The sequence below is a fragment of the Maribacter sp. 6B07 genome (assembly GCF_002700155.1).
Classification (GTDB): domain Bacteria; phylum Bacteroidota; class Bacteroidia; order Flavobacteriales; family Flavobacteriaceae; genus Maribacter; species Maribacter dokdonensis.
The window spans coordinates 1,181,822-1,239,492 of sequence record NZ_PDUT01000001.1 but is presented as its reverse complement, the minus strand read 5'-3'; the positions used below and the strand labels follow the sequence as shown (position 1 = coordinate 1,239,492).

General features: G+C 35.4%; 40 protein-coding genes and 1 tRNA gene (2 of these 41 running past the window's edge). 28 read left to right on the top strand and 13 right to left on the bottom strand.

The annotated features are described in order from the left end of the window. The 4 genes from CSC80_RS05180 to CSC80_RS05165 form a co-directional block, all read right to left on the bottom strand. On the bottom strand, positions 1 to 141 hold the beginning of the coding sequence (locus CSC80_RS05180) for a carboxypeptidase-like regulatory domain-containing protein (RefSeq protein ID WP_099190275.1). Its footprint begins 1,398 nt before the window's first position; only the first 141 of its 1,539 coding nucleotides appear in the window; its start codon is at positions 139 to 141; the stop codon falls past the left edge of the window. A gap of 257 nt (positions 142 to 398) precedes the next feature. Further along, positions 399 to 2,591, bottom strand: coding sequence for a ferrous iron transport protein B (feoB, locus tag CSC80_RS05175; protein ID WP_099190273.1), 2,193 nt, complete (start codon positions 2,589 to 2,591; stop codon positions 399 to 401). Further along, positions 2,588 to 2,833: a FeoA family protein gene (locus tag CSC80_RS05170; RefSeq protein ID WP_058104354.1), complete on the bottom strand. Its 246-nt coding sequence runs from the start codon at positions 2,831 to 2,833 to the stop codon at positions 2,588 to 2,590. Before CSC80_RS05170 ends, feoB begins: the two co-directional genes overlap by 4 nt. 106 nt (positions 2,834 to 2,939) lie before the next feature. Next, positions 2,940 to 3,623, bottom strand: a complete 684-nt coding sequence (locus CSC80_RS05165; protein ID WP_099190271.1) for an SCO family protein — start codon at positions 3,621 to 3,623, stop codon at positions 2,940 to 2,942. A gap of 162 nt (positions 3,624 to 3,785) precedes the next feature. Here CSC80_RS05165 and rseP point away from each other — a divergent pair, with 162 nt between their 5' ends. From rseP to CSC80_RS05090, 13 genes are all read left to right on the top strand, one after another. Beyond that, positions 3,786 to 5,135, top strand: coding sequence for an RIP metalloprotease RseP (gene rseP / locus CSC80_RS05160; protein ID WP_099190269.1), 1,350 nt, complete (start codon positions 3,786 to 3,788; stop codon positions 5,133 to 5,135). 80 nt (positions 5,136 to 5,215) lie between these two features. After that, a tRNA-Asn gene (locus CSC80_RS05155) sits at positions 5,216 to 5,289 on the top strand. A gap of 229 nt (positions 5,290 to 5,518) precedes the next feature. After that, the gene (locus CSC80_RS05150) at positions 5,519 to 6,730 is read left to right on the top strand and encodes a site-specific integrase (RefSeq protein ID WP_099190267.1); all 1,212 of its coding nucleotides are present in this window, start codon (positions 5,519 to 5,521) and stop codon (positions 6,728 to 6,730) included. A gap of 285 nt (positions 6,731 to 7,015) precedes the next feature. After that, positions 7,016 to 7,783 carry a hypothetical protein gene (locus CSC80_RS05140; RefSeq protein WP_099190263.1) on the top strand — a complete coding sequence of 256 codons (768 nt, stop codon included), beginning with the start codon at positions 7,016 to 7,018 and terminating at the stop codon, positions 7,781 to 7,783. A 110-nt stretch (positions 7,784 to 7,893) separates the two neighbouring features. Beyond that, positions 7,894 to 8,238, top strand: a complete 345-nt coding sequence (locus tag CSC80_RS05135) for a hypothetical protein (RefSeq protein WP_099190261.1) — start codon at positions 7,894 to 7,896, stop codon at positions 8,236 to 8,238. A gap of 99 nt (positions 8,239 to 8,337) precedes the next feature. Then, a complete protein-coding gene (locus CSC80_RS05130) occupies positions 8,338 to 9,075 on the top strand; it encodes an AAA family ATPase (RefSeq protein ID WP_099190259.1) in 738 nt (245 codons plus the stop codon). An 891-nt stretch (positions 9,076 to 9,966) separates the two neighbouring features. Then, on the top strand, positions 9,967 to 11,046 hold the full coding sequence (locus CSC80_RS05120) for an AAA family ATPase (RefSeq protein ID WP_099190255.1): 1,080 nt from the start codon (positions 9,967 to 9,969) through the stop codon (positions 11,044 to 11,046). Then, positions 11,027 to 11,683: an NUMOD1 domain-containing DNA-binding protein gene (locus tag CSC80_RS05115; RefSeq protein WP_236973325.1), complete on the top strand. Its 657-nt coding sequence runs from the start codon at positions 11,027 to 11,029 to the stop codon at positions 11,681 to 11,683. The genes CSC80_RS05120 and CSC80_RS05115 overlap by 20 nt, the downstream gene beginning before the upstream one ends. An 86-nt stretch (positions 11,684 to 11,769) precedes the next feature. Beyond that, on the top strand, positions 11,770 to 12,699 hold the full coding sequence (locus tag CSC80_RS05110; RefSeq protein WP_099190251.1) for a carboxypeptidase regulatory-like domain-containing protein: 930 nt from the start codon (positions 11,770 to 11,772) through the stop codon (positions 12,697 to 12,699). Further along, positions 12,696 to 14,843: a tetratricopeptide repeat protein gene (locus CSC80_RS05105; RefSeq protein ID WP_099190249.1), complete on the top strand. Its 2,148-nt coding sequence runs from the start codon at positions 12,696 to 12,698 to the stop codon at positions 14,841 to 14,843. Before CSC80_RS05110 ends, CSC80_RS05105 begins: the two co-directional genes overlap by 4 nt. Positions 14,844 to 15,260: 417 nt before the next feature. After that, positions 15,261 to 15,740: an acetyl-CoA carboxylase biotin carboxyl carrier protein subunit gene (locus tag CSC80_RS05100; protein WP_099190247.1), complete on the top strand. Its 480-nt coding sequence runs from the start codon at positions 15,261 to 15,263 to the stop codon at positions 15,738 to 15,740. A 46-nt stretch (positions 15,741 to 15,786) separates the two neighbouring features. Next, positions 15,787 to 17,259, top strand: a complete 1,473-nt coding sequence (accC, locus tag CSC80_RS05095; protein ID WP_099190245.1) for an acetyl-CoA carboxylase biotin carboxylase subunit — start codon at positions 15,787 to 15,789, stop codon at positions 17,257 to 17,259. 28 nt (positions 17,260 to 17,287) lie between these two features. Beyond that, positions 17,288 to 18,829, top strand: coding sequence for an acyl-CoA carboxylase subunit beta (locus CSC80_RS05090; protein ID WP_099190243.1), 1,542 nt, complete (start codon positions 17,288 to 17,290; stop codon positions 18,827 to 18,829). A gap of 14 nt (positions 18,830 to 18,843) precedes the next feature. Here the strand turns inward: CSC80_RS05090 and CSC80_RS05085 are convergent, their stop codons facing one another. After that, entirely contained in the window at positions 18,844 to 19,869 is a 1,026-nt protein-coding gene (locus CSC80_RS05085; protein ID WP_099190241.1) for a LacI family DNA-binding transcriptional regulator, read from the bottom strand. 194 nt (positions 19,870 to 20,063) lie between these two features. Between CSC80_RS05085 and CSC80_RS05080 the strand changes: the two genes are divergently transcribed. The 7 genes from CSC80_RS05080 (at position 20,064) to CSC80_RS05050 (ending at position 36,173) form a co-directional block, all read left to right on the top strand. Then, a complete protein-coding gene (locus CSC80_RS05080) occupies positions 20,064 to 22,739 on the top strand; it encodes a TonB-dependent receptor (RefSeq protein ID WP_099190239.1) in 2,676 nt (891 codons plus the stop codon). A gap of 177 nt (positions 22,740 to 22,916) precedes the next feature. Beyond that, positions 22,917 to 24,230: a trehalase family glycosidase gene (locus tag CSC80_RS05075; protein WP_099190237.1), complete on the top strand. Its 1,314-nt coding sequence runs from the start codon at positions 22,917 to 22,919 to the stop codon at positions 24,228 to 24,230. Between the two features lie 102 nt (positions 24,231 to 24,332). Continuing rightward, positions 24,333 to 25,937: a sodium:solute symporter gene (locus CSC80_RS05070; protein ID WP_074671275.1), complete on the top strand. Its 1,605-nt coding sequence runs from the start codon at positions 24,333 to 24,335 to the stop codon at positions 25,935 to 25,937. A 10-nt stretch (positions 25,938 to 25,947) separates the two neighbouring features. Beyond that, positions 25,948 to 27,072, top strand: a complete 1,125-nt coding sequence (locus CSC80_RS05065) for a glycerate kinase (protein ID WP_099190235.1) — start codon at positions 25,948 to 25,950, stop codon at positions 27,070 to 27,072. A 337-nt stretch (positions 27,073 to 27,409) separates the two neighbouring features. Then, positions 27,410 to 33,295, top strand: coding sequence for a gliding motility-associated C-terminal domain-containing protein (locus tag CSC80_RS05060; RefSeq protein WP_099190233.1), 5,886 nt, complete (start codon positions 27,410 to 27,412; stop codon positions 33,293 to 33,295). 3 nt (positions 33,296 to 33,298) lie between these two features. After that, the gene (locus tag CSC80_RS05055) at positions 33,299 to 34,249 is read left to right on the top strand and encodes a type IX secretion system membrane protein PorP/SprF (RefSeq protein WP_099190231.1); all 951 of its coding nucleotides are present in this window, start codon (positions 33,299 to 33,301) and stop codon (positions 34,247 to 34,249) included. A 10-nt stretch (positions 34,250 to 34,259) separates the two neighbouring features. Continuing rightward, positions 34,260 to 36,173, top strand: coding sequence for an OmpA family protein (locus CSC80_RS05050; protein WP_099190229.1), 1,914 nt, complete (start codon positions 34,260 to 34,262; stop codon positions 36,171 to 36,173). A gap of 4 nt (positions 36,174 to 36,177) precedes the next feature. Here the strand turns inward: CSC80_RS05050 and CSC80_RS05045 are convergent, their stop codons facing one another. The 4 genes from CSC80_RS05045 to CSC80_RS05030 are packed head-to-tail and all read right to left on the bottom strand — an operon-like array spanning position 36,178 to position 43,416. Then, a complete protein-coding gene (locus CSC80_RS05045; RefSeq protein ID WP_099190227.1) occupies positions 36,178 to 37,956 on the bottom strand; it encodes a hypothetical protein in 1,779 nt (592 codons plus the stop codon). Positions 37,957 to 37,965: 9 nt separating this feature from the next. Further along, positions 37,966 to 39,264 (bottom strand): DUF4249 domain-containing protein, encoded by a 1,299-nt coding sequence (locus tag CSC80_RS05040; RefSeq protein WP_099190225.1) that lies wholly within the window; start codon positions 39,262 to 39,264, stop codon positions 37,966 to 37,968. 1 nt (position 39,265) lies between these two features. Further along, on the bottom strand, positions 39,266 to 40,555 hold the full coding sequence (locus tag CSC80_RS05035) for a DUF4249 domain-containing protein (protein WP_099190223.1): 1,290 nt from the start codon (positions 40,553 to 40,555) through the stop codon (positions 39,266 to 39,268). An 11-nt stretch (positions 40,556 to 40,566) separates the two neighbouring features. Then, positions 40,567 to 43,416: a TonB-dependent receptor gene (locus CSC80_RS05030; RefSeq protein ID WP_099190221.1), complete on the bottom strand. Its 2,850-nt coding sequence runs from the start codon at positions 43,414 to 43,416 to the stop codon at positions 40,567 to 40,569. A gap of 320 nt (positions 43,417 to 43,736) precedes the next feature. On the opposite strand from CSC80_RS05030, the gene CSC80_RS05025 reads away from it, so the two are divergent. The 7 genes from CSC80_RS05025 to scpA all read left to right on the top strand — a co-directional run bounded on the left by CSC80_RS05025 (position 43,737) and on the right by scpA (position 52,600). Then, complete coding sequence (locus tag CSC80_RS05025) at positions 43,737 to 46,034, top strand: PAS domain S-box protein (protein ID WP_099190219.1); 2,298 nt, start codon at positions 43,737 to 43,739, stop codon at positions 46,032 to 46,034. Between the two features lie 7 nt (positions 46,035 to 46,041). Next, positions 46,042 to 46,455, top strand: a complete 414-nt coding sequence (locus tag CSC80_RS05020) for a response regulator (RefSeq protein ID WP_099190217.1) — start codon at positions 46,042 to 46,044, stop codon at positions 46,453 to 46,455. Between the two features lie 189 nt (positions 46,456 to 46,644). Further along, positions 46,645 to 47,589 (top strand): DUF4382 domain-containing protein, encoded by a 945-nt coding sequence (locus CSC80_RS05015; protein WP_099190215.1) that lies wholly within the window; start codon positions 46,645 to 46,647, stop codon positions 47,587 to 47,589. 140 nt (positions 47,590 to 47,729) lie between these two features. After that, positions 47,730 to 47,882 carry a YqaE/Pmp3 family membrane protein gene (locus tag CSC80_RS05010; protein ID WP_036151377.1) on the top strand — a complete coding sequence of 51 codons (153 nt, stop codon included), beginning with the start codon at positions 47,730 to 47,732 and terminating at the stop codon, positions 47,880 to 47,882. 268 nt (positions 47,883 to 48,150) lie between these two features. Continuing rightward, entirely contained in the window at positions 48,151 to 48,960 is an 810-nt protein-coding gene (locus CSC80_RS05005) for a DUF6503 family protein (RefSeq protein WP_099190213.1), read from the top strand. 111 nt (positions 48,961 to 49,071) lie between these two features. Continuing rightward, entirely contained in the window at positions 49,072 to 50,445 is a 1,374-nt protein-coding gene (locus CSC80_RS05000) for a methylmalonyl-CoA mutase subunit beta (RefSeq protein WP_099190211.1), read from the top strand. Next, entirely contained in the window at positions 50,438 to 52,600 is a 2,163-nt protein-coding gene (gene scpA / locus CSC80_RS04995; RefSeq protein ID WP_099190209.1) for a methylmalonyl-CoA mutase, read from the top strand. Before CSC80_RS05000 ends, scpA begins: the two co-directional genes overlap by 8 nt. Positions 52,601 to 52,669: 69 nt before the next feature. Here scpA and CSC80_RS04990 read toward each other — a convergent pair whose 3' ends face one another. Beyond that, positions 52,670 to 53,914 carry an MFS transporter gene (locus CSC80_RS04990; protein WP_058104205.1) on the bottom strand — a complete coding sequence of 415 codons (1,245 nt, stop codon included), beginning with the start codon at positions 53,912 to 53,914 and terminating at the stop codon, positions 52,670 to 52,672. A gap of 239 nt (positions 53,915 to 54,153) precedes the next feature. Between CSC80_RS04990 and CSC80_RS04985 the strand changes: the two genes are divergently transcribed. Further along, positions 54,154 to 54,726: a RidA family protein gene (locus tag CSC80_RS04985; protein WP_058104204.1), complete on the top strand. Its 573-nt coding sequence runs from the start codon at positions 54,154 to 54,156 to the stop codon at positions 54,724 to 54,726. Here CSC80_RS04985 and CSC80_RS04980 read toward each other — a convergent pair whose 3' ends face one another. From CSC80_RS04980 to CSC80_RS04970, 3 genes are all read right to left on the bottom strand, one after another. Continuing rightward, positions 54,727 to 55,347 carry a CatB-related O-acetyltransferase gene (locus CSC80_RS04980; protein ID WP_099190207.1) on the bottom strand — a complete coding sequence of 207 codons (621 nt, stop codon included), beginning with the start codon at positions 55,345 to 55,347 and terminating at the stop codon, positions 54,727 to 54,729. A 29-nt stretch (positions 55,348 to 55,376) separates the two neighbouring features. Next, entirely contained in the window at positions 55,377 to 56,465 is a 1,089-nt protein-coding gene (locus CSC80_RS04975; protein ID WP_099190205.1) for an adenylate/guanylate cyclase domain-containing protein, read from the bottom strand. A 542-nt stretch (positions 56,466 to 57,007) separates the two neighbouring features. Further along, positions 57,008 to 57,671, bottom strand: partial view of a hypothetical protein gene (locus CSC80_RS04970; protein ID WP_236973324.1) — the 3' portion only. The gene runs 71 nt beyond the window's last position; 664 of the gene's 735 nt are visible here — the last part of the coding sequence; its start codon lies beyond the right edge, outside the window; its stop codon occupies positions 57,008 to 57,010.

The window sequence follows — 57,671 nt, the reverse complement described above, 5'->3', positions numbered from 1 at the left end:
TTTTAATTGAACAGTGGCGTAAGGAATAGGTTGTTGGGTAATGCTATCTAAAACGTTGGCGCTTAAGTTCTGTGCACTAGTGTTTAAAATGGTGAAAACAAAAAATGTAAAAAGTAATAAGTGGGTTGGCTTATTGTTCATATTGTTAGATTATTCCTACGCAATCTAAACGAACAAAAGCAAGAAACGTTACAGTTTTAGAAACTGTTATGAGTCTTTTATAGCTATTTTAACTTATCAATAAAGATTAGTGGCAGCCACAATCATCTTGACCACAGGATTTAGCGTTGTTTTTTTTGCCGGACCAAATAGATTTAGGAATCAAAAATTTATTTACCAAATACCCTACGGAAATAGCTAGGGTTATGTAAACCAATATGTGTTGTATAATGTCCATATTATTTTAATAATTGGTATGCTATTAAAGCTACAATATAAGCAAAAAGGCTCATGAATACTAGCTGTCCTGCTGGCCATTTCCAAGAATTCGTCTCCCTTTTTACTACCGCCAAGGTGCTCATACATTGCATAGCGAATGCATAGAACAATAGTAATGAAATGCCCGAGGCTAAATTAAACAATGGTTTTTTTGTTTTGGGATCTACTTCTGCAGCCATTCTATTTTTAATGGTTTCCTCTTCATCATTCCCTACACTGTAAATAGTAGCTAATGTACCTACAAAAACCTCTCTTGCCGCAAAGGATGTTAAAACGGCTATTCCTATTTTCCAGTCATAACCTAAAGGTCTTACTATAGGTTCTATGGCTTTGCCCATATAACCCATATAGGAATGCTCTAATTTATAGCTGGCAATTTCTTGGTTTAATGCTCTTTCTTGCAATTCTTGCTGTTGAACAGCTTTCTTTTTTATGGAAAGAGTGTTTGCTTGTGCTTCTTGTTGATTTTCAAAGTAAACCTCGCTATTGGCGCTATACCCCTTTTCTTTAATTCTTTGTGCTACTATGGTTTCGGCATTTTTAAATTCATCCGAGAATCCGTTAGAGCCCAAAAACCAGAGCACAATAGATATGGCCAATATTATTTTACCTGCGCCAAAGACAAAACTTTTTGTTTTTTCAAGAACGGTGTAGGCAACGTTTTTTATCAACGGTAGTTTATAGTTGGGCATTTCAACCACAAAGAAAGACCTACTTTTAATTTTTAAGATCTTGTTCAGGATTACCGCCGACAGAATAGCAGCTCCAAAGCCCATTAAATATAATGACATTAAGGTCAAGGCCTTATAACTTAATCCAAGAAAACTGCCTTCGGGTATGACCAAGGCAATGATAATTAGGTAGACCGGTAACCTTGCCGAACAAGTAGTGAACGGGGTTACTAGAATAGTAATTAACCTTTCTTTCCAGTTTTCAATAGTTCTAGTAGCCATTACCGCTGGAATAGCACATGCGGTACCTGAAATTAATGGAACCACACTTTTACCGCTCAATCCAAAGGGCCTCATTATCCTGTCCATCAAGAAGACTACCCTGCTCATATAGCCTGTTTCTTCCAGTAGGGCTATAAATAAGAATAAGAATGCTATTTGTGGTATGAATATGACGATACCACCAATACCGGCTAAAATACCCTCTGCAATAAGATTGGTAAATACTCCCGGTGGCAATGTATCTTTCACCCATTCTGTAGCCGATGCAAAAAAACCATCAATTAAATCCATGGGATATTCGCTCCAACCATAAATGGCTTGAAAAATGGTGAGCAGTATTAAAAAGAAAATTGCATAACCAAAGACTTTATGGGTCAAGACTTTGTCTAAAGTAGCTCTAAATCCTTTGGCGGCATTGGCATCTACTTTATACGTTTCCTTTAAAATACCGTTAATGAATTGATAACGTAATATGGTTTCTTTCTGCTGTAAACGTTTAAGCTCGGATTTTGATTTTGTGGTAAAGGAAGATGTGTCTTTTGTAAACGTTTTTTTCAACGGCATAAAGTTCACGTCTTGGGTAATGACCAACCATAACTTATAGATATCCTCTTTCGGAAAAGCTTCTGTAAGTCGTTCAAAATAATCAGGTGCAATAACCGATATATCTACATTTTGTCTTTTTGGTAGAAGTTTATAGTCTGCAATGAGATTTCTTAATCTATCTATACCCGTTTCTTTCCTAGTACTTACCAGAGCAATTTTAGAGTTTAACTTTTGCTCCAATAACTCAATATCTATGGTAATCCCTTTACGAACCATACGATCGGCCATATTAATGACTAAAATGGTAGGTATTTTTAAGTCCTTGATCTGTGTAAAAAGAAGAAGGTTTCTTTTTAGGTTTTCTACATCAGATACGACAATGGCAACGTCTGGGTGGTCTTTGTCGTTCTTATTTAAAAGAAGTTCAACGGCAACACTTTCATCTAATGATGTAGTGTTTAAACTATAGGTACCCGGTAAATCTAAAATGTGAGCTTTGACACCACGGGGCAATTTGCAAATACCCTCTTTCTTTTCTACGGTAATACCTGGGTAATTACCAACTTTTTGGTTTAGTCCGGTAAGCTGATTGAAAACCGATGTTTTACCGGTATTAGGGTTGCCTATAAGGGCTACATTGATCTGTTTGCTCATATAACCGCATTGTCATCAATAATATCAAGTGCTATATGTAAGGCCATTTCTCGTCTAATGGCAATATGAGATCCGTTGACATTAATATATATTGGGTCTTTTAATGGTGCTACCTGTACCAATTCTACTTCATTACCAGGTAAACAACCCATTTCAAGTAGCTTGATCGGCAATAGGTCTTGAGTGAATTCTTTTATGATTCCTCTTTGACCTCTTTTTAAATGTGCTACTGTAGTCTCCAATCTTTATTTAGATTCATTATAAGTAAGGCAAAAGTAAATGAAATAATTCAATTAAGGAATTATTACATCTTAAAACTAGTTTCGCCTTGGGCAGGTAATAGCCCAGTTAATTATCTAGTTCGTCGTAAGAATTTTTTAGAATTTCAATATCGGCCATAATTTTATCCATATCCTCTTTTTTAGTGCCATCATAAAAGCCCCTTATGCGTTTATCCTTATCCACTAAAATAAAATTTTCGGTATGTATCATATCAAATGGTCCGCCATCGCCATCGGTTTTAACGGCCAAATAAGATTTTCGTGCCAATTCATAGATCTGTTTTTTATCACCCGTAACTAAATTCCAATTCCTGTCATCCACCCCTTTTTCAATAGCATATTTTTTAAGCTGTTTAACCGAGTCGATCTCTGGAGTAACGGAATGTGATAACAACATAACATCAGAATCTTTGCCCAGTGCCTTTTGTAGGTCTACCATGTTTTTGGTCATGATAGGGCAAATAGTTGGGCAGGTGGTGAAAAAGAAATCGGCTATATAGATTTTACCTTTGTAATCTTCTTGGGTAATGGTCTTGCCATTTTGGTTGGTCAATGAAAAATCTGCAATGGTATGGTACTTTCTAACATGTTGAATTTCTTCTGCTACCAGTTCTGAGTTTACCATGGCAGGAGAATATACGGGCAACAGTTTTACAGGCTGTAGGGCATTATAGAATAAATATATGATTATGACGGAGAGTACTAAAAGTACTATTCCAAAAATCTTGAATTTTGCGAAGAAAGACCGCATACTATTTTTTTACAAAGGTACGCTAGGGGTGTCAAGATTTCAAGTAAATATAGCTGTCTTGCTGATAAATTATTCATAAAATACCATAAGGTCAGTGGGTTTCTTTTTTTTAGCGGTTGTAAAAATGTACTTTTGTGCGATTTTAATTTTCACGAAATAAGGATGAGCCCCATTGTAATAAAGACAATTCAATTTTTTTTAAGCCTTTCAATATTAATAGTACTACACGAGTTAGGGCATTTTATACCGGCAAAATATTTTAAGACCAGAGTTGAGAAATTCTACTTGTTCTTTGATGTAAAGTTTTCACTGTTTAAGAAGAAGATAGGTGAGACCGAATACGGTATTGGTTGGTTGCCCCTTGGCGGATATGTAAAAATATCTGGTATGATAGATGAGAGCATGGACAAAGAAGCCATGGCAGAAGAACCTAAGGAGTGGGAGTTTAGAAGCAAACCGGCTTGGCAGCGTTTAATTATTATGTTGGGCGGAGTAACGGTAAATTTCATTTTGGCCGTTGTTATTTTCATTGGTCTGGCATATGCCTATGGTGAAACATACATTGCAAACGATAGTCTAAAAGACGGAGTATGGATTACCGATACTACGTTGGGTGATGCACTAGGTATACAAACAGGTGATAAGGTTCTTGCCGTTGACGGTAAAGAAATTGAATCTTTGAATACCATAGTTCCAGAAGTGGTTTATGGAGAGAATATAACTATTGAACGTGACGGACAGAAAATTGAAATGGAAATTCCTGTCAATTTTATAGAAACAATTTCAGAAAATAAGGAACAAGTTCGATTTATTAAACCAAGATTGCCATGGGTAATTAGTGAAGTTCCTGAAGATTCCCAAAATGCTAGTGTAGGTTTTCAAGCGGGTGATGTTTTGACGACTATTGCAGGTAGTTCAGTTAAATATCAGGATCAAGTTTTTCCTATTTTAGAATCTAACAAAGGAAAGATAGTAGACCTGATAGTAAATCGTAATGGAACAGATGTACCTTTAAAGGCTAAGATTTCAGAAGAAGCTAAGCTAGGACTAATGATTGGTATGACTGGTGCTGATGCAGAGAAACAAGGATTTTTGAAATATAACACTACTGATTACACTTTCCTAGAATCTATCCCAGCAGGATGGAACAAAGGTGTGAAGACACTTACAGATTACATTAAGGGAATGAAGAAGATTTTTAATCCTGATACCGGTGCTTATAAAGAAGTTGGTGGTTTTGCTGCCATTGGTGGTATGTTCCCGGATACTTGGAACTGGCCAGCGTTTTGGGCTACAACGGCATTTATATCTATTATATTAGCGTTTATGAATATTCTGCCAATACCAGCTTTAGATGGCGGCCACGTAATGTTTTTGCTTTATGAAATGATTACAGGTAGAAAGCCAAGCGATAAGTTTTTAGAGTATGCACAGATCACCGGATTCTTTATTTTAATAGCACTTTTACTGTTCGCAAACGGTAATGATGTTTATAAAGCGATATTTAAATAAAAAAAATAATTTATTTGTTTGGCGACTTTCAAAAAACTACTATATTTGCACCCGCTTTAGGAAACTAAAACGGGTTATTTTCCTCCTTAGCTCAGTTGGTTAGAGCATCTGACTGTTAATCAGAGGGTCCTTGGTTCGAGCCCAAGAGGGGGAGCAAAAAGCGAAATCCAATCTATTTATTTAGGTTGGATTTTTTGTTTTTGGTAAGTAAATACGGGGTAATGCCTGTTATATATGTACTAATTGCACTTTCCTTATATAAGTCAACTTGTCAAGTTATTTAGTGAAAAAAGGTTCCCAACAAGGTTCCCACTAAATATTTCAAGGTTCCCATTTTCAAAACCTGAATTGTATGCCAATTGTTTAACTAAAACCAATTGGTCATGAATCAAAACAAATTATCAGTTCGCTTTGTAATTAATAAAGCAAAAATTAATAAAAGTGGCTTATGCCCTATATCTTGTAGATTAACCTTTAAACAAAAAAGAAAAGCTTTTTCAACTGGAGAGTTTATAAATATATTGGATTGGAATGCTAAAAACCAAAAAGCTAATCCTAAAACTAGTATAGGTCAACAAATCAATGTTCAATTGCAGATTATTTTAGCTAATGTTAAAAAAGCTCATCTAAAACTACAAATGTTGGAGTGCGAGTTTAATGCTGATGATATATATCTGAAATATCTTGGTAAGGTTGATAAGAAAGAGGACTATGTAATATCTTATTTCGAAAAGTTTCTTGCTAAGCAATTTAAGTTAATAGGAAAGGACCTGAAATTATCCACTTGGAAGAAATTTGAATATGTATACAATGATGTTAAAGGGTTTATTAAATCTAAATACGATAAGATGGATTATCCTTTAATTAGCCTGAATCAATCATTCTTAGATGATTTCGTTTACTATCTTAAAACCGTTAAGAACCAAAAACAAGTTACGATAAACAAGGTTGTTCAACGATTTAGAAAACCTATTAGGATGGCGTTAGCTGAAGGTTATCTCGAAAAAGACCCATTCGCACTGCATAAGCCTGGACGAGTTATAAAAGAGGTCGTATTCCTTTCAACAAGGGAGTTGAGGTTACTCGAAAATCATCGTTTTAATCAGCCTAGACTTCAACTGGTAAAAGACTTATTTATTTTTTGTTGTTATACTGGTTTAGCTTATTACGAAATGTCTAATCTTCAAAAAAATCATATTGTCGTTGGTTTTGATGGTAATCAATGGATTAGAATGAAAAGGGAGAAAACTGAAAAACTACTTTCTGTACCATTATTACCTAAGGCTCATTTAATTTTGAAAAAATATAAGAATGACGATGTTAATGCGCTACCTAAGTTCAGTAATCAGAAAATCAACTCTTATTTAAAAGAAATAGCGGGAATAGTGGGCATTGATAAATCTATTAGTCATCATGTGGCAAGAAAAACATTTGCATCTACCGTATTATTATATAATGATGTTCCTATGGAGATAGTAAGTGAGTTATTAGGGCATTCAAGTATGAAAATCACTCAAGAGTATTATGCTAAAGTTGTTCAAAAGCGTGTTGGAGTAGAGATGGAGATACTATCAAAAAAATTAAAAATCGAATAGTTCTGAAATGTTTACCTTAAGAATTTGAGATATATTATATAGGTTAGATACAGATGTATTGATTATTCCTCTTTCAATCCTACTGACTTGTGAAATTTCGATGTCGAGTTCATTAGCAAGATCCTCTTGAGTATAACCTTTAGAAAGTCTTAGCTTTCTAATATTTTTTCCAAAAGCAATTAAAAAATCTTTCTCATCATTGAACTCCACGGTTTAAAATTCGTGGAGTTTTTAAATAATCATATAGGCATATATGCCTATTTTTAACTTCGTAAAACAAGGATAATGAAAACACAAATTTTAGTACTATTTATTTTTTCGACCTTTTGCTTATCCTGCTCATTAAAAAAGGATAAAAGTAACCTTGAAAATTTAATTATATATGGTAAAGAATATATTTTAGAAAAAAACTTTGATAGTTTAGTTTCCTTAAATAATGGAGGAAAACCTATAGGAAAGTTGGTGAAATTAGTTGCTGAAGCAAATAATTATAAAATTAAAGATTTACTTGATAATAATTTTGAAATTCAGGTTCTTAAAATTAATGAAACAAATAAATCTGTCAGCTATTTTTTATATAATAATAATAATTTTTATAGACTTAATTGTGATATTGAAATTACCGATAATTCAGAATATTATTTTAGTGAAATGGTTTTAACCAACTTATCAAAAGAGTGTAATGGTGTCGAATTTGTACCTAAGACTAATGGATTTATAGAAAGAGAGGTTTCGATCTGGTCAACACTTTATAAAAACTCTTTTAGTAGTTATGTCCTGAGACTAAAAAATGTTTCAAAACAAGATTATTCAAGTTTTAAATATAAATTGGTTTTAAGGGATAAAAGTGGTCATGAATTTTTTAATAGAAGGTTAAGTCATAAAGGTGATTTTTACAGTAACGAGATTTTAGAATTGAGAATAGAACAATTGAATAACTATTTGACGGATTTCGACATTGTTGAAGGAAGCTTTAAATCTGAATTTAAAATTATAACATTAACACCAAAATCTAATAAAGAAAGTTGTACTTTGATAAAAGAGCTACAATAATTTTTTATTTTTTTTGAGATTTTCTTTTCCTTCCTTAACCCACAACCAGCCCCACCCTTTTTAGTTTTTGGGGAGTGTCCCCGCCTTTAAATAAACCAAAAACAAAAGAGATGGTTAAAGTAATTGATTATGAAACACGCCTAAATGATTTAGGTGAAGGTTTCAATGTACTTATTGTACAAGGAGGGCTTACGCCAGTTGTAAGCAAGGAAACAGGTAAAACTTATTTAACAGTTAAAAAAGCTTCACTGCCATGTACTTTCGATGAAGATACCTGTAAAGAAATAATTGGCGAAAGCTTAGAGGGTGAAATTCTTAAAGTTGAATGTGAGCCTTTTAGTTACATTAATAAAGAAACTGGCGACACAATCACCATGAGTTACCGGTATGAATTTATAAACAAAGAGCTTATGCTTCAAAATGAACATATGGTTGAAGGAGAAATGATTTCTTAAAATCAATTTAACTTATAGAATAAAGAGGGTCCTTATGGCTCTCTTTTTTTTTGATATAAGTACTAATAAAATCTTTAAGTAATCATTAATACACATGATATGGAATTAAAAAAAGCAGAGAAAAAAGATATTAAATTAAGAATTGGTTTAAGTGGTGCTTCAGGTTCTGGTAAAAGTTATAGTGCATTGCTACTAGCTTATGGTATTACTGGGGATTGGACTAAAATAGCTGTTATCGACACTGAAAATGGAAGTTCTAATCTATATGCGCATTTAGGTAGATTTAATGTTCTTAAGTTAAAAGAGCCCTATAGTCCAGAAAACTTTATTAAAGCGATTAAAGACTGTGAAAACGCTTCTATGGAGGTTATAATAATTGATTCAATTACTCATGAGTGGAAAGGTGTCGGAGGTTGTTTAGATCTTCATAGGAATTTAGGGGGACGGTTTCAGGATTGGAATAAAATAACCCCAAGACATCAAAAATTTATAAGTAGTATTCTTAATTCATCTTGTCATATAATTACAACCGTAAGGCGGAAGATAGAATACGTAATAGGAAAAGATGATAAAGGTAAATTAACGGTATGTAAACTTGGAACCAAAGAAGAGACTAGGAACGATTTTCAGTATGAACTCACATTAAACTTTGAGTTCACAGGAAATCAAAATCAAGTTAGAGTCACAAAGGATAGGACAGGATTGTTTTCTACTCAAGAATTTATAATTAGTAATAAAACGGGTTTGATGTTAGTAGAGTGGTGTATGCTTCCTAATCAGAAACCTAGTACAGAAATAAGAACAAGTATTAACAGCCTAAATTCAGTCGTTTCTTGAATTGTTGAAGTTTAGTTTAATTAATAATACATAGCGCTTCAATGAAAAATAATGAATTAGTTCACTTATTAGAATACGCTTCTCCTTTCAGCATTTTAATTGTGGATGCGAATAATACATTGCTTGAACTGAGATGTCCTTTTAATGTTATTGGAATTAACGACCATAACTTAATATTACAAAATGAGGTGTATGTAGTAGAGAGGATTCGCATTTCAAAAGAATTAAGTGTCGTATATGAAATAGAGCAAAGGCTATTTCATTATTATCATTTTGACATTTTAAATTAAAGAGATTTTTATATTGTATTTTGATAACCAACTTTTGAGACGGACTTTTTGCTCTAAAAACTAAAAAGCCCCCTGAAAACGTTTTAAGCTTAACTTGTTTAAGGCTGTATTTTGTATGCAATATCTGATTAAAGTAACAAATACAGCCTTTTATTATTAATAAAATTCGGATAAAACAAGTAAATAATGTTAAAAGTGTTAAAAAACTTGTTTTATTAAGACATTATGTTGTATTTTTACCAAAATCGAAAAGGTTTGATGCCTTTTTTAGTTTAAGACTTCACAACTGTACCCTACCACATAAAATTTATAACTAGATTAAAGACAACTGAATATAAACACGTCTTAGTCTTCAAAAAATTCAAGCCATTACTCATACAAGAGAATGGCTTTTTTTTAGTCTTTTCGATTATAAAGTAGAGTTTCTATATGAGACTAGTAAGATATGAATCGGAAAGACAATATGTAAATGTCATTCATTCCACTTAATTTCTTCTCTAGAACAAGCCTATTCTCTACTTAAAATAATTATTCAGAAAATTATAGGCTTCTGAAATAATGTCCTGACTAGACGGACTAGTCGGACTAAATGAAAGAATAGATGGAAGAATTTAAAGATTCAAATGAAGAAGATGCAAAGATTAAAATTGTAAAAGCAATTGATTTAATTAAAAGAGTAAAAAAGGAACCTAAACCAAAATTTATTTGGAAAGGAATTCCAGAAGGTTCCTGTGGTTTAATTTCAGGTGTAGCTAAAACTGGGAAAACGACATTTGCAGAAAATTTAGCAATTAGTATAAGTGTAGGTAAGCATGAGTTTTACGGCAATAAATTGGATGGTATTCCAAGGAAGATTTTGTTTGTAAACCTAGAGGAAAGTTATAGATTAAGAAGTGCTCGAAATTTAGAACAAATAGATAGGTTAAGTGAAATGGAAATCGAGCTATTTTCAGAAAACTATATTTCCACACCAGAAGACTTTCCTGAGTTTTTGAACACAGATGTAGATTGGATACTATTAAGAGATTACATTACAGCTTCAGAGGCAGAAATTATTTTCATTGATAGCTTAGGTCATATGTGTATAGGCGAAATAGAGAAAAGTTCAGTTTTTCAAAAATTTTCTCAAACCTTTAGAAAGTATATAAAAAGCTTAAATAAGACGATTATAATTGTTCATCACAATGTTAAAGGAAATGACAAGCCTACAGATCAGCATAATTTAGCCGGTAGTAGATTTGTTCAACAGGAATTTGAATTCGCCTTTAGTTTTTCTCCAATACCTACTGCTAAAGGTGGGAATTATTCGCATATGTTATTCAATAAATATGTAGAATGTGATAGTCGTGAAGCAACGTTATATAAAGTTTCTGATGACCGATGGTTTGAAGTGGTTGGAACAGAGAACGTTTATAAAATATATGCAGATTCCAGTTCTGATGGAAGAAAAGATTCTAAAAACTCAGAGAAGATGAAAGACTTTTTAGTTAGTCAGTATAGTTTGGGTAGTCAGACTATTTCATCCGAAGAGATAACTAAAGAATTTGTTGAAACCAATACTATGTCCAAAGACACTTGCTACAAAAAAATCAAAGTATTGCAAGATGAAGGTTTTTTGGAAAGAACAGGAAAAGGAACTTACAATATAACAATCAATACAGATGATGAAGGCAGAGTATAAAATTTACAAGGTAGAGAACCTTGAAAACGGCATGCTCTACATAGGTGCAACAACTAAAAGCATTGAAGAAAGAAAGGCTGACCATATATACAAATCTAAAACAGGTAATGGGAGTTTTTTTCATGAAGCAATCGGGACTTATGGTCCCGAAGCTTTCCAATGGGAGGTTATAGATACTGCTACTGATTTAAACGAGTTAGCATTAAAAGAATCTATGCATATAAAAGCATATCAAACCATGGAAAATGGCTATAATAAGGACGTTGGAGGAGGTTTTAAGAAGAAAATATACCAATATACTGAATGGGGGTTAAATGTAGGAGAATGGCCTTCATTGGCTTGGGCTGCATTGTCGGTGTTAGGAAAATCAAAGTCTATTTCAAATGTGTGTCTGGGTAATAATAAAACTTATAGAGGATATTATTGGAGTTATAAGTCTAATGATTTAAACATCATTTTTAATGAGGATAATAGAAAGAAAAAAGTAATTCAAAAAAATATCAATGGAAAAATAGTTGAAATTTTTGAATCTGTTTCTGATGCCTCTAATGAAACGGGAGTTTCTAAAACCTGTATTGCTAGATGTTGTAGAGGGGAGAGAAAATCTAGTAGAGGATACTTATGGGCATATGAATAGTGAATAAAATTTGATAAAGGGTAGTTTTAGAACTGCCCTTTTATTACTGTAAGATTTATCTTTAGAGTTCTTTAGGTTAACATTTTATGGAAAAGACTGATAACAAAATTAATTCTATTTTAAGAAAGTTAAATCAATTAGATTCAATTGACATTGTTCCGACTTTATTAAAGAAAGGTTTTACTAGTAATGAGGCTAATGAATTAGTAAACTACTTAGAGGAATATGAACTTGCAAAGTTTGATTGTAGTCCTGAGTTGAGATTTATTTCTACTTCCGAATCTTCTAATACAGTTGATTTGAAAGACCTATTTATAAGGGCAAAAATTACCATAAAAGGAAAGGAATATTTAAAGAATCATCAAACCTTCTTTGAAGAGTTGTATTACAGATATAAAATATATCTTTTTTATGGTTTACCTATTTTGCTATTTACATATTTAGGTTCGTACCTCTGGAACTTAGATTCAAAAACTCCAAAGATTGATTCATTAACTTTTACAGTTTTTGTTCATGGTCCAAAAGGATTAGACGACTTAATTTTAAAAAATGACGGTAAGGTAGTTTTAGTACTTAAATCAGATAAAAGAGAGGCTACCATAAATGAAAAAGGAGAAGCTACCTTTAAGGAAATACCATCAGTTTTTAAGGGGAAAAAAGTAAAAATCTTTATAAATCATCAACAGCCATATAGACCAATTCAATTAGACAGTTTATATACTGTTAATGATAAATCTTCTATTCATTTGGAGGTTAAATTATATGAAACTGATTCGATTTACGGAAGCATTTTTGATTCTAAAAACAATAAGGGTCTAGATAGTGTTAGGGTAAGTATCAGAAATATTTCAACTTATTCTGATAAATTTGGATATTATGAGTTAAAAATCCCAAATAAATATCAAAAAAAACTTCAAGATGTTCGCTTTGAGAAAAATGGATATAAAGCAATTGTAAAGGGAAATGTTCCTGTACATACAAAACAAGGTTTGGATATTTTATTAATTAAAGAATGAAATTAACACTACTATTAATTCTATTCACCTTGACAATTACGAGGGTGCACTCACAAAAAGATATTTCCATTTTCGGAAGAGTAGTAGTAATGAATAGTAAATATGAAACAGGAAACTATGAATATATAGAAAATTCTCTTATTGAAATTGATTGCCCTAGTGGAAATTGTAAATCTCAACTTACCGACTCAGATGGTAGATTTCATCTTATTGTTTCCGATCGACCTTTGCTTACAGAATTTAAATTAAAAGTCACTAAACCAGGATATTTTGTAGTTGATAAAAGCCAATTAAGTGTCTTTTTAGGTCAAACTGATGAAATTTTAATTACCCTTTCTACAGAGTCGCAATTGGAAAGAAATCGTTTGATTTATGAAAATAAACTTGAAAATTATATATCAAAGGATATTTATAAAGAAAAAATTTATTTAAAAGATAGTATTATTACTGAATTAAGTAATTTGTTTATTAATGAAACAATAGATAATAGGGAGTTAGAAACTAGATTATTGAGTAAGAACAACCTAATATCATTAATATCTAGTAAGTGGTCAAGAACTATATTGGATGATAAATCATCTTCTTATCAAGAGGGTTTTCAATATATTCAAAATGGTAATTTTGATTTAGCACTTATTGTATTTGAAAACCTTGAGATTGAATCTAGATTAAAAGAAAACAAAACTACAATTCAAATTGCTGATGACAATATATCCGATCAAAATAAAATTAAAAATGACGCCATTAATCAATTTGAAGAGGATATGTCAATTTTGCTTGAAAAAGCAAGGTTAAAATTATTAAAAAATGATATTAAAGGCTCAATAGCAGATTATAAAACTGGAATAAAATTTAGTCCAGATAATTTAACTTTTAAATTAGAACTTGCATCTGTATATCAAATCTTAAATAATAAAAAACTAGTTGGTCTTTACACTGAGGTCTTTGATAAAGAGGACGATTTATTTTTAAAAAGTTGTGCTTTAAATAATCTTGGGGGTTATTATGCTTCTAATGGTGAATTTAAGAAAGCCGAAAAATTATTATTAGAAGCAAAAGAAATTCGAGCTAATCTTTATCACAAGAATACGGCGAAAGGTAACTATATCCATACTCTTATAAATTTATCAGCATTATATTATTATAACAAAGAGTATAAACATGATTTAGCATTTAAAACTATAAATCAAGCTTTAAATATAGCTAAAGATTTATATAGCTCAAATAATGATTCTTATTTTGATTTATATATAGACACAATTTTAACATTCATTAGAATCTCAAAAGTAAATTTAAGTATAGATGAAATAAATGATTACTATGAGAAAATTGATTTATTATACAAATTACATGATAAAGAAAACAACAGAATTGAAAGGATAGATTTTCTTAATAGTTATGGTATTTTTTTGAGAGATAAAATTAAAGATATTAATAAAGCAAGGGAGATATTTGGTACTGCCATTAATCTATATATAGACACAAATGAATTAGACATCTTCTTTGAAGGTAATAATAATTTTACAGGTCATATTGATAGTAAATTAATTTTTTTGTATAAAAATGTTATCAGAACATTAAGTCCAAAAAAGGATAGTGACTACATAAGCGAGCTGTATTATTATATATTCATGATATTAGATTATTATAAAGAAAATTTACCAGAAAGATATTTTAAATTATGTATTCCCGTAATTTTAGATAATACCTTATTCCAATCATTATCTGGAAATTATGATAAACTGACAATTCAAAAAAATTATTTTGAACTGGAAAAGATGATTGTTAATGAGCTACCAGTTTACGAACAATTGGAATATTTAGCTTTATTAAATAGACAACGTTCTGTTTTTTATTTCAGCATAGAGGCGCATGTCAAAGCTTTAGAGTATAGTATTAAATCTGGAGAGTATTTTTTTGAGCTTTTCAATCTAAGACCTCAAGAATGGGCTTTAGATTTATTGATCAGTGATTGTAATTCTATTGGTATTTATATTGAAAAAAATGATAGAGAATTAGATAGCTATTGGATTAAGAAATTAAAAAAATCAAAAAGAAGATATTTAAAAAATGTTCAAAAAGAAAAAATTGAACAATCAAGAATTGACTATGTTAATTCTTTAATTGAAATACTAAAGAAATAGTTTAGTATTACTTTTATATAAAATCAATGAAAATAAGGCATACAATTCGGATACCCATTAAGTTGGCGAGTTGACAAATAGTTGGAATTTAAGTAGTTACTCATCTTGGTTCGAGCCCAAGAGGGGGAGCAAAAAACGAAATCCAATCTAATTATTTAGGTTGGATTTTTTGTTTTTGGTCAATGTTTACGGTGCTTTGCTTCGTTCTGACCGAGACTTCTACTTTTTTAAATAAAATCAATTCTTCGCGAGATTATATGAGATTCAGTGTTCTATTCGGCATACCATTTTAAATTATAAGTATCCCCTGTTATTCAAATAATCAACGGAACAGGTCATTTCAATACGGCAAAATCCATCCCCAATCTTTTTCGATATCTTTGGTTTACTTAACTATTGTATTTATAAGATCCAAATATGTCAAATTACTTAATTACCGTAAACAAAGAAGAATTACAATGTAGCACTAGTGACGTAGATTCTTTAGATAGTATATTGGTCAATGAGAATACGCTACATGTTTTAGATAAGAATAGCGCTTTTGACGTAGAAATAATACATTCCAATTTTTTGAACAAGACCATTACCCTTTCCATCAACGGAAATATTTATGATGTTAAACTTGAAGATGAGTATGATCAGCAAATTAAAAAGATGGGATTGCTGGCGGTAACTACTCAAAAACTAAACGAGGTAAAAGCACCCATGCCCGGGTTAATTGTGGATGTTTTGGTAGAAGTAGGGCAGGAGGTTATAGAGGGTACTCCTTTACTGGTACTATCTGCTATGAAGATGGAGAATGTTATTCTGGCTCAGGGCGAAGGCGTAATAAAATCAGTTGAAGTTAAAAAAGATGATGCTGTTGAGAAAGGGCACTTAATTATTGAAATGGAATAGAAACAATCTTATAGCCACCATTGTATAAAAGGAAAATTAAGTTTTAATGAAAAAAATACTAATAGCCAACAGAGGTGAAATAGCATTACGGATAATGAAGACCGCTCAAAAAATGGGCATTAAAACCGTAGCTGTATATTCTGAAGTTGACCGTCATTCTCCACATGTGAAGTTTGCAGATGAGGCAGTTTTACTTGGTCCTGCCCCTTCATCAGAATCGTATCTTGTGATGGAAAAAGTAATTAACGCAGCAAAGGGTACAGGTGCAGATGGTATTCACCCTGGTTACGGATTTTTAAGTGAAAATGCGACTTTCGCACAAATGGTGGAGGACAACGGAATCACTTTTATTGGACCTAAACCTCATGCCATTAAAGTGATGGGGAATAAACTAGCGGCAAAAGAGGCTGTTCGCGATTATGATATTCCTATGGTTCCTGGTATTGAAGAAGCTATAACAGACGTGGCCTTAGCCGAAAAGGTGGCTAAAGAAATAGGATTTCCAATTTTAATTAAAGCTTCTGCTGGCGGTGGTGGTAAGGGAATGCGGGTGGTTGAAAAGTTAGAGGATTTACCAGAGCAGATGCAAAGGGCAATAAGTGAGGCACAAGCGGCATTTGGTGACGGATCGGTTTTTATTGAAAAATATGTAGGCTCGCCCAGACATATAGAAATTCAGGTTCTTGCCGATACCCATGGTAATATTGTACATCTATTTGAACGGGAATGTAGTGTTCAAAGAAGACATCAAAAAGTAGTGGAAGAAGCTCCTTCAGCTGTACTTACTCCAGAAATAAGAGATGCAATGGGAGAAGCCGCCATAAAAGTAGCTAGAGCTTGCGATTATGTAGGTGCTGGTACGGTAGAGTTTTTGTTGGATGAAAACAAGAATTTTTATTTCTTGGAAATGAACACCAGGTTGCAAGTAGAGCATCCTGTTTCTGAGTTGATATCTGGGGTCGACTTGGTAGGGCAACAAATCAAAGTAGCTCGTGGAGAAGCGTTGGCTTTTACTCAAGAAGATTTAAAAATAAACGGTCATGCGCTTGAAGTGCGGGTGTATGCAGAAGATCCCTTAACAGATTTTATGCCCAGTATAGGAACATTAACCACCTATAAAGTACCGGTAGGTGAGGGTATTCGTGTTGATGACGGTTTTGAAGAAGGTATGGAAGTGCCTATTTATTATGATCCCATGCTTTCCAAGTTGATTACCTATGGTAAAACCAGGGAAGAAGCTATCCAATTAATGATAAAGGCTATTGAAAATTATAAAGTAGAGGGTGTTGCCACAACCTTGTCTTTTGGAAAGTTTGTCTGTGAACATGAAGCCTTTACTTCAGGTAATTTTGATACCCATTTTGTTAAAAACTACTATTCGCCAGAACATTTAGAAATGCAATATGCCGAAGAAAGAAGAATAGCGGCCTTGGTAGCATTGAAATTGTATAAGGAAAATGAAAAGGTTTTAAAGGTTCCGTCCAAAAATTCTTCTAATTGGCAGAAGAGTAGAGTGTAGAATTGCAAATAAGATTTGAACGAGTAGCATGAAAGATAATAAAGAGATTTTAGCGGAAAAACTGGCATTGTCCAAATTGGGTGGAGGTCAAGCACGTATTGATAAACAGCATGCCAAAGGAAAGTTAACTGCTCATGAAAGAATACATTTTTTATTGGATGAAGGTTCATTTGAAGAGATGGGTGCCTTGGTTACCCACCGTACCAAAGACTTTGGTATGGAAAAACAAGTTTTTTATGGGGACGGAGTAGTCACTGGATATGGTACGATCAACGGAAGACAAGTTTGCGTCTTTGCTCAGGACTTTACCGTTTTTGGTGGTGCCTTGTCTGAAACACATGCCGAAAAAATCTGTAAGATTATGGATATGGCCATGAAAATAGGTGTTCCACTGATCGGTCTTAATGATAGTGGCGGTGCCCGTATTCAAGAAGGTGTACGATCCTTAGGTGGTTATGCGGATATTTTTCATAAGAACGTAATGGCATCGGGAGTAATTCCCCAAATTTCGGCTATTATGGGGCCTTGTGCCGGTGGTGCGGTATATTCGCCAGCAATGACCGATTTTACCTTAATGGTAGAAAACTCTAGCTACATGTTCGTCACTGGTCCTAATGTGGTAAAAACGGTAACCAATGAAGAAGTGACATCAGAAGAACTTGGTGGCGCATCGGCACATGCCACTAAATCTGGTGTTACACATTTAACGGCTGCTAATGATATTCAATGTATAGAACAAATTAAGCAGATAATCGGGTATATGCCTCAAAACTGTGAAGATAAACCAGCAGATGTTCCCTATACACTTGGTAATGAGGTACGTGATGTATTGGAAGATATTATTCCTGAGAATGCAAATCAGCCCTATGATATGCGCCATGTCATCAATGGTATTGTTGATGAGGATACCTTCTTTGAAATACATAAGGCCTATGCAGATAATATTGTTGTAGGGTTCGCTAGGTTGGCAGGCAAAAGTATTGGTATTGTTGCCAATCAACCTATTAGTTTGGCAGGGGTGTTAGACGTTGATAGCTCTAAAAAGGCTGCGCGCTTCACTCGTTTTTGCGATTGTTTCAATATTCCGCTTTTAGTATTGGTAGACGTTCCTGGGTTTTTACCGGGCACTGATCAAGAATGGAACGGTATTATCACAAACGGTGCAAAATTACTGTATGCCCTAAGTGAAGCAACGGTACCTAAAGTAACCGTAATTACTAGAAAAGCATACGGCGGTGCGTATGATGTTATGAACTCCAAACATATTGGTGCCGATCTAAATTATGCGTGGCCTGGAGCGGAAATTGCCGTTATGGGAGCCAAAGGTGCAAGTGAGATCATTTTTAGGAAGGAAATAAACGCTGCTGATGACCCAGAAGCAAAATTAGCGGAAAAGGAGGCGGAATATGCAAAATTATTTGCCAACCCCTATAGTGCTGCACAAAGAGGATTTATAGATGAGGTTGTTCTTCCTAAAGACACCAGGAGGAAACTCATAAAAGCCTATACCTTGCTTGAAAATAAAGTAGCGGTTTTGCCAAAGAAAAAACATGGTAATATTCCGTTATAACAAGTGGTTTTATTTTAAGCTTTTAGTGAAGAATCCCTAACGATCAAACTGGTCTTTATCTCAACAGTTTTAGTATGTACTTCGTTGGGTTGACTTTCTATTTCTTGAATTAGAAACCGAACTGCTGTTCTACCGATCTTGTCGCCAGGTTGGTCAACAGTGGTCAAAGCCGGACTGATGATGGTTGAGTTGATAGAGTTGCTAAAACCTACTACGGCAATTTCATCGGGTATTTTGATCTTAAATTTATGTAATGCCTTTATAGCACCAATTGCAGCATTATCGGTAATGGCAAAAATGGCATCTGGACGTTTTTTCATACTAATGAGAATATTGGCCAACCGCCTTCCATTGCCTAATGAAATATCTTCTGTGCTTAAAATCAACTTGTCCCGTACGGGTATTTTATATTGGTTTAAAGCACGCAAATAGCCGGCAAATCTCTTTTCTGAGTTGTATGAGTTTTCAGTTTCTTTAATAATGGCTATTCGTTTCTTACCGAGTTCAATTAAATGTTCAACAGCGTTAAAAGCAGCTTCTTCTTCATTGATAACTACTTGGGTGCAAGGTATTTTACTTGATACTTTGTCAAATAATACAATAGGTATTCTATTTAAAACCTTTAATAATTCTTCTACATCTTTTGTCTTTCTGGCCAATGACATTAGTACTCCGTCAACTCCAAACTGTGTCATGGTGTTTAACATTTCTACTTGTTTGGCGTCGTCATTATTAGATTCTGAGATAATTACTCTGTACCCACTTAATTCAGCTTCCTCAATAATACCTTTTATAATGGTAGAAGTAAATAGGTGCGAGATGTTAGGTACTATAACACCTAGTATGTGTGTTTCTCTTGAACGAAAGCCTCTGGCAAATAAATTAGGTACATAATTCATTTGCTTGGCTAGTTTTTTGACTCTCTCTTTGGTCGCAAGACTAATATCTGGGTGATCGTTCAGCGCCCTTGAAACTGTTGAAATTGATAAACTCAGTTCTTTAGAAAGTTCTTTTAATGTGGTATTTCTTTTTTTGCTCATGATTGAAAATGAGTAAATTATATGGAATTCAAAAGAATAACAATATTACAAATTAAATTGCAAACGTTTGCGCAAACGTTTGCATTGGTAATTCGTTAATTTTTGGTTAATAGAATGCTGTATTCATATAATTTGGCTTCATAATCAACGATTTGATAATTTAAATCGACTCAACTTATAAAAACTCAAACATTATGAAGAAAATTATTTTTGCGGTAATCGGACTTCTTATCAGTGCAAGCTCCTTTGCACAGACCGATATTTCTGGAACCGTAACGGACAATTTAGGAGACCCTATTCCCGGTGCAAATATTTTAATAGTAGGTAGCACTTCGGGTACAACATCAGATTTTGATGGTAATTTTTCTTTTTCAACAGACCTTACAGGTGAGCAGATATTACGTATATCATATATCGGTTTTACTTCGGTAGATAAATCTTTGACCTTAAATGGTACTACACAAACGGTAAATGTAGTGCTTCAAGAAGGTGGTCAGTTATTAGATGAGGTAGTTTTAACCGCATCAAGTACATTTCGTTCTCAAAAACAGGCTCCTTTATCTATCAGTTCTGTAAAAATGAAAGAAATAACTAAGCTATCTGCTAACAGTCAGGCAGATATTCTTAGAAGTGTCCCAGGTATTACCGCTGAAGGTGGTGGTGGTGAAACGGCAAGTAATATATTCGTTAGAGGTTTGCCTTCCGGTGGTCAGTATGTTTTTAACCCGTTACAATATGACGGAATGCCTTTAATTAGTTCTTTCGGACTAAATTCTTCTGCGCATGATGTCTATGCAAGACCAGATATAGGTTTTAAAGGTGTTGAATTTGTTCGTGGTGGTGCAGCTGTATTATATGGTGCAGGTTCTGTTGCCGGTATTATTAACTACACAAGTAAAACTGGCGATACAAACCCTGGTAACATTATTAATATTGAAGTGGCCAACCAAGGTAGAATAAAAACGGACTTCTATTCCGGTGGTCAACTAGGTGGTGAAGATTCTAACACGTATTACGCTTTTACTGGTTTTGTTCGTCATGATAGAGGTCCTATAGATGTTGGTCTTCCAACAAAAGGTGTTCAGTTTAGAGGTAATATTAAAAAGAAATTCGATAACGGTTCTTTTACGTTAAGCGGACAGTTTATTGACGACAAAGCTCAATTTTACCTTCCAATTCCATTAAGTGGTGGTAGTAGAGAACGTATAAACGGTAATGATGGTGACCCGGTTGAGCAATTGTTATCCGGTGATTTGGCAAATACCTCGTTCAACACACCAGGTGGAACCTATAATAGTCCTATTTCAGATGGTGTTGCTACTTCTGGTGGTTACCTTATGGGTGATTTCAATTACAGATTTGAAGACGACCTTAAATTGACCTCCAAAATTAAATATGCAAATTACAAGCACAACTTTGCCCTGTATGTAGGAGGAAATGGAACAAACGGAAACCCGATAACATTAGATAATTATGTAGAAAGTATCGCTCCTGGTAATTTAGGATATACTGCTGCTTACCAAAGTGGGTCAGGTGCTCAAATTAACGGTAACGACTTGGTAATCGATAATTTACATGTGGATCGTTTACGTCCAATGACAGATTATTCTGGTGAGATCAACCTTACTAAATCTATTGAAACAGCAAATGGTGGTAACCATAACATAACCGTAGGTTCTTATATAGCCCGTACAGAAGCAGAAGATGTAAATTATCAATATAGAGTGTTGACAGAGTTCAATAATAACCCTCAATTGGTAAACTTAAATTATACCGATGCCAGTGGAAATAATGTAGTGTATTCTCAAGGCGGTTTATATAACCGTATTGGTCAAACTGCCAATAACTTTCTTTCTCAAAATAGATTAGCATTATATGTTACCGATGAGATGATTTTAGAAAGATGGCGTTTTGATGTTGGTTTTAGATGGGAACATACAGATGGTATCAATAGCCGTGGTGGTATTATGAGCGAAACGGTATATGCTGATCCGGAACTTACTGCTGAGTTAAGTGACGTGCAAACTGCAGATGGTACGTTCTTAAGAACAGAAGTAAATGCAAATGCTTGGGCGCTATCACTTGCAGGTCTTTATGAGTTAACCGAAACTACCAATCTATACGCAAACTTTTCTAAAGGATACTTTTTTCCACAACTAAGAGGTTTTGCTCCGGTAGCAGGTATTTCTGAAAGTCCGTACGATGCTGAGAACATTATTCAGTTTGAAGCTGGTGCCAAATTCGGAAACCAAAAATTCTCTGGTTCGGTGGCAGGGTATTACGTAGGTCTTAAAGATCGTATTTCCATTAGGCAGGCAATTGTTGGTGGTCAATTAATAGATGAAACAAGAGCTGAGCAAAACACAAGAACCATAGGTATAGAGGCAACTTGGGATTATAGCCTTGCACAATATCTAAATCTACGTGGTAATGCAACTTACCAAAACCATGAGATTACAAAAAATACGGATTTTGATTTGGTAAACGGTACATCTACAGAAGCTAACGTTGGTAATGAATTGGCCAGACAGCCAAACTTGTTGGGTGGATTGGGACTGTATTATGACAATGCCGTTTTCGATGCCAATTTCGGTTTCAACTACACAGGGTCAAAATTCACCGATGATACCAATAATATAGAATTAGATGCCATAACCATTGGTAGGTTAGGTGCCGGTTACACATTCTCAAAAGAGGATAACAATAATTCGGTTCGTTTGGGGGTATCGGTCTTTAATTTATTTGATAGTGACGGAATTACGGAAGGGAATCCAAGAGCAGGTTCAGCAGGTCAAACAGAATCACAATTCTTTGTAGGTAGACCAATTTTACCTAGAAGATTGTTTGTAACGGCTACTTTCAATTTCTAAAAATTTGTGTTGTTAGTTTAAGTTTAATTGATGAGCACATTGGCGATAATAGGAGTTGCCAATGTGTTTTTTACTCGATAATCGAGATTTATTTGCTCTGACGCTTGCGTCAACATAATAATTGTGTTTTTAATTCAAAGCCTAGTGGGCTAGTCCCAAGGTGATTTACAAGATAATATGAAGAAAGAATTATATAAGAAGGCTATTGCAATCTTGGATGCAAATTTTCAAGAAGGTGGATTTACAATACCTAGTGCAGGGCTGTATCCTTTTCAATGGAAGTGGGATTCAGGTTTTATAGCTATCGGTTTTGCTCATTATGACGTAGAAAAAGCCAAAACCGAAATGCGAACCTTGCTTGATGCACAGTGGGAAAACGGATTTATACCACATATTGTTTTTCATACGGAGAATGATTCCTATTTCCCTGGGGCAGATTTTCATCAATCTGAATTGCATCCTTTATCATCAAAAAAATATAGGTCTACTGGTATGACACAACCACCGGTTTCTGGTTTTGTGTTACAAGAAATGTATCGTATTGCAGAAGATAAGGATGATATGTTGCACTTTATCAAAGAAGAGATCGATAAGGTTTTTAACAATCACGTGTATTTCTACAAAAATAGAGACCCAAAAGATGAAGGGTTGGTCTACATTTATCACAACTGGGAATCTGGTACGGACAACTCCCCAGTATGGGATGATATCTGGAAAACGATGGATCCGCCGGAATATACATTTGTTAGAAAAGATACTACACATGTAGATGCTTCCCAGCGCCCTACTAAAAGGGAGTATGATCATTATCTGCACCTTATCGATATTGCCAAACAGCACAATTATGATGATACTAAAATTGCCGAGTTATCCCCCTTTTTGGTTCAAGATCCATTGTTCAATGCAATGCTTATAAAATCTAATCAGGCGTTAATTGAATTATATGAATTGATCGGGGGTCATGAAGATAAAATTGCAACGCTATCTCAATGGCAATCAAAAAGTATTAAAAGTTTCAATGATAAGTTGTTCGATGCGGCATTAGGGGCATATGTACATTATGATTTAAGAAACGAAGAACCTATTCGTCACATTACCTCATCGTCTTTTTCACCTTTGTTCGCACATATTCCATCTGAAGAAAGAGCTCAGGTTTTAGTGAAAACAATGATGGAGAAGTTCGGTGGAGAAGATAAATACCTATGTGCATCGTTTGATCCTACTGATGATCGTTTTAATCCTAGAAAATATTGGAGAGGTCCTGTGTGGATCAATATGAACTGGATGCTCTTTCGTGGGCTAAGAAGTAACGGTTACACAGATCTAGCAGAGCGAATTAAAATAGACAGTTTAGAACTGATAGAGCAATACGGTTTTTACGAATATTTTGACTGTAGACGAGATACCGGAGATAAAAATCAGACGGGATACGGCGGTAATAATTTCTCTTGGAGCGCCGCTTTATATATTGATATGGTGAATACCGATTAAAACTGATGTGTTATGAATTATATTGATTACTTTTTAATTGTATTCTACATATTCGGTATTGTTATGGTTGGCTTTTTAATTAAAAAAAATAGAAACTAAGGTATGAACTACGTTGACTATATCATTATTGTTGTTTATTTAGCAGGGTTTTTAGGTTTGGGCTTCATGTTCAAGGAAAACAACTCTGGTGGCGATTACTTTTTGGGTGGTCGTAAAACATCATGGCTACCATTAAGCTTATCGGCAATGGCAACCCAACTGTCTGCCATAAGTTTTATCTCGGCACCTGCTTTCGTCGGTTTAAAAGATGGTGGGGGTATGCAGTGGCTAACGTATGAGTTTGGTGTACCATTGGCAATGGCATTTTTGCTTATTGCGGTATTACCAACACTGTATAAATCAGGTATTGTTAGCGTATATGAATATTTAGAGAAAAGATTTGATTCTTCATCGCGTTTATTAATAAGTTTCGTTTTTCAAATAAGCAGGTCTGTAGCTACAGGGGTTATGGTATATACTATGGCCTTAATTTTACAGGCCACTATTGGATTGGATTTTTGGATTTCCATTTTAATTATCGGACTCATTACCATGGTCTACTCTTTTCAAGGTGGTATGAAAGCGGTGATATGGGGCGATGTCATTCAAATGAGTATCCTTTTTATTGGCATTATTATATGCTTGTACTTTGGTTTTAGTGAGCTTGGTGGAATAGATAATTTTCTTACCCATGTAGATACTGATAGAATTACAGCGGTAGATTTTAACAAATGGGGTTTTAACAATGCAGATGGTAATGATGAATTTGGATTTTGGCCCATGGTCATTGGTGGATTCTTTTTGTACGCTTCTTATTACGGTACCGATCAAACCCAATCGCAACGGTTGTTATCTTCAAGTAGCATGTCTAACCTTAAAAAACTGATGATGGCAAACGGATTATTGCGTTTTCCGTTTACATTGACCTATTGCATTATGGGGCTTGTGTTGGGTACGTTGCTGTTGCAAGATGTTAGTTTTCAAGAACAGATGGAAACCGTGTACCAAGCCAATATAACTTCATTACAAGGGAAAAAGGCAGATTTAATGGTGCCGGTCTTTATAATTAAGTATTTGCCAAATGGGGTAATCGGTATTTTGATCGTAGCTATCATGTCAGCAGCTATGTCTACCTTGAGTTCTACGGTAAACTCCTTATCTGCCGTAACTATGGAAGACTTCGTAAAAAGATTCAACCCTAATATGCCAGATAAAAAATACATGACCTATTCAAAGTTACTGTCTATTTTTTGGGGTCTGGTCTGTTTGTTTTTTGCATTTTTTGCAGGCAATATAGAAGGCACGGTCATAGAGGTCATCAATAAAATAAGTTCTGTTTTCTATGGTCCAATTTTGGCAGCTTTTATTTTAGCAATACTTACCAAGAAAACTCATGCTCTTGGTGCCAATATAGGTATAGTCGTTGGGGTATTGTTCAATGTTTACCTATGGCTATATGTGCCTCAGATTTTTTGGTTCTGGTGGAATGCACTGGGGTGCTTAGTAACCGTATTGGTAGCGCTTGGTGTTAGCTACACGGTTAAAAGAAGGGTAAATGAAGGGTTAAAGGTAGAATATTATTCTGGTAAAAAAGAAGTGGTAATATTGTTGGCCTACTTTGTAGCAATAGTTGCTTTTAGTGTTGCATTACCAAATATTTTGAATTAATCTTATAGTAATGAAATTTGTAATAGCACCAGATAAGTTTAAAGGCTCACTAACCGGTTTCGAATTTTGTGATGCCGTAGAGGAAGGACTCCTAATGGTGTTCAATGATGCCGAAATTTTGAAAAAGCCTTTAGCAGATGGCGGTGATGGTACCATGGAAGTCGCTAAACATTATATAAAAGGAGAAACGGTAACCATTACTGTAAACGATCCTCTTTTTAGACCTATAAATGCTTCTTATTTATATTCTGATGAAACAAAGATAGCCTACATTGAAATGGCTGAAGCATCAGGACTAAAATTGTTGAACGTAGATGAGTTTGACTGCATGGAAACGACAACATCTGGAACAGGCGAATTAATTTATGATGCGCTTGAAAAAGGAGCAACAGAAATTATTTTAGGTATTGGCGGCAGTGCTACCAATGACGGTGGTATGGGCATGGCAAATGCGTTGGGTTTTCGGTTTTTGGATGAAAAAGGACTGGAGTTATCCCCAATAGGAAAACATCTTTCAAAGGTGAAAACTATAGATGATTCCAACAAGCATCATAGGTTAGATGGGGTAAAAGTGAAAGTCGCATGTGATGTCACCAATCCTTTTTATGGGCTGCAAGGTGCTGCTTATATTTATGGGGCACAAAAAGGTGCTTCTGAAAATGAGATTATATTTCTAAATCAGGGTTTGTGCAACTTTGCAGAAATTATTAAGAATCGCTATGAAATCGATTTACAGAAAGTAAATGGCTCCGGTGCAGCAGGTGGTGTTGGTGGTGGCGCCCTTGTTTTTCTGAACGGAGAATTAATTTCTGGGAATAATTTGGTCAAGGAATTGGCAGATTTTGACAATGCTATTGAAGGAGCAGATTGGATCATTACCGGCGAAGGTCAGTTAGATGAGCAAACGCTTTCTGGCAAGACCATAGATGGGGTAGTAAAATCTGCCAAATCCAAGAATATACCCGTTGCCGCACTTTGTGGCTCGGTAAGTATTAGCGTTGCACAACAACAAAAATTCGGGTTAAATTATGTGGCATCGATTGTAAGAGGCATTTCTACTTTAAATCAAGCTATGGAGCAGAGTAGGGACAATCTTGTAAATGCCGCCTTTAATTTTGCAAGTCTATTAAAGTGAAAAGTTGATTATTAAATGGGATTGCTTCAACTAAGAATTACTTTAATGTGCATATAGATTTAACCGGAATTGGGTTATAGGTTTTCTATTAAACCGATCAATTTTCTTATGCTAAATTGCAAATTCAAACAACTGTAATCTTTTTACTACAAGTTCTGTAAAGTATAAAAATAGGGAAGAATGCCATTTGCAAGCCACAGCTATCTCTTGGTATACCTTTACTTTCGGTGTGTTGACAACAATTTATTTATAGGGCACTAGGCTACTGTTACCTTTAGTTTACGTACGAACTAATATCCATTCAAACTTGAAAAATATGGATGGATTATTTTAGCCAATGACCAAACTTATTACTTCATATTCTAACCTTAATTCTTTTTGGAAAAGACTAGCCGTTCTTTTTCTTTTGATACAGGGAATACAACCATTATACTCACAGCAGACAACTACTTGGACCCAACAACCCTTATCCGTCACTTGGGAATCTTTAAGTTCAGATGGTGCGGTAAGGGTAGAGGCAGTACCTTCATTAGGGGTATCTATCTTAGGTGAAGATACTATGGGTTGTACGTCAGATGCTACTTATGGAGACCCTACTCCTGATGTATTTGGAAGTCGTTCAATAGAAATTTCGTTAAACTCTATTTTACGTTTTGGTACTTTGCAATTCCGTTTTTTTGATGCGGCTACCGGTGATCCGGTATATGTTGTAAGTCCATTACTTCATGTGGATAGGGTGGGTACCTATGGTATTTTGCCTTTTCCTTTGCTTTCTGGTTCTAGTACGGGTGTTTTTACATCAACCAATGGAACATGGTCAAATGTTAGTCGCAATGGTCCTATTTTTGAATTTACTAACACCCAATTTAATGTAGATACAGGTTCGCTAATTAGTGGTAATGGTGGTGAATGTGGTAATGGGAACACTACAGGAACAGGAGGAGGAACAATGAAAATGGATGAAGCTGTTCAATCCATTAATATGGACGTTAACCTCGCTGGTAGTCTTTTAGGTTTAAACGAGGAAGTGGAGTTTGTACTTTCTAACTTAATTATTGCAGAACCTGAGATTGAAGTTACCAAAACTGTAATAAATAACTTTAGTTCTCCTGTAGAAGCTGGAGATTCAGTGGATTACACTATAAAAATTGAAAATACCGGTAACGTAAAAGTTACGAATGTTGATGTAACCGATACTTTTAAAGATGCTAGTGGAAATAGTATAGCATTAAGTACCCCGCCAAATTTCTTATCTTCTACAATGGGTTCTTTAGAAGGAACTCTTTTGCCAAATGAAGTGGCGACTTATACTGCTGGCCATGTATTGACTACAAACGAAATTAATGAAGGTGGAGTAATCAATCAGGTAAGTGTTTTTGCCGATAGTCCATACGGTCCAGATGATACAGATGACATTTCAGATGATGGTGATGATACAGATGGTAATTTACTTAATGATACTACAGATAGTTTTTTTCCTGTTCCTTTAAATGATGCCGCTACGGTAGAAAAGAATAATTCAGTTGATATTTTAGTAACCACTAATGATGATTTTGGAGGTAATGGTCCTAATTCAGGAGCTATATTTATTGTCAGTACCCCCACCAATGGTAGTGTTTCCTTAAACGAAAACGGTTCAGCGACCGACCCTCAAGATGATTACTTCTCTTATACACCAAGTACGGACTTTATAGGTGCCGACTCATTTATTTACGGAATAACAGATGCAATGGGTTATACACAATACGCGACAGTTAATATTACAGTGTATACTTGTCCAAATGCTGGTATCGACGGGATCCTGAACATTTGTTTAGGGGATTCTTTTGAGAATGCAGATCTTTTTGCGTCTTTAACAGGTGCTCCGGATACAGGTGGAACCTGGACTAATAATTTTGATGATACATTTACCTATACTTTAACTGCTGTTGCACCTTGTACGGTTAATGCTACTAGTATTGTAACAGTAATTGAGCATGACCCACCAAATGCCGGAGTCGATGGCACATTAAACATTTGTCAGAGTGCATCATTTTCGAATGCTGATCTGTTCGCCCAATTAACGGGTTCCCCGGATACCGGTGGAACGTGGACCGACAATGGCAATGGCACGCATACGTATACCGTAGCAGCGACAGCTCCATGTACAGTAGATGATGAAAGTATCGTAACGGTAACCGAGCAGGCACAACCAAATGCAGGCATTGACGGAACATTGAATATTTGCCAAGGCGATACATTCACGAATGCGGACTTGTTCGCGCAACTGACCGGTTCCCCGGATACGGGCGGAACATGGGTCGACAATGGCAATGGAACACATACGTATACTGTGGCAGCAACATCTCCTTGTACAAGTGATGACGAAAGCATCGTAACCGTATCCGAACAAGCGCAACCAAATGCAGGCATTGATGGTACATTGAACATTTGCCAAGGTGATACATTCACCAATGCGGATCTGTTCGCACAATTGACAGGTTCACCCGATACGGGTGGAACATGGACTGACAATGGCGATGGCAACCACACGTACACAGTGGCAGCAACTGCTCCCTGTACAATAGATGATGAAAGTATCGTAACCGTTGTAGAGCAGGCACAACCAAATGCAGGAAGTGATGGAACATTGAATATTTGTGAAGGCGCAACATTCACGAATGCGGATTTGTTCGCGCAACTGACCGGTTCCCCGGATACGGGCGGAACATGGGTCGACAATGGCAATGGTACTCATACGTATACCGTAGCAGCGACATCACCCTGTACAATAGATGACGAAAGTATCGTAACCGTTGTAGAGCAAGCTCAACCAAATGCCGGAGGTGATGGAACATTGAATATCTGTCAAGGAGCAACTTTTGACAATGATGATTTATTTGGTCAGCTTACAGGTAATCCAGATACGGGCGGAACATGGGTCAACAATAACGATGGCACGCATACGTATACCGTAGCAGCAACATCACCCTGTACAATAGATGATGAAAGTATCGTAAACGTTGTAGAGCAGGCACAACCAAATGCCGGAGGCGACGGAACATTGAATATTTGTGACGGAGAGACATTCACCAACGCAGACCTTTTTGCACAGTTAACGGGAAATCCAGACACTGGAGGAACATGGACTGACAATGGCGATGGAACTCACACGTACACGGTAACTGCAACTGCGCCATGTACAATTGACGATGAAAGCATCGTAACCGTAACCGAGCAGGCACAGCCAAATGCAGGAATCGATGGTACACTGAATATTTGTGTAGGCGATACTTTTGATAATAATGATTTGTTCGCGCAACTGACTGGCAATCCAGATACAGGTGGAACTTGGGTTGATAATGGCAATGGAACACATACGTATACAGTATCAGCAACATCACCTTGTACAGTAGATGATGAAAGTATCGTAACCGTTGTAGAGCAAGCTCAACCAAATGCCGGAGGTGATGGAACATTGAACATTTGTGACGGAGAGACATTCACCAATGCAGACTTGTTCGCACAGTTAACGGGAAATCCAGACACTGGAGGAACTTGGGTTGACAATGGCGATGGAACTCACACGTACACGGTAACTGCAACTGCGCCATGTACAATTGACGATGAAAGCATCGTAACCGTAACCGAGCAGGCACAGCCAAATGCAGGAATCGATGGAACATTGAATATTTGCGAAGGAGAAACATTCACGAATGCTGATCTGTTCGCACAGTTGACCGGTTCTCCGGATACAGGTGGAACATGGACCGACAACGGCAATGGCACGCATACGTATACCGTAGCAGCGACTGCTCCATGTACTGTAGATGATGAAAGCATCGTAACTGTAACCGAGCTGGCACAGCCAAATGCAGGAATCGATGGTACATTGAATATTTGTGAAGGCGAAACATTCACGAATGCAGACTTGTTCGCGCAACTGACCGGTTCACCTGATACAGGTGGAACTTGGGTTGATAATGGAGATGGTACCCATACGTATACAGTAGCAGCGACTGCTCCATGTGCAGTAGATGATGAAAGTATCGTAACCGTTGTAGAGCAAGTGCAACCAAATGCAGGAATCGATGGAACATTGAACATTTGTGAAGGAGAAACATTCACGAATGCGGATCTGTTCACACAACTGACCGGTTCTCCGGATACAGGTGGAACATGGACCGACAACGGCAATGGCACGCATACGTATACCGTAGCAGCGACTGCTCCATGTACTGTAGACGATGAAAGCATCGTAACCGTTACCGAGCAGGTACAACCAAATGCCGGGGGTGATGGAACATTGAACATTTGTGAAGGCGAAACATTCACCAATGCAGACTTGTTCGCACAATTAACTGGTTCACCGGATACTGGCGGAACATGGGGCGACAATGGCGATGGCACGCATACGTATACAGTAGCAGCAACATCACCTTGTACAACTGATGATGAAAGTATCGTAACGGTAACCGAGCAGGCACAACCAAATGCAGGCATTGACGGAACATTGAATATTTGCCAAGGCGATACATTCACGAATGCGGACTTGTTCGCACAACTGACCGGTTCTCCGGATACGGGTGGAACGTGGACGGATAATGGCGACGGAACTCACACGTATACAGTAGCAACGACTGCTCCATGTACTGTAGACGATGAAAGTTTTGTAACCGTTACCGAGCAGGTACAACCAAATGCCGGGGGTGATGGAACATTGAATATTTGCGAAGGCGCAACATTCACCAATGCTGATCTGTTCGCACAATTAACTGGTTCACCCGATACCGGTGGAACATGGATTGACAATGGCGATGGTACTCATACGTATACTGTGGCAGCAACATCACCTTGTACAACCGATGATGAAAGTATCGTAACCGTTGTAGAACAAGCGCAACCAAATGCAGGCATTGATGGGACATTAAATTTTTGCGAAGGTGATACGATTACCAATACAGCCCTATTTGCTCAATTAAGCGGATCTCCTGATACTGGTGGTTCGTGGACCGATAATGGTAACAACACATTTACATATACCGTAGCCTCCATACTGCCTTGCTCTATTAACGATACAAGTATGGTTACTGTGGTATTTGATCAAACCGATAGCAATGGTAATGGTGTAGTAGATTGTCAAGAAACAATTATAGTACTTCCGGTAATTACAATAGATGATATAACCTCAGATAACATTGTCAACGAAAATGAATCTCAAGGTCAGATTAATGTAACGGGAAGGGTTACAGGTGATTTTTCTGAAGGTGATCTAGTAACCTTGACCATTCATAATAATAATTATACTGGTCCTGTAGATGCAAACGGGTTTTTTAATATCTCGGTTGCTGGTTCAGATTTAGTGGAGGACAATGATTTAAGTATTCTAGGTACGGTCACCACGATAACTATAGATGGCAATACAGGTTCATCGTCAGTACAACATCCGTATACCATTGATATAGATCCACCTTTGGTCGATAGTTTTGAAACAATGGACACATACCCCATTTTACTTGGTTTAGGGAGTCCGAATGAGATATTGAATATTACGGTTGAGGTTGGTGATACAGGCTTGTTATTACTGTATGTAATCAATACAGATATCAATGGTATTTGGGAAATTCATACAGAAACGTATCAAGCAGAAAATGGAACTTTCCCTATAGTCAATCCCGAATTGACTTTGTTGATTACTGCTGAAGATATAGCAGGAAATATAGGTAAAGGTGAGGTCTTGATCATTTTTGATAATGAACCACTTAATAATGATATTGATAACGATGGTTTATCAAATGATGAAGAACTGACTTTAGGTACTGACCCTAATAATCCGGATACGGATGGAGACGGTATCATGGATGGGCAAGAAACTATGGATGGTACCGATCCTTTAGATCCTTGTGATTCTTTAGGGGGTACACCACCATCTGGAAGTAATTGTGAAATCTATATAGAACTTGATCTTGTAAAACCGGGAGATTCTATGAATGGTAGCTTTGAGATTATCAATATTGAGAGGTTTCCAGAAAATTCGGTTAAAATCTATAATAGATATGGTGTTTTGGTATGGGAAGTAGAAGGTTATGAAAATGGCCCCAATGCTTTTAGTGGTCTGTCTGACGGTAGAATCACCATTAACAGAAATGAGAAATTACCTTCTGGTACCTATTATTATGATATATACTATACAGCAAGGGGGGAACAAAAAATATTAACCGGTTATCTGTACGTAATTAGATAAAAGATGAAGAAAATCTATCAAATAATCTTTTTGATATTTACCATGGTTTTAGGTGGTCAATATCTTATGTTCGGTCAGCAAGATGCCCAGTATACACAGTATATGTACAATACATTCTCGGTTAACCCGGCGTATGCAGGATCTAGAGAGGTATTAAGTATATCTGCATTGCACAGGTCACAATGGGTAGGTAGAGATGGTGCTCCTAATACACAAACATTAAGTGTACATGGACCTTCTTCTGACAAAGTGGGGCTTGGTCTATCTATTGTTCATGATGAAATAGGGAACAACACCAATCAAAATACATATATTGACGCTGCTTTTTCGTATACATTGAAGACCTCTAACAATAACAAATTGTCATTTGGGTTAAAGGCTGGCGGACACTTATTAAATTTAGATTTTAACAATCTTAGAAATTTTAGTGCCGGTGGTACTGCCATTACCGATAGTGGTCTTTATAAAAAATTTACTCCCAATTTTGGAGCAGGTCTGTACTACCATAACGATCAATTCTATGCAGGTTTGTCCATACCTAATTTTTTGCAGACAGAGCATTTTGATAGCGCTGATGGTAATGATAACCTTGTATCTGTAGATAGAATGACCTGGTATTTAATATCAGGGTATGTTTTTGAAATGTCATCGGCTTTAAAATTTAAACCTGCTTTTCTATTAAAAGCAACATCGGGTGCACCGTTACAAGCGGATATTTCGGCTAATTTTTTGTTGAACGATAAATTTTCAATGGGTGCCGCCTATAGATGGGATGCCGCGTTGAGTGCGTTGTTCGGATTTCAAATGACACCGGAATTTATGCTGGGGCTGGCTTATGATAGTGATATATCTGAACTGGGAGGCACCAAGTTTAACAATGGTTCTTTTGAGGTGTTTCTTAGATATGAGTTCATTAAAAAAGATAAAATTGATTTGACCCCTAGATTCTTTTAAATAACCGATAATGAAAGTTAAAACATATATAGTTCTCTTTTCGTTGCTTTTTATTGCTAGCCTGTGTTACGCACAGCGAGACAATAAAAGTTCAGGTACTGATAATTTTGAGCATTATGGGTATATGGGCAAAGAATCTACCTATGAAGAGTTGAGTAAAAAAGGCATGTCAAATGAAGATATATGTAAAAACTTGGGTAATGAAGCTTATTTAAGGGCAAAGTATGATGAAGCTAGTTATTGGTATGCAAAATTGTTAGAGATCAATAGCTCAACAATCGATCCTGATTACATGTACAGATATGCACAATCTTTAAAATCGATCAATAATTACAAAGATTCCGAGGTTTGGATGAGAAAGTTCAAAAAAGCAAAAAAGAATGATGTAAGAGCTTTAAAGTATGATATAGGTGTAGGCTATTTTGATGAATTAATGACCGCTTCAAATGAGTATACCATTGAGAATTTGACCTCGGTCAATTCAAAAGAATCAGATTTTGCTCCTTCGTTCCATAAAGATTTTATCGTGTTTTCTACTGCTAGGGATTTAGAAACCACTTCGCGTAGTGCCACACCTTATTTGAATTTATATAAAACAACACGTCCGGAACAAGGCGAATATAGTACGGCAACTCATTTTTCAGATGAGTTGAAATCGGTAGCTAATGAATCTTCTACCAGCTTTTCCCAAGATGGTAACACCATGTATTTTACAAGGAATAATTATAAAAAAGGATCTTTTAATAGAGACAAAAAAGGGATCAGCAGATTAAAAATTTATAGAAGTACGTTCAAGGATGGCAAATGGGGGAATATAGAAGATTTGCCCTTTAACAGTGATTTGTATTCTGTTGCGCATCCGGCATTGAATAAGAAAGGTGATAAATTGTATTTTTCTTCTGATATGCCCGGAACTCTAGGGGCATCGGACATTTTTGTAGTGGATATTCATACTGATGGAAGTTTTGGAACACCGGTAAATTTAGGTTCCAAAATCAATACCGAGAGCAAAGAGACTTTTCCGTTTATTACAGCATCGGACGTTTTATATTTTGCTTCTGACGGACATCCTGGTTTGGGAGGACTGGATATTTTTTCTATCGATTTGGCAAATCAAGGTGCGGTCAAGAATTTAGGAAATCCAGTTAATAGTGCTAATGATGATTTTTCAATGATATTTGATGAAACGACCAATTCAGGTTTTTTTGCATCGGATCGAAACGGAGGATTAGGTGCAGATGATATTTACGCTCTTAAGACAATTGATTGTATGGTGACCATTACAGGTATCGCGGTCGATAAAGACTCGGACAAACCATTACCGTTTGCAACCGTACACGGAAAAAATAATTTTGGAGGAAATATAGGGGAAGCCACTACCAATGCTCAGGGTAAATATACTTTAGAGATACCTTGCCAAGAAAGTCAATATACCATTATTGCCAATCTAGAGGGCTATGAAGAAGGTTCGTTGTTCATGTTCACTACACCAGATGAAAAGAGTATAACAAATGCCCGTGTGGTATTGGAAGAAAGTAGTAAAGTGGCGGTAATTGGGGCAGATTTAGTAAAGGTGTTAAAGCTAGCACCAATTTATTTTGATTTAAACAGTTCTTATTTACGTGATGATGCTTTTTCTAATTTGGACAAGGTAGTTGCATACATGAAAAAAAGACCGGAAGTCAAGGTAGAAGTGGGTTCACATACAGATAGTAGGGAAGAGGATAACTATAATCTTTGGCTTTCTGATCGTAGGGCAAAAAGAACAGTGGAGTACATAATAGCTGCAGGTATAGAGCCTGAACGAATATCCGGTAAAGGTTATGGGGAAACCCAATTGATAAACAAATGCGCAAACGGAATCATTTGTTCAGACAGAGACCATCAGTTAAATAGACGCTCAGAATTTATATTGATCGAATAGTTCCTTAGTTTAAATTCTTGGTAGTAACTTCTATTTCCTTTACCACATGTAATGGTTTGCCATATGAAGTAAAACCGTTTAAGATAATTTCAAAAGTGCCTTCAAGATCAGATGTATAGAACTCATAATTATAATCTGATTCGGTAATGTTTACATTTGGTTTCCAAAATAACATTCTTCTATAATCTGGAATCCTTTCAAAAGAATTATTTTCAGGAGTATAAGATTGTACAAAGTAGTTCTTTTTTGGTACGGGCTGTTCAAACGGTACAACTAAACTATTTTTAGCATTATAAATTTCCAAAAAATCACCTTCAAAAGTTTCTATGGAAAGTATCCCTTGATATTCTTTTTGACCTAAACGAAATTGATCCCTTGTTAAACTAATTTTTTCAATATTTCGAGCATCGTATGATCTTATTTGTTCATGATGAGGTATAAATACACCATCTATTAAAACTATAGCTGGGAAGTCGTTATATTCTTCGTCATAGGACTTAAAATCTTGTCCAATCCTTATATACGCATCACTAGTATTCGCTTTTCTAAATCCTGCAAACTTTACAACTTCTACCAAGGTTTCCTCAAGTGTTTTAAAACGTGTATAATCATCTAAAACAATAACTTGTGGTATGCCGCCATTAAAAATATCTATAGGGTTGCTCTGTATAATGGAATCAGGTTTTGAACTAAAAAATTGATTCTCTATCTGGTTCAAAACACTTCTATTCTTAATATATTCTGCTTGTGCTTTTGATAAACTGAAATTTGAGAATGTCAGGTTACTAAGGTCAATATGACTTGGGGTACCTTTTTCTATGGCATACATTTCATTTTGGTCTTCAACCTGTATTACTGCCATTGGATCTTTACGGTCCTTGCGTATATAAGAATAGAAATTTCCGCTTTGGTCGGTTTTTGAGAATTTTAATAATGATTCTTTTCCAGGTATTGAAATAACAACAGGAAGGTTTTTTGTGGGTATTCCCGTTTCAGCATTTTTCACCGTTCCGTATATAAGTTCTCCACGTTGTTCAGGTAAAAATATACTATCGCCAATGGATTGTTTTATCTCTTTATCAGCATTGAAATAGGCATTTCCATACATAACTGAATTTAGTGTAGATGGCATATCTATTTCTTCTTTCCTTTTCACTTTTACGGTATATGAACCATGCCCTAGAACTCCTTTATAGTTTTTAATGGATAGGTGTACTTTTTCCCGTGGTAAAAAAGAAGCTTTTTGGGTTTTCATAATAATGATAGACGAGTCTGAAACCGATACATTATCCACGGAATTAGGTGAAGTTACCGGCGTGGTTGAATTCAATAGCGCAGATTGGTCAGCTAAATATGGGTTGATAATGATGATATCGTCTTTAAAAACTTGTGATAGACCAGAGTTTTTCATCCATTGGGTATAGCCTAAAAGTTTATATCTGCCAGAAGGTATATTAGTCGTAATGAAAAAGTCGCCATAACCATGGCCTTTATCCAACTTTATCTTATGTTCAAAAATGAATTCCTTAGCTTCATTTACCAATGCTACATAACCTATGGTACTCACATTGGTGGGTTTATTGGTTTGTGCATTAAAGCAGTGTATAGCATAATACAGGTATTCCCCGGAAAACGATAATGATCCATTATGATCTACATATGCTTTTTCTTGTGGCACCTTTTTAAGATTCAATAGATCGGAACCATCTTTGATGACATATTGGGTGTGACCTATGTATGTTGTCAAGAGTGCAATAATGGCAAATATTTGATTTGTTTTCATAATCGGTGTTTATTCTACCCAAAAATCTGGTTGTATATTACTGCCTAAAACGGTACAATCTCCACAAACTTTGGGGACAAAGATGTGGGGACCGTCACATTGACCGTCATTGAAATTAGGCTTCACATAACTTATTAAATCTAGGTCTACTTGTTGAATTATAGATTGTGGGCACGGGTTAGGCCCTCTCATTCCACTAAAACAAAAAGATACGTGAGACTCTGGGGCGGTCAGTTCATTACAGTTAAAAGGGTATGGTGGTAATTCTTCATTAGGATAAAAATCTGTGTAATTGAAAAACAGCCTACTTTTTGAAACCGAAACCACATCAAAGAAACCAATGACAGTACCTTGTCTACCATCTTCCGAGGATAAATTACCTTCTAAAAAACCTGGTTGTATTTGTGAAAAAACATTACCGGTTTGGCTAAAATTGTTCAGTTGGTCATAAAAACTGTACGATGTAGAACCAGAAACTAACTGAGATACCTCAATACTGTATCTATGGCTAATTATGAAATTCTCTTCATCTAAAAACCTGACCATGAATTTTTGAGCGTCGGTATTGATACTGCTCTGTTGAGTTTGAATTATAGTATTGGAAAGATTGTTACCATAGCATACTTGTTGCTCCTCTTCCCGTTCAACAATTTCTAGGTCATAGGTTACTTCGGGCAACGCACAAGGGTCATAATTGGTTAATTTAAATTCGTTGGGAGACCAATTTGGGGCTATGATCTTATATGTTTCATCATAAGTATAGCGTAAGTTTTGTACGCTACCTGTTTCAATTGTATTATCTACAAAAATGCCAATGCCCTCGGCACCGGACTCACTAGTTGTTTTTTCGGCATATATATTTGAAATACTTGCCAAGCCCTCTATTTCCATATCGGTAGAAGTATACTTTTTTCCATCTGATGTAACAATGTTCAGCTGATAAGAGCTACCCATTTCTGCGGCAAACTGAATATCCGATTCATAAATTCCCGGGCTAGATTCATTAAAGGAATATGTAGTGCCATTACTGTTTTCAATGGAAACTGTAGCATTGGTTTCATAACGTACCAAGTCTCTATTAATATCTCTAATGGGTGTGTAAGGGTTGTAAACGGAATCAATACCTAGGTCTACCAACGTATCCATTCTGCTCAATGCTACGGTATGGTTTTTTAGTTCATTGGTAAGAGTGGCCTCTACGATCAATATTTTAAGCACTTCGTCATCTGCTTCTATTCCTAAATCAACTTCTTCAATACAATTGATGAATAACAGAAGCGGTAATATTATTAAAGTAATTTTTCTCATCTTATTCTATCCAAAAATTAGGTGTTTTATTACTGCCAAATGTTCTACAATCTACACAGCCTAATGGTTTTACTATAAAAGGAGCACGGGATAGTTCTCCATTGGCATCAGGTTCAAAAAAGTTTTCATTCTCGCCAATATATCCTATTTGACCTGCTATGATTCCCTCTATTAGAGGTGAATTTGATCCGCGGTCAACTATAACTTTTCCATCAATTACTGTTGAGTGAAAACCGTCAGGGTAGAGTGCTGGTTCACGAATAACATCGCAAGAAATTATATAAGGGGGCAATGGCTCATTAGGATAGAAGTCTTCATAGTTGAAAAATATTCTTTTTTCACTATATGAGCTTAGTTCAAAGTAGCCAAATACAATTGCATCCTCAGAATTTTTGGCGCTTACATTTGATTTTAGCATACCGGTCTGCACATTGCTGAAAATACTTTCTGAACTTGAAAAATCTTCTAACGAATTAAAGAAAGCTGCGGCATTAATATCATGATGATACTGTTTTACTAAAATACTATAGCGATGTGATATTGCATAATTTTTGTTACTTACAAACCTAATTTCAAAATCATCTAGATCATTTGTAGTTAAATTACTTGTTGAAGCTAGAATAAGATGGTTAGATTTATTGCTGGCAAAGCAAATATTGGCTGGTTCATCCCGTACGGCTACCGTAACTTCCCAACCATCATCATCTTCACAAAAGAAATCATAATCAACTTGATCCCAATCGAACGGATTGTAATCTGGTGGAATTACTTTATAAGTCTCTTCATATTCATATCTAAAATAATTGGCTGAAGAAGAATTATTTGAATTACTCACCATAATTGAAACTCCGTCATTTTCAGAATTATTGAATTTACGTTGTGTCTTAAGTTCCGCTAATTCAATTTTAGAGGGTAAAGTCGTTTTGTTCGACTGATAAATAACATCATCTGAGGTTGTAATCTGTAACGTGTAAGCTCTACCCTGTTCCAAATTAATTGCTTCTATAGTGCTGTAATTTCCAGGCTTGTTTTCAATGAAATCTATGGTGCCTCCCAATTCATCTATTATACTAACTTGCGCCCCTATTTCAGGAGTTGGGTCAGTTTCGTCAAATGAGAAAGTTCTTGTCAAAAGAATAGTTTGCTGTTTGTTTTCGTCTGTTATTCTGGCATCGACTACTAATGCTCCATCTAAAATTTCAGTGATGTTTTCTGGTTCAAATTCTTCAATACAACCACTAATTTGTAGTGATGTATAAAAGATAACTGCCCATTTTAGTTCTTTTTTCATTTTGAGCACTTTTAAAATTTGAAATTATAAGTGATCGATGGAATAGGAATAGAAAAAATAGAACTTTGTAGCGCCTTTACCTCACCGTCATCGGTTACAAAAAATACCGAATATGGGTTGTTTCTACCTAAAACATTATAAACTGAAATGGTTACAAAGCTATGTGCCAATTTATTTTTCTTATGGTTGCCTTCAATATTTAAACCTAGGTCTAGACGATAGAAATCTGGAATTCTAAATTTATTTCTATCGCTAAAAGCAACAAAGTCTGCGTTGTTAAACCTAAATGTTCCAATAGGGTACGTAATAGGTCTGCCGGTTTGGTAAACAAAGTTGGCAGAAATGCTATAGCGCCTGGTAAAACGATAGTTGGTAATGACACTTACATCGTGCGGTTTATCAAAATTAGAGGGAAAGAAATCACCGTTATTTATGCGCTCTTCGCTAAACTCACTATCAAAACGATATAGTGATCTAGAGTAGGTGTAACTTAACCAGCCGTTTAAATCACCGCTCTTCTTTTTCAAAAGAAATTCTACTCCGTACGCTTTACCATCTCCCTGTAGTATTTGTGTCTCAACGTTTTCGTTCAAGAAGAGGTTGGCGCCAGTTTTAAAATCGAGCACATCTTCCATTTTCTTATAATACCCTTCAATACTTAATTCGTACTCATTTTCTTTAAAGTTTTTATAAAACCCTAGAGAGGCTTGGTAGCCTTTTTGTGGAGCTATATTTAAATCGGAAAGTTTCCATGTATCTATAGGAGATACCGTGGTGTTATTAGATAACGTGTGTAGAAATTGATAGGAATTATTTAAACTGGCTTTTACAGAAAAATCAGGTGTAAATAAATATCTGGCGGATAATCTAACTTCTGGTCCACCATAGGTTTTAATATTCTCACCACTTGAATATGATATGGTATCTTGAACGGTAGATTCGTTTTTTGGCATTCCGTCTTCATAGGTTCTTTGGGTGGCTTTACCTAGAGCGGCAAAAAATGCATAGCGTACACCTAGGTTTACGGATAGTTTTTCATTTAAAGTAAGTTCATCGCCAATAAAGAGGGCACCTTCTATAGCTTGCTCATTATCAATGGATCGAGGTGCAATATCAGACTCGTTACCATCGGGCTCTATACTGCCAGGGTTCACAGAATAGTATTTGGCAGATGCACCATAATCTAGTGTGTTTTTAGTATTTAAAGAGGTGCGTAACTTATATTTTATTTCAGTTTCGTTTATACCATAATCTAAGTTGAAATCGGTATTGGTTTCGCCGTCAAAATCAATTCCAAATCCGTAATTGCTATTGTTAAGAATAAGGGCCGTATTGGTTTTATCATTTATATTATGATTCCAACGAAGCGAAAATAGTCTGTTGTTATATTTATATAAAGAGTCAGACGTAATACTAAAAGCATCTCTACTATAATAAGCAGTAGCTTTAACATCATTTTTTTCGTTTACTTTATTATGGTATTTAATGATACCGTCAAAAAAGGACGCATTGCTATTATTTAGAGATTCTTCATCTAAAGATCTTAAAATCCAATCTGCATAAGCTGCTCTTCCACCAACGATCAATGATGATTTTTCTTTTTCCAACGGAATTTCTAAAGCTAAATTTGCGGTAACAGGTCCCACGGATCCTTCACCTGACAGTTTTTCTTCATTTCCGTTTTTTGATCTAATGTCAAAAACCGAAGAGAGTCTGCCACCAAATTCTACGGGTATTGCACCTTTATAAATGTCAACCCCCTTGGTAGTAAATGGGTTCAATGCCTGGAAAATACCAAAAAAGTGTTGCGGGTTATAAATAACAGCATCATCTAACAGTACAAGATTTTGATCCGTTTTGCCCCCCCGTACATTTAGACCCATGGCACCTTCACCTGCAGAGGATATACCTGGCAAAGCCTTGGCAACAGATAATATGTCGCGTTCTCCCAATACCAACGGTATATTTTTAGATTCTTCTGAATCTATTTGCTCACTACCCGTAATTGCTTCTTCTACATTTTTGAAGGCATCTGCTTCTACAACTACTTCATCTAATTGCTGAAGACCTTCTTCCATGAGTAAATCTAAATTGCCATTATTGAACATAATAATTTCACGTTCCGTAGAAGCAATGCCCATTGCGCGTATGTTTAGAACATTATGTCCTGCTGGTAATTCTAAAGAATAATTACCATTGGCATCGGTTACGGTAATTAGATTTGACCCTTTGGTACGTATTGCTAGATCTTGAATGGGATTTCCTGTACTAGAATTTATTGCTCTTCCCGTTAACAGATAGGTTTCTCTCAAGTTGTCAGGGTCACTTTTTCCTATTTTGGTAAGCTGGTAGGTTTTTTTACTTGGATTATCGGTATTGTAAAATACAGGTGGAGGACTGTTGTTTGTTATACGAGTACTATTTTTTTCTTCGGATGCTTCTTCAGGTCCAAAAAATCCTTTGGGCAATTCATCATAAACCAAACCGTTTTCTAATAGAATTATACGATTGGTAGCATTTAAAATATGAAAATTTAAAGAGGTGTCTTCTAATATAGTTTCCAATACAGAAGATAATTTCTCATTATTAAAGGTATTGTTCACTTTAATACCCTGTGTCCATTCCTCTAAAAAATAGAACTTATAATTGGTTTGGCTCTCAATATGGATAATGACATCTTCTAAGGGTATTGAAGAGTATTCGCCACTAATATTCGTATTATTTTGTGCGTAAATTGATGTAAGAGGGAATAGAAAAATAAAAATTATAAAGAATATATGGTCATAAAGATTCTTACTAATATTTTTTTTCGATTTAGTAATTGTCAATAACAAACAGTTATTGTTTGGTTGTTTGGTCATGTTAGTTAGTTGGATTCCTACAAGGTAAGAAAAACATAAATATCACAAAATGTGATTATTAAAATAATCGCAATAGGTTTTTGAGATTTAAATAATTTAACAAGCATTTTTTAAGAATACATTTAATTTGTTGTAACTATTTTATTTAAAGGGGATTATGTTATAAGGATGATTTCAATAATATCTAACCAAAGATATCAGATAAACGACTTGTTGTTTTCTGCAAAAGTTCTTGATTTTTGACTTCTAAAAATTGTATTCTATTTTATATCAGTAAATTATTACTATTTTTAACATAAATACTTGTTAAAATTATTAAATTGAATCAGTATCCAAATAACATCGAATACCTGGAAAAGCATCACCAAATATTTATTGAACAGACACCAACGGCAATAGCTATGTTAGATACTAACATGGTCTATTTAGCAGCGTCCAAACAATGGATTCGAGATTTTAAACTAGAAAAAGAAACTATTATAGGTAGATCCCATTATGATATTTTCCCGGAAATAGGTGATGATTGGAAAGCGAAACATCAAAAATGTTTACAAGGTGCCATAGATATATGTGATGAAGCACCCTTCTATCGGTCAGATGGCACTATTCAATGGATTTATTGGGATGTTAGGCCTTGGTATAATGCTGAAGGAAAAATTGGCGGTCTGTTAATGCACACTGGAGATATTACCGAGCAGAAGGAGAAAGAGTTAAAGGAAAAAAAATATAATACCATTTTAAGGGATACTAGTGATATTGCTAGAATTGGTACTTGGGAAATTGATCTTATAAAAGAAAAAGTGACCTGGAGTAATATGGTTTATGAAATACATGAAGCACCATTAGATTACAAACCTAGCATAGCTTCTGGATTAACATTTTTTGATGATGAGGAAAGTCGTAATAGCATTTTAAATGCACTGAAAGAAGCTCAGGAAATAGGAACGCCTATAAATTTAACCTTGCATCTTAGAACTTTCAAGGATAATTACAGATGGGTCAAAGTTATCGGCAAAATAGAACGAATTAATGGTGTTAGTTCTAAAATATTAGGTATAACTCAAGATATTACATCATCAAAAAACTCGGAAAAGCTTTTAAATGTAGCCCATGCAGAATTAGAAGCAATTTTTAATTCAAATTCTATTGCATTGATAACAACTGATAAAGACGGGGTAATTAATCGCTTCAATAGTGGTGCAGAGCAAATTCTTGGGTATTCGGCAAAGGAAATGATAGGGATTCAGAAACCTGAAATTTACCTGTTTGAAAACGAGTTAAAAATTTTTAAGAAAGATATGGAACTCCAGTTTAAAGGAGGATCCAATGGTGCTGATTTTAACTATAGAAACGAAAAAATTTTTAATACAAGACAATGGACCTTTAAGAGAAAAGATGGTACAACTTTTCCGGGTTTAAAAACTTTAACCGCTATTCAAGATGAGGACGGACTAAATAATGGCTTCGTAGCGGTTATTACCGATATTTCTAAGATCAAGGCGGTAAAAGATGAATTACGTAAAAAAAATGATTTATTGAATCTTGCCGAACACCTTAGCTTATTAGGTCATTGGCAATGGAATATTGTTGATGATGTAGCTAGCTGGTCAGATAATCTTTTTGCACTTTTAGATCACGAAGGTGAGAAATTTGCAATAAATTTTGACACGTATTTTTCCATGGTTCACGATGATGATAAAGAGAAGGTTTTAAAGCATTTTGAACTTGCAAAAAAAGAAAAGGAGTTTAAAAATTTTACGCATAGAATTGTAACTTTTGCTGGGAATATTAAGACTATTAAAATTATTGCAAATGTAATCTCGAATAAAAAGGGAGAAACTGTTGAAATGGTTGGTACATGCCAAGATGTGACCGAGAGCAAAATGACGGAGCAAAGTTTGATCAATGCTAAACAAGAATTAGAGGGCTTTACTCAAAAATTAAAATTACAGAACCAACAACTAGCAGATTTTACCCATATAACTTCGCATAATCTTAGAGCTCCGGTTGCCAATCTTAATTCTTTATTGGAAATTTATTCTTACGCTGAAAATGATGAGGAGCGTACAGATATATTCAATAAATTCAGTAGCGTAATAGACCACCTTTCCTCTACGCTCAATACGTTGATAGAGGCGCTTAAAGCTAAGGTGGGTGATGCTAATGAGAATATAGAAAAAGTTTACTTTAAAGATGTGTTTAAAGATACTTCCCAAATTTTAAGCGGAGCTATTTTAAAATCCAATGCAGTAATAGATACCGACTTTTCCCAACTTACCCATATATCCTATAATAAAATATATATGGAAAGTATATTTTTGAACTTGATCGGTAATGCCATTAAATATAGCGCCGAAGATAGAGCGCCACATATTGAAATTAAGACCGAGGTTAAAAATGAAATTAATATCATTACTTTTAAAGACAATGGCTTGGGTATTGATCTTAAAAAGCATGGATCTAAACTTTTTGGGTTGAATAAGGTTTTTCATAGACACCCAGATGCAAAGGGGGTAGGTTTGTACCTTACCAAAACTCAAATAGAAGCAATGGGCGGTACTATTTCCGCTACTAGCGAGGTAAATGTAGGAACCACATTTACTGTAAAATTTAATTAAGCTTGCTATGAAGAATATTTTAAAGACCTGTATTGTAGATGATGATTCTATTTATCAGTTTACTATGGTCAAAACCTTGGAGTCTACTAAATTACCTTTAGAAATTACGGTCTTTTCCGATGGTGAAGAAGCTATTGATTTTATGTTGGATAACTTAGATCAAGATTCTGTATTTCCTGATGTTATTTTCTTGGATATTGATATGCCTGTCATGGATGGTTTTCAATTCATGGAAGAATACGTGAAAATAAAACCAAGGGTGGGTAAGAAAATAACAATTTACATGGTGTCATCTTCTCTTGATCCCGTAGATATAGAAAGGGCTAAAAGAATAAGTGCTATATCTGACTACATTGTAAAGCCTATAGGTCTTGGTAGGTTAAAAACGATTATCGAAGGCTTGTTGGCGGAAAGAAACTGAAAGTGACATACTTTTTATCGCTCTAAATGGTCATATAGGTTAAAACAAATATCTTTATAAAGATTTTTTTTGCAACTACAATTAATTGGTTGTTAGGTATTAAATTTTCAATTTTTAAATTTTAACATTTCACAGGTAGGGTCTTGGTTATCCAAATTGTTCTATCATCAAATAATAAAAAATTTAAAGATGAAGAATTATTTAAAAACGGTTGCTGTTGCTTTTATTTCATTAATAATGACTGTTTCATGTAGTGATAATGAAAATGTATCTATGGATGCTGATTCATATAATACTACGTTTAAGATTACTGATGCTCCAATAGATAATGCAAATGTAGAAGCTGTCTTCATTACAGTTTCAAGTGTAAAAGTTGATGGTACTACGTTGGAAGGTTTCAATAAAACTACATTTGATTTGGCAGCTTTGGTCAATGGCGAGACTTTGACCCTAGGAAATATTGATTTAGAAGCAGGTACTTATTCTAATATTGAACTTGAGTTAGATTACACTGCCGATGCTGATGGTAATACACCTGGGTGTTATGTAGAATTTGTTAATGGAGAAAAAGATCAATTAGAGGCTACTTCAAATACAATCGATATAAACGATACATTCGAGGTGTTGGTAAGCACATCAAACGAAATTATTATAGATTTTGACTTAAGAAAAACTATTAAAGAAGAGCAAGGTACAACAGCTGATAATTTCGAGTTTGTTTCAATGTCAGAATTAACAACAGGTATTAGAACAGTTAATAATGCTATGGCTGGTAAAATTTCCGGTTCTGCAAATGACCAAAACAACACATCGGATAAAATTGTTGTTTACGCTTACGAACAAGGGACTTTTAATGCGGATGTAGAAAGTGAAGGACAAGGAGAAAGTAATATTTTATTTGCTAATGCTGTAACTAGTTCAGAAGTTAACAATCTTAGTAGTCAATATAATCTTAGCTTTCTTGAAGAAGGAGAATACGAATTAGTATTTGCGTCTTATAATAAAGATGGAGATGATTTTTATTTCAATTCCTTATTGACCGCAGAATCTACTACAGGAATTGATCTTGCAGGTATAAGTGTCTCATCATCTATACAGATTAATGCCAATGTAACTATTGTAGGTACTAAATAGTACACAAGAAAAGACAAGAAAGCCCTAGATAACTAATAGGGCTTTTTTATAGGTTCTGATTAAAGTTACAATTTGATTTATTTAAGTTAACGGGTTGTGGTTAAAGATTTTAATTTTGATGGAACCTTAAAACTAAACAAATGTCTTTACTAACAATAATATTGAATATACTTTTACCACCATTGGCCGTTTTTATGAAACACGGTATTGGTACAACATTATTAATAAGTATTTTATTGACTTTACTTGCATGGTTGCCAGGAGTAATACATGCCTTTATCGTAAATCAATAATCAGTTAAATTTTATGTCTTGCCTACTTTTGTTCTGGCAGCGACATTTAAAGCCGAATAATTATCAAACCCTTGATAATTATTCGGTTTTTTTGTGAAATTCAGGTTTATAAAGTGTTGTTAACATTTATTATGATTCACAAAGAGAATCTCCATTTATTTATATGATAACTTTGGTACGTTAGTAGTTGCATTCTCTTTCGACTATTTTGTTTTAATGGTCCATTAGAAATAATATTACAAATGTGATTCCCGTGAAATATATAGATATGAATAAAACAGTTAAAGCAGCATTTACTCTTATTTTTTTAATCATATTAAGTTGCAAAAATGGTAATGACTCAGGTAAAAACAATGGGTCTTTAGAAGATGCAGCCTCTAGAACAACGCTTGAAAGTGCTGAGGACATTATAAAGCATGCTATTAAAGCGCATGGAGGAGAACTTTATGATACGGCCAATTATGAGTTTGTTTTTAGGGATAAAATGTACATGTTCAATAATAAGAATGGCTATACTTATCGTGTAAATTTCAAGGATAGCTTAGGGAATAGAATTGAAGATAACATTGTAAATGGATCATTTGGTAGAAAGGTCAATGATGAGCCGGTACATCTATCTGAAAAGGATAGTACCGTATATAGCAATGCATTGAATTCAGTAATCTATTTTGCTACTTTGCCCCATAAGCTTAATGATAAAGCGGTACATAAGGAAAGCGTTGGTGAAACCGTAATCAAAGGGGAAGATTATGATGTAGTACGCGTTACTTTTGGTAAAGATGGTGGCGGTACCGATTATGATGATATATTCATGTATTGGGTAAATAAAAAATCTCATTATATAAATTACTTGGCTTACAGCTACAGTGTCAATGATGGCGGTGTGCGTTTTAGAAGTGCTTATAACCCTAGGACCATTGACGGTATTAGATTCCAAGATTATATTAATTGGGAGGCACCTGTTGGCACGCCATTAAAAGACTTACCGGCGTTGTTTAAGAAAGACAAACTAAAAGAGTTGTCAAGAATAGAGACTGTCGATGTGCGTAACCTAAATGCTACAGAATTGGCAGATTAACTTAGCTCTATATAAACACGATTTACTTATTGTATCTTTGAGAGAATGCGCTGAATTTGTATTCACAGGCGCATTAATGGAATATGTTGTTTAATTAAACTACGTCTTGCTATGAAGGGTGAAACCTTATTTGATAGTTTCAGGGATATTTCTGAAAAAGAATGGAAACAAAAGATACAGTACAATTTAAAAGGTAAAGACTACAATGAAGAGGTAGTGTGGAATTCACCTGAAGGTATTAAAGTAAAACCATTTTATCATGCAGAAGATCTAGAGCATATTACTATTCAACAGTCGCAAAATTCTACGTGGAAAATAGGGCAAAATATTTATGCCGGTAATGCCATAATGGCTAATGAAAAAGCGCTCAGATATCTAGAAAAAGGTGCAGAGGCTCTGCAGTTTATTGTTCCATCGGAGAACGTAGATGCAGTTATTATTTTGAACAATATTGATTTAAGTAGGGTTAAAGTATGTTTTGAGCTGCAATTTTTGTCTAAAACTTATATAAAACAGATTCTTGATAGAGTACCAAATGCAGATAAAATCCATTGGCAGATTGACCCCATAGGTCATTTGGCAAGGTCTGGAAATTGGTATGCAAATATGTCTTCGGATATGTCACTCATCGGGGAACTGTTTACATTGGATACCGAAACTATATTAAGTGTAGATGTTTCGCTTTATGAAAATGCCGGTGCAGACATTGTGCAACAATTGGCTTATGCAATGTCTCATGCGAACGAGTATTTGAATGTACTGCAGCAAGGTGAAAATTTAGAACAATTAAAAAGTATAGATTTCAAGGTTTCTGTAGCTGGTAATTATTTTTTTGAAATCGCAAAGTTAAAAGCCTTGCGGAACCTATGGAATGTTTTGTCCAAAGCTTATGGTATTACCATTTCCTGCTCCATAGTGTCACAGCCGTCAAAACGTAATAAGACCATTTATGATTTCAATGTAAATATGCTAAGAACTACTACAGAATGTATGTCTGCCGTGTTGGGCGGTTCTGATGTTGTTTTTAATTTGAATTATAACGCCGTTTATAAAAAAGATAATGATTTTGCCAATCGTATCGCCTTGAATCAACTTATTTTATTAAAAGAAGAAAGCTATTTTGATAAGGTGGAAAATGCAACTGAAGGTAGCTATTACATAGAAACTATTACGCATCAATTGGCAGAGAAGGCTTTACTTTTATTTAAGGCGATAGAAAAAGATGGGGGTTTCTTAAAGCAATTAAAAAATCATACCATACAAAATAAAATTGCCGATAGTGCCCGTAAACAACAAGAGAAGTTTGATGCCAAGAAGGTAGTATTAGTGGGTAGCAATGTATTTCAAAACGAAGCGGATAAAATGGGCGAAGCATTAGAATTATATCCGTTCGTGAAAAAGAATCCAAGAAAAACCTTGATTACGCCTATCATAGAAAAAAGATTGGCAGAGGAATTAGAGCAAAACCGTTTATCACATGAGTAGAAAAGACTTGCAACATATACAACTAGACACTTTTCTTGATAATGGTAAGCAACAAAATGCCATTAGTAAAGATTTGAAGAATACCTTGTTTACTACGGCCGAAAGTATTCCTTTGAAAAAAAGATATGCCAAACAAGATTTAGAGGAGGTAGAGCATTTAAATTTTGCAGCGGGCTTACCGCCGTTTCTTAGAGGGCCTTATGCAACCATGTATGTACAAAGACCTTGGACCATACGACAATATGCCGGTTTTTCCACTGCAGAGGAGAGCAATGAATTCTATAGAAAAAATTTAAAAGCAGGTCAAAAAGGTTTGTCGGTCGCCTTTGATCTTCCTACACATAGAGGATATGATAGTGATCATGAACGTGTTGTTGGCGATGTAGGTAAGGCGGGTGTTGCCATAGATACGGTTGAGGACATGAAGGTACTTTTTAAAGGTATTCCTTTGAATGAAATGTCAGTATCCATGACCATGAACGGTGCCGTGCTGCCTATAATGGCGTTTTATATTGTAGCGGCAGAAGAACAAGGGGTTTCTTTAGATAAGTTATCTGGAACTATACAGAATGATATTCTCAAGGAGTTTATGGTGCGCAATACGTATATCTATCCACCAAAACCATCTATGCAATTGGTTGCTGATATTTTTGAGTATACCAGTAAACATATGCCCAAGTTCAATAGTATAAGTATATCTGGTTACCATATGCACGAAGCTGGTGCACCTGCCCATTTAGAATTGGCATATACGTTGTCAGACGGTTTGGAATACATTAGAACTGGCTTAAAAGCAGGTTTGAAGATTGATGATTTTGCGCCTAGACTTTCTTTTTTCTGGGGAATTGGTATGAATCATTTTATGGAAATAGCCAAAATGCGTGCTGCCAGAATGTTGTGGGCCAAGGTGGTGAAAGAATTTGATCCAAAGAACGAAAAATCATTGATGCTGAGAACACATTGCCAAACCAGTGGTTGGAGCTTAACGGAGCAAGATCCTTTCAATAATGTGGCAAGGACTACTATAGAGGCAGCGGCTGCCGTTTTTGGCGGTACACAAAGTTTGCATACCAATGCATTGGATGAGGCAATTGCCTTACCTACGGATTTTTCTGCACGTATAGCTAGGGAAACACAATTATACTTGCAGCATGAAACAAACGTGACCAAAACCGTTGACCCTTGGGCAGGTAGTTATTATGTGGAGAAACTAACACATGATTTGGTGCACAAGGCATGGGAGTTGATGCAAGAAGTAGAGAACCTTGGCGGCATGACCAAAGCTATAGAAACTGGAATACCTAAAACCAGAATTGAAGAAGCCGCAGCAAGAAAACAAGCGCGTATAGATAGCGAACAAGATGTAATCGTTGGGGTCAATAAGTATCAATTGACAGAAGAAGATGAGCTTCAGATTTTGGAGGTCGATAATAAAGAAGTACGAAGACAGCAGTTACAACGATTAGAAGAAGTTAAGGCAAATAGAAATACCGCAGTGGTTGCACAAAAGCTGAAAGAACTAACTATCGCTGCAAAGAATAAATTGGATGATAGTGATTCGGAAGAAAATTTGCTAGCTTTAGCGGTATCTGCTGCAAGGGAAAGAGCAACTTTAGGTGAAATCAGTAGTGCTTTAGAAGAGGCTTTTGGCAGACATAAAGCTATTATAAATTCATTTACAGGCGTGTATTCAAGAGAAATCAAAGAAGATAAAAGCTTTAAAAAAGCGCAGGAGTTAGCCGATCGGTTTGCCGAGCAAGATGGTCGTAGACCACGTATAATGGTCGCTAAAATGGGACAGGACGGTCATGATCGTGGGGCTAAAGTGGTGGCAACCGGTTATGCCGATCTAGGATTCGATGTAGATATAGGTCCGCTTTTTCAAACACCAAAAGAAACCGCAAAACAGGCGGTAGAAAACGATGTACATATTTTAGGAATTTCATCACTTGCTGGCGGACATAAAACACTAGTTCCCGAAGTTATTAAGGAACTAAAAAGCTACGGCCGTGAAGACATTATGGTCATTGTTGGGGGAGTGGTGCCAAAACAAGATTATGGCTTTTTGAAGGAAGCGGGGGCTACTGCCGTATTTGGTCCTGGAACAAAGATTAGTGATGCAGCTTTTCAATTGTTAGAGCTACTTTTGGAATAAGTTTAAAAAATCGAATAAAAAAAGCCGAGCAAATCTATTGCTCGGCTTTTTTTATTTTAATCGGCATAATTATGCCGTAGCAATTTCTCCTTTACTTTCTTTACTTCTTAACCAGAAATAGAGAATAGTGAACAAAACAATTAGAATTGCAGGAAACAGTACCATGGTACTTAACGTTTCTTGACCGGAAACCAATTCTAATTCATCACCTGTAAACCCTTGGGCTTCGGCAGCAGCTCTATCTGCATCGATCCAACCACCAATGATTGGTTGAAAAATTGATGTAGAGAACATTCCTATCGCACCAATAATGGACATGCCCAAAGCTCCGGTTTTTGGAGTTTTGGTAGCGGTTAAGCCAATCATATTAGGCCAGAAATAGGCAACACCCAGAGCAAAGATTATAGCGGCTACGTAAGCCATAGTTCCAGTTTGTGTACTAAAAAGATAAATGCCTAAAGTAGCAAGTACGGCAGAACCCAAAAGCACACCTGTTTGGTTGAACTGAGCAACCATACTACCTCCAAAGAATCTTGCAACGGCCATCAATCCGGCAGTCAATGCTAATATTAGCGTTGGTTCTGCTCCACTTTTAGAAAGAATTAGACCTACCCATTGGTTAGGACCAAATTCTGATATGGCAGTTAATGCCATACAAACTCCTATGAATAAAAATAAGGGAGTGAACATGCCTTTCAGGTTTCCGCTAATAGTTGCCGCTTCCTCTATCTTAGCCTTAGGCCAAGTTTGTCCGTAAAATAAAAAGGCATAAATTATCGCAGGTATTAATAATAACCATACTTGACTTTGTCCGGTAATACCAAAATCTGTCATAAAACCAGAAAGTAAGCTACCAACGGCTATTCCACCAGGAAACCACATGTGAAAACGGTTAAGCATTGTGCTCATTCTGTTTCCCTTGTATGCATCTGCAATCATTGGGTTACATGCCGCTTCGGTACAACCGTTACCAAGACCTATAAGCAAGTTGGCTATCAAAAGACCTATATAGTTGCCAGAGAATATTAAAAGTAAAATACCGATTGAATGCGCAAAAAAGGCAAATTGCATAATTACTTTACCCCCTACTTTATGGTAGATCAAACCACCGATTACCATAGCTATGGGGAAACCTAAAAACCACATAGAGGTAATCAAACCGGCTTGACTTGCACTTAATGCCAGTTCCGTTTTTAATTGATCTAAAATACCTGCTGCTATGGCAAATGAGAATGCCGTTGTAATTAGGGCAAAGCAACTGGCATAAAAGAGCCTATTCGCATTTACCTTAGAAGTCGCTGTAGAACTTTCCATATTTAAATTGATTTAGTTGTTGTTTTGGTTAATTTGCTAAACTAATAAAAATGAAATAATATCAATGCTTTTTTAGTAAAATGATACCTTAACTACGACAGAATACACAAAAAATAGTATTTGTTTAATATTTAGTGTTTTTTATGCAATACAATGGCAAGTGAATTTTAAGGTATTATGTTGATAATGAAGTATTAGGTAACTTGTAACCATAATAATTTCAAATAAACTGACCCGTAATGAAACATTTTATATATATCGTTCTAACTTTTTTGTTGATCAGTTGTGCAGATAAAACCAAAGAAACTCAACAACGGGAAGAATTAATTCAAGAAACGGCAAATTCTAATTATAACCCAGAAGCTAAGTTAGATAGTTTAGGTATAGAACTTAGAGATCAGGGTGTTCCCATTGCAAACTACCAACACGTTGTAAGAGCTGGAAATTTATTGTTTTTAGCCGGTAAAGGACCAAAACAAGCTAATGGTGAGTACATGATAGGTAAATTGGGCGATAGTTTAACCGTAGAGCAGGGCTACCAAGCGGCAAGAGAAGCGGGTATTAATCAACTTTCCGTTTTAAAAGCCGAACTGGGCAACCTGAACAAAGTAAAACGAATTGTTAGTGCACACGGTATGGTGAATGCTTCTCCAGATTTTACAGATCATTCTAAAGTGATCAATGGTTTTTCAGATTTAATGGTCGAAGTTTTTGGTGAAAATGGCAAACATGCGCGTGCCGCGGTTGGTATGGTATCTTTACCTGTTGGTATGGCTGTAGAGATAGAAATGGTTGTTGAGGTTTACGAGTAATTAATTTAGCTCTTCTAAATTTTCACCTGTAAGATGATGCACATTTGCGGTAATCTGCTCTATAGGCCAGTTCCACCATTTCAATTCTAAAAGTTTAGCAATTTCTTTATCCGAGAATCGCTTCTTAATAAGCTTGGCGGGATTTCCGCCAACAATGGAGTATGGCAGTACATCTTTTGTTACGGTTGCATTACTTGCAATTATGGCCCCATCACCAATGGTTACTCCGGGCATTATGGTGGCGTTGTAGCCGATCCACACATCATTGCCTATTACGGTATTGCCTTTGGTAGGGTAGTTTTTTCCATCCATGGCATGTTGCCAATCCTTTCCGAAAATAGCAAATGGGTAAGCTGAAATGGAGTTGCTTAAATGATTGGCTCCGTTCATAATAAAGGTGACATTTGAAGCAATCATGCAGAACTTTCCAAAGATTAGTTTATCGCCCACAAAATCAAAATGATATTTTACATTTTTCTCAAAATTGGCTACGTCTTCAAAATTATCATAATAGGTATAATCACCTACAATAATATTCGGGTTTTTAATGATGTTTTTTAGAAAACACAATCTCTTATAGTTTTCTAATGGAAATAGGGTGTTTTTATCAGGGATATTCATAAAATGTTTCTTTAATTAAGATAGGTAATTTAGACTAAAGTAAAAAGTTCCATTTTTTCCTCCTTACCCTTTAATTCGGCTATACCTTGTGACATAATTTTCAAGCTTTCCTCTGGTTTTAGTTCTTTAATGAGCTCTTTAGAGATTAAAATGTCAACGTTATAAGTGTTACAGAGCCCTTGAATTCTTGCGGTTGTATTTAAAACATCACCGGTAAATATAATTTCTTTTTTTATCGTACCTATTTCGCCGGTTGTTACTTCGCCAACGTGAAAGCCAGATTTAAAAGTGGGCGCTAAACCAAAATTGTTTTTGTACCATTCCGACTTATTATGCAAGTCTTGTTTCATGGCTAAAAAGCAATTGATCCAGTTGTTGTTTTTTATTCCTTCCTCATACTTCCAGGAGATGATGATTTCATCGCCTACGTATTGATAAACCGAACCTGAATGATTGATGATGGCATTGGTAAAATCTGCATAGTACGCTTTAAGCATTTTAAAATATTCAATATGCCCTAAATGTTCTGCAATGGTTGTAGACGATTTCATATCGCAAAAAAGAAATATGCGCTTTTCTTGAATGGGCTTGTGGTATTTTCCGGTAAAAAAGTTCTTGAGTACGGCATCACCCACATTCTGACTAATTTCCGAATAGAAGAGTCCGGCAAATAGGCTTACTGCAATGGAAACCATGGTACTTAAAAAGTCTAGGCTTATTAAAAAATTAGATAACTTTTGTAATACCATTTGATGAAATACTGGTAAGCCCAATTCTATAGAAGCGGCTATTGGATATACAATTATAATGGTAATCAGCAGTAGAAAGGAATACAGACCAAGTTTGTAAAGTATTTTCTTGTAAAAGCTTTTATTGTTGAACAAATTACCTAACCAAAGTACTTCTATAGTTCCCATCAACAAACCAATAAGCGTTACTGAGGTCATAGCAAATACAAATACCTTAGGGGTTAGTGTAATTGCTGCATTTGGGTTTATGTTTTTATTGCCGGTAGCTGCTTCTTGAATAAATAAAACAAAAAGACCAATTACAAACCATATTACACCAAATGGTAAAATACGTTGTAATCTTCTTTTTGATTTAGGTGACAAACCCATACCCGTTATTATTCTCTTGGTTATAACTAAAATAGCAAAGAATAATAGAAAAGACCGGGATTATAATGGAAATATGAATAGGCGAAAGTGTTTAGGGTTTTATGAAATGAACATATCAATTTCATAACAGTATGTTTACGTACAAATGACCTTGTAGAAAACAATGATCCCTAATTTTGCAGCGCCCTAATAAAGGGATACGTTCTTAGTTTGAGTTAGTTTGAAAAAGCCGATTGTTGAAATCGGCTTTTTTATGCCATAAATATTGGTCATAACCATTAAACCTTTCGGATTCAATTTTTGTTTTCGGTAAAAAAGAATACCCATAAAAAGGCAATTACCAAACAAATAGCAAAAAATCCGAAAAGGTTAATGTAGTTAGACATGAGTAGGAATTTTCTGCTAAACTATAAAAACTAAGAAAGGGTAATGGTCATCTAATGTTATTTTCGATAAACGGTAGTGTTTTTTTAAGTTTTAAGTATTGAACTTGCTAATTATCAATAAATTAATGTGCTATGTTAGGGTAAAATCCTGGTTGGTTATCTTTTGCTCCATATTTCATACATAGGTTCACCTTTACTGTTTTTACCTGTGTGGTGCCAATCTTTTCCTTTTATGTTATAATTAAAATTCAATTGTGCCCCAACTCTGGTATCATCTTTTGAGAAGAATTCAATATGTTCTGTGTATATACCATCTAATGAGGTGTAGCTACCACCACCTGTACCAGAAAACCTAAAAGATTCAGTGTCATACGCTATCCATTGAAATGTATTGTCCATTAATAACTTCAATGTTTTTCTAGAATTTTCTTCGCCACGTCTTTCTTGACCATTATCTGGTCCTCTAGTGGCAAAGAGCCAAGCGCCATCTAAATCTTGGGCAGCTGGGGTAGTGGGCTCTAATGCTAACTTTTGGCTCCAATGCAGTTGTAAATTTTCACCATCCATTTTAAAAGGTATGGTAAGTTGTTTCAAGGCGTCTTTTTCGTAATCGGAGTTAAACTCCAATTGGACTACTAAGGTATTTTGAGATGAGGTGTTCTCTATTTTAAAAAAACCCCCTACAGTCTTAATGAATTTTGCAGGGTCAACTTCATACTGGTTATAGATGAAATAGTCACCGTTTATTTTTACTTGATGCACTGTTTTTGATTTGTTGTTTTGTACGGTGTCAGTGTAAATTCCGGTCGGAATTTGACCG

What these genes read in the sequence shown, in the direction of transcription:
- CSC80_RS05030 (WP_099190221.1), bottom strand. Translation starts at nt 43,416, where the DNA reads ATGACCAAACAACCAAACAATAACTGTTTGTTATTGACAATTACTAAA.
- CSC80_RS05005 (WP_099190213.1), top strand. Translation starts at nt 48,151, where the DNA reads ATGAATAAAACAGTTAAAGCAGCATTTACTCTTATTTTTTTAATCATA.
- rseP (WP_099190269.1), top strand. Translation starts at nt 3,786, where the DNA reads ATGAGCCCCATTGTAATAAAGACAATTCAATTTTTTTTAAGCCTTTCA.
- CSC80_RS05045 (WP_099190227.1), bottom strand. Translation starts at nt 37,956, where the DNA reads ATGAAAACAAATCAAATATTTGCCATTATTGCACTCTTGACAACATAC.
- CSC80_RS05035 (WP_099190223.1), bottom strand. Translation starts at nt 40,555, where the DNA reads ATGAAAAAAGAACTAAAATGGGCAGTTATCTTTTATACATCACTACAA.
- CSC80_RS05090 (WP_099190243.1), top strand. Translation starts at nt 17,288, where the DNA reads ATGAAAGATAATAAAGAGATTTTAGCGGAAAAACTGGCATTGTCCAAA.
- scpA (WP_099190209.1), top strand. Translation starts at nt 50,438, where the DNA reads ATGAGTAGAAAAGACTTGCAACATATACAACTAGACACTTTTCTTGAT.
- CSC80_RS05105 (WP_099190249.1), top strand. Translation starts at nt 12,696, where the DNA reads ATGAAATTAACACTACTATTAATTCTATTCACCTTGACAATTACGAGG.
- CSC80_RS05100 (WP_099190247.1), top strand. Translation starts at nt 15,261, where the DNA reads ATGTCAAATTACTTAATTACCGTAAACAAAGAAGAATTACAATGTAGC.
- CSC80_RS05040 (WP_099190225.1), bottom strand. Translation starts at nt 39,264, where the DNA reads ATGAGAAAAATTACTTTAATAATATTACCGCTTCTGTTATTCATCAAT.
- CSC80_RS05165 (WP_099190271.1), bottom strand. Translation starts at nt 3,623, where the DNA reads ATGCGGTCTTTCTTCGCAAAATTCAAGATTTTTGGAATAGTACTTTTA.
- CSC80_RS05020 (WP_099190217.1), top strand. Translation starts at nt 46,042, where the DNA reads ATGAAGAATATTTTAAAGACCTGTATTGTAGATGATGATTCTATTTAT.
- CSC80_RS05000 (WP_099190211.1), top strand. Translation starts at nt 49,072, where the DNA reads ATGAAGGGTGAAACCTTATTTGATAGTTTCAGGGATATTTCTGAAAAA.
- CSC80_RS05085 (WP_099190241.1), bottom strand. Translation starts at nt 19,869, where the DNA reads ATGAGCAAAAAAAGAAATACCACATTAAAAGAACTTTCTAAAGAACTG.
- CSC80_RS05115 (WP_236973325.1), top strand. Translation starts at nt 11,027, where the DNA reads ATGATGAAGGCAGAGTATAAAATTTACAAGGTAGAGAACCTTGAAAAC.
- CSC80_RS05135 (WP_099190261.1), top strand. Translation starts at nt 7,894, where the DNA reads ATGGTTAAAGTAATTGATTATGAAACACGCCTAAATGATTTAGGTGAA.
- CSC80_RS04975 (WP_099190205.1), bottom strand. Translation starts at nt 56,465, where the DNA reads ATGGGTTTGTCACCTAAATCAAAAAGAAGATTACAACGTATTTTACCA.
- CSC80_RS05130 (WP_099190259.1), top strand. Translation starts at nt 8,338, where the DNA reads ATGGAATTAAAAAAAGCAGAGAAAAAAGATATTAAATTAAGAATTGGT.
- CSC80_RS05140 (WP_099190263.1), top strand. Translation starts at nt 7,016, where the DNA reads ATGAAAACACAAATTTTAGTACTATTTATTTTTTCGACCTTTTGCTTA.
- CSC80_RS04990 (WP_058104205.1), bottom strand. Translation starts at nt 53,914, where the DNA reads ATGGAAAGTTCTACAGCGACTTCTAAGGTAAATGCGAATAGGCTCTTT.
- CSC80_RS05055 (WP_099190231.1), top strand. Translation starts at nt 33,299, where the DNA reads ATGAAGAAAATCTATCAAATAATCTTTTTGATATTTACCATGGTTTTA.
- CSC80_RS05120 (WP_099190255.1), top strand. Translation starts at nt 9,967, where the DNA reads ATGGAAGAATTTAAAGATTCAAATGAAGAAGATGCAAAGATTAAAATT.
- CSC80_RS05010 (WP_036151377.1), top strand. Translation starts at nt 47,730, where the DNA reads ATGTCTTTACTAACAATAATATTGAATATACTTTTACCACCATTGGCC.
- accC (WP_099190245.1), top strand. Translation starts at nt 15,787, where the DNA reads ATGAAAAAAATACTAATAGCCAACAGAGGTGAAATAGCATTACGGATA.
- CSC80_RS05015 (WP_099190215.1), top strand. Translation starts at nt 46,645, where the DNA reads ATGAAGAATTATTTAAAAACGGTTGCTGTTGCTTTTATTTCATTAATA.
- CSC80_RS05070 (WP_074671275.1), top strand. Translation starts at nt 24,333, where the DNA reads ATGAACTACGTTGACTATATCATTATTGTTGTTTATTTAGCAGGGTTT.
- CSC80_RS05060 (WP_099190233.1), top strand. Translation starts at nt 27,410, where the DNA reads ATGACCAAACTTATTACTTCATATTCTAACCTTAATTCTTTTTGGAAA.
- CSC80_RS05050 (WP_099190229.1), top strand. Translation starts at nt 34,260, where the DNA reads ATGAAAGTTAAAACATATATAGTTCTCTTTTCGTTGCTTTTTATTGCT.
- CSC80_RS05075 (WP_099190237.1), top strand. Translation starts at nt 22,917, where the DNA reads ATGAAGAAAGAATTATATAAGAAGGCTATTGCAATCTTGGATGCAAAT.
- CSC80_RS05080 (WP_099190239.1), top strand. Translation starts at nt 20,064, where the DNA reads ATGAAGAAAATTATTTTTGCGGTAATCGGACTTCTTATCAGTGCAAGC.
- CSC80_RS05065 (WP_099190235.1), top strand. Translation starts at nt 25,948, where the DNA reads ATGAAATTTGTAATAGCACCAGATAAGTTTAAAGGCTCACTAACCGGT.
- feoB (WP_099190273.1), bottom strand. Translation starts at nt 2,591, where the DNA reads ATGAGCAAACAGATCAATGTAGCCCTTATAGGCAACCCTAATACCGGT.
- CSC80_RS05110 (WP_099190251.1), top strand. Translation starts at nt 11,770, where the DNA reads ATGGAAAAGACTGATAACAAAATTAATTCTATTTTAAGAAAGTTAAAT.
- CSC80_RS04980 (WP_099190207.1), bottom strand. Translation starts at nt 55,347, where the DNA reads ATGAATATCCCTGATAAAAACACCCTATTTCCATTAGAAAACTATAAG.
- CSC80_RS04985 (WP_058104204.1), top strand. Translation starts at nt 54,154, where the DNA reads ATGAAACATTTTATATATATCGTTCTAACTTTTTTGTTGATCAGTTGT.
- CSC80_RS05150 (WP_099190267.1), top strand. Translation starts at nt 5,519, where the DNA reads ATGAATCAAAACAAATTATCAGTTCGCTTTGTAATTAATAAAGCAAAA.